Annotated in this window: 51 protein-coding genes (1 of these 51 running past the window's edge); 24 read left to right on the forward strand and 27 right to left on the reverse strand. The window is 61.7% G+C overall.

Annotation, left to right across the window (positions count from 1 at the left end):
• Nucleotides 1-316: 316 nt before the first annotated feature.
• The 5 genes from DQG19_RS17885 to DQG19_RS17905 all read left to right on the forward strand — a co-directional run bounded on the left by DQG19_RS17885 (nt 317) and on the right by DQG19_RS17905 (nt 7,630).
• Nucleotides 317-2,143 carry a competence/damage-inducible protein A gene (locus tag DQG19_RS17885; RefSeq protein ID WP_116127670.1) on the forward strand — a complete coding sequence of 609 codons (1,827 nt, stop codon included), beginning with the start codon at nt 317-319 and terminating at the stop codon, nt 2,141-2,143.
• A gap of 167 nt (nt 2,144-2,310) precedes the next feature.
• A complete protein-coding gene (locus tag DQG19_RS17890; RefSeq protein WP_116127671.1) occupies nt 2,311-3,660 on the forward strand; it encodes a dihydrolipoamide acetyltransferase family protein in 1,350 nt (449 codons plus the stop codon).
• A gap of 45 nt (nt 3,661-3,705) precedes the next feature.
• On the forward strand, nt 3,706-4,257 hold the full coding sequence (locus DQG19_RS17895) for a class I SAM-dependent methyltransferase (RefSeq protein WP_116127672.1): 552 nt from the start codon (nt 3,706-3,708) through the stop codon (nt 4,255-4,257).
• Entirely contained in the window at nt 4,254-4,958 is a 705-nt protein-coding gene (locus tag DQG19_RS17900) for a hypothetical protein (RefSeq protein ID WP_116127673.1), read from the forward strand. Before DQG19_RS17895 ends, DQG19_RS17900 begins: the two co-directional genes overlap by 4 nt.
• Nucleotides 4,959-5,059: 101 nt before the next feature.
• Complete coding sequence (locus tag DQG19_RS17905; RefSeq protein ID WP_116127674.1) at nt 5,060-7,630, forward strand: CHAT domain-containing protein; 2,571 nt, start codon at nt 5,060-5,062, stop codon at nt 7,628-7,630.
• A gap of 6 nt (nt 7,631-7,636) precedes the next feature.
• Here DQG19_RS17905 and DQG19_RS17910 read toward each other — a convergent pair whose 3' ends face one another.
• Together DQG19_RS17910 and DQG19_RS17915 are read right to left on the reverse strand one after the other, a co-directional pair.
• Nucleotides 7,637-8,509, reverse strand: a complete 873-nt coding sequence (locus DQG19_RS17910) for a hypothetical protein (protein ID WP_116127675.1) — start codon at nt 8,507-8,509, stop codon at nt 7,637-7,639.
• 106 nt (nt 8,510-8,615) lie between these two features.
• A complete protein-coding gene (locus DQG19_RS17915) occupies nt 8,616-10,301 on the reverse strand; it encodes a CotH kinase family protein (RefSeq protein WP_116127676.1) in 1,686 nt (561 codons plus the stop codon).
• Nucleotides 10,302-10,493: 192 nt separating this feature from the next.
• Between DQG19_RS17915 and DQG19_RS17920 the strand changes: the two genes are divergently transcribed.
• Complete coding sequence (locus DQG19_RS17920) at nt 10,494-11,648, forward strand: acyl-CoA dehydrogenase family protein (RefSeq protein ID WP_116127677.1); 1,155 nt, start codon at nt 10,494-10,496, stop codon at nt 11,646-11,648.
• A 78-nt stretch (nt 11,649-11,726) separates the two neighbouring features.
• Here the strand turns inward: DQG19_RS17920 and DQG19_RS17925 are convergent, their stop codons facing one another.
• A complete protein-coding gene (locus DQG19_RS17925) occupies nt 11,727-13,061 on the reverse strand; it encodes a hypothetical protein (protein ID WP_116127678.1) in 1,335 nt (444 codons plus the stop codon).
• Nucleotides 13,062-13,223: 162 nt separating this feature from the next.
• Here DQG19_RS17925 and DQG19_RS17930 point away from each other — a divergent pair, with 162 nt between their 5' ends.
• Nucleotides 13,224-14,009 carry a hypothetical protein gene (locus DQG19_RS17930; RefSeq protein ID WP_116127679.1) on the forward strand — a complete coding sequence of 262 codons (786 nt, stop codon included), beginning with the start codon at nt 13,224-13,226 and terminating at the stop codon, nt 14,007-14,009.
• Nucleotides 14,010-14,093: 84 nt separating this feature from the next.
• On the opposite strand, the gene DQG19_RS17935 is transcribed toward DQG19_RS17930, so the two are convergent.
• The gene (locus DQG19_RS17935) at nt 14,094-14,558 is read right to left on the reverse strand and encodes a hypothetical protein (RefSeq protein WP_157974585.1); all 465 of its coding nucleotides are present in this window, start codon (nt 14,556-14,558) and stop codon (nt 14,094-14,096) included.
• A gap of 439 nt (nt 14,559-14,997) precedes the next feature.
• On the opposite strand from DQG19_RS17935, the gene DQG19_RS17940 reads away from it, so the two are divergent.
• Entirely contained in the window at nt 14,998-15,321 is a 324-nt protein-coding gene (locus DQG19_RS17940) for a DUF6584 family protein (RefSeq protein ID WP_157974586.1), read from the forward strand.
• Between the two features lie 250 nt (nt 15,322-15,571).
• Nucleotides 15,572-16,699 (forward strand): outer membrane protein, encoded by a 1,128-nt coding sequence (locus DQG19_RS17945; RefSeq protein ID WP_116127682.1) that lies wholly within the window; start codon nt 15,572-15,574, stop codon nt 16,697-16,699.
• A 19-nt stretch (nt 16,700-16,718) separates the two neighbouring features.
• On the opposite strand, the gene DQG19_RS17950 is transcribed toward DQG19_RS17945, so the two are convergent.
• On the reverse strand, nt 16,719-17,156 hold the full coding sequence (locus DQG19_RS17950) for a hypothetical protein (RefSeq protein WP_116127683.1): 438 nt from the start codon (nt 17,154-17,156) through the stop codon (nt 16,719-16,721).
• A 122-nt stretch (nt 17,157-17,278) separates the two neighbouring features.
• Between DQG19_RS17950 and DQG19_RS17955 the strand changes: the two genes are divergently transcribed.
• Nucleotides 17,279-18,523 (forward strand): Gfo/Idh/MocA family protein, encoded by a 1,245-nt coding sequence (locus DQG19_RS17955; RefSeq protein WP_116127684.1) that lies wholly within the window; start codon nt 17,279-17,281, stop codon nt 18,521-18,523.
• Nucleotides 18,524-18,528: 5 nt separating this feature from the next.
• On the opposite strand, the gene DQG19_RS17960 is transcribed toward DQG19_RS17955, so the two are convergent.
• Nucleotides 18,529-18,981: a DMT family transporter gene (locus tag DQG19_RS17960; RefSeq protein WP_116127685.1), complete on the reverse strand. Its 453-nt coding sequence runs from the start codon at nt 18,979-18,981 to the stop codon at nt 18,529-18,531.
• Nucleotides 18,982-19,151: 170 nt separating this feature from the next.
• Here DQG19_RS17960 and DQG19_RS17965 point away from each other — a divergent pair, with 170 nt between their 5' ends.
• The 5 genes from DQG19_RS17965 to DQG19_RS17985 all read left to right on the forward strand — a co-directional run bounded on the left by DQG19_RS17965 (nt 19,152) and on the right by DQG19_RS17985 (nt 26,683).
• Nucleotides 19,152-20,468 (forward strand): hypothetical protein, encoded by a 1,317-nt coding sequence (locus tag DQG19_RS17965; protein WP_157974587.1) that lies wholly within the window; start codon nt 19,152-19,154, stop codon nt 20,466-20,468.
• A 55-nt stretch (nt 20,469-20,523) separates the two neighbouring features.
• Nucleotides 20,524-21,093, forward strand: coding sequence for a pyridoxamine 5'-phosphate oxidase family protein (locus DQG19_RS17970; RefSeq protein WP_116127687.1), 570 nt, complete (start codon nt 20,524-20,526; stop codon nt 21,091-21,093).
• Between the two features lie 210 nt (nt 21,094-21,303).
• Entirely contained in the window at nt 21,304-22,302 is a 999-nt protein-coding gene (locus tag DQG19_RS17975; protein WP_116127688.1) for a vWA domain-containing protein, read from the forward strand.
• 136 nt (nt 22,303-22,438) lie between these two features.
• Entirely contained in the window at nt 22,439-23,809 is a 1,371-nt protein-coding gene (locus DQG19_RS17980) for a sigma-54-dependent transcriptional regulator (RefSeq protein WP_116127689.1), read from the forward strand.
• A gap of 21 nt (nt 23,810-23,830) precedes the next feature.
• Complete coding sequence (locus DQG19_RS17985) at nt 23,831-26,683, forward strand: PAS domain-containing hybrid sensor histidine kinase/response regulator (RefSeq protein ID WP_116127690.1); 2,853 nt, start codon at nt 23,831-23,833, stop codon at nt 26,681-26,683.
• Nucleotides 26,684-26,964: 281 nt separating this feature from the next.
• Here the strand turns inward: DQG19_RS17985 and DQG19_RS17990 are convergent, their stop codons facing one another.
• Complete coding sequence (locus DQG19_RS17990; RefSeq protein ID WP_116127691.1) at nt 26,965-27,966, reverse strand: T9SS type A sorting domain-containing protein; 1,002 nt, start codon at nt 27,964-27,966, stop codon at nt 26,965-26,967.
• Nucleotides 27,967-28,283: 317 nt separating this feature from the next.
• Entirely contained in the window at nt 28,284-29,285 is a 1,002-nt protein-coding gene (locus DQG19_RS17995; RefSeq protein WP_116127692.1) for a T9SS type A sorting domain-containing protein, read from the reverse strand.
• Between the two features lie 250 nt (nt 29,286-29,535).
• On the opposite strand from DQG19_RS17995, the gene DQG19_RS18000 reads away from it, so the two are divergent.
• Both DQG19_RS18000 and DQG19_RS18005 read left to right on the forward strand, forming a co-directional pair.
• Nucleotides 29,536-30,546, forward strand: a complete 1,011-nt coding sequence (locus tag DQG19_RS18000; RefSeq protein WP_116127693.1) for a Gfo/Idh/MocA family protein — start codon at nt 29,536-29,538, stop codon at nt 30,544-30,546.
• Between the two features lie 138 nt (nt 30,547-30,684).
• Nucleotides 30,685-31,377 carry a hypothetical protein gene (locus DQG19_RS18005; RefSeq protein WP_116127694.1) on the forward strand — a complete coding sequence of 231 codons (693 nt, stop codon included), beginning with the start codon at nt 30,685-30,687 and terminating at the stop codon, nt 31,375-31,377.
• A 14-nt stretch (nt 31,378-31,391) separates the two neighbouring features.
• On the opposite strand, the gene DQG19_RS18010 is transcribed toward DQG19_RS18005, so the two are convergent.
• Nucleotides 31,392-33,086 (reverse strand): glycoside hydrolase family 28 protein, encoded by a 1,695-nt coding sequence (locus tag DQG19_RS18010; protein ID WP_116127695.1) that lies wholly within the window; start codon nt 33,084-33,086, stop codon nt 31,392-31,394.
• 439 nt (nt 33,087-33,525) lie between these two features.
• Between DQG19_RS18010 and DQG19_RS18015 the strand changes: the two genes are divergently transcribed.
• The 3 genes from DQG19_RS18015 (at nt 33,526) to DQG19_RS18025 (ending at nt 35,563) form a co-directional block, all read left to right on the forward strand.
• Nucleotides 33,526-34,029 (forward strand): hypothetical protein, encoded by a 504-nt coding sequence (locus DQG19_RS18015; protein WP_116127696.1) that lies wholly within the window; start codon nt 33,526-33,528, stop codon nt 34,027-34,029.
• 33 nt (nt 34,030-34,062) lie between these two features.
• Nucleotides 34,063-35,223 (forward strand): S41 family peptidase, encoded by a 1,161-nt coding sequence (locus DQG19_RS18020; protein ID WP_116127697.1) that lies wholly within the window; start codon nt 34,063-34,065, stop codon nt 35,221-35,223.
• Nucleotides 35,224-35,308: 85 nt separating this feature from the next.
• Complete coding sequence (locus DQG19_RS18025; protein ID WP_116127698.1) at nt 35,309-35,563, forward strand: hypothetical protein; 255 nt, start codon at nt 35,309-35,311, stop codon at nt 35,561-35,563.
• 33 nt (nt 35,564-35,596) lie between these two features.
• On the opposite strand, the gene DQG19_RS18030 is transcribed toward DQG19_RS18025, so the two are convergent.
• The gene (locus DQG19_RS18030; protein WP_116127699.1) at nt 35,597-37,399 is read right to left on the reverse strand and encodes an ABC transporter ATP-binding protein; all 1,803 of its coding nucleotides are present in this window, start codon (nt 37,397-37,399) and stop codon (nt 35,597-35,599) included.
• 100 nt (nt 37,400-37,499) lie between these two features.
• Nucleotides 37,500-39,275, reverse strand: a complete 1,776-nt coding sequence (locus DQG19_RS18035) for an aminopeptidase P family protein (protein ID WP_198661800.1) — start codon at nt 39,273-39,275, stop codon at nt 37,500-37,502.
• 76 nt (nt 39,276-39,351) lie between these two features.
• Between DQG19_RS18035 and DQG19_RS18040 the strand changes: the two genes are divergently transcribed.
• Both DQG19_RS18040 and DQG19_RS18045 read left to right on the forward strand, forming a co-directional pair.
• Nucleotides 39,352-39,852: a hypothetical protein gene (locus DQG19_RS18040; protein WP_116127701.1), complete on the forward strand. Its 501-nt coding sequence runs from the start codon at nt 39,352-39,354 to the stop codon at nt 39,850-39,852.
• A gap of 28 nt (nt 39,853-39,880) precedes the next feature.
• Nucleotides 39,881-40,699 (forward strand): class I SAM-dependent methyltransferase, encoded by an 819-nt coding sequence (locus DQG19_RS18045; RefSeq protein WP_116127702.1) that lies wholly within the window; start codon nt 39,881-39,883, stop codon nt 40,697-40,699.
• A gap of 234 nt (nt 40,700-40,933) precedes the next feature.
• On the opposite strand, the gene DQG19_RS18050 is transcribed toward DQG19_RS18045, so the two are convergent.
• Nucleotides 40,934-42,241 carry a polysaccharide biosynthesis C-terminal domain-containing protein gene (locus tag DQG19_RS18050; RefSeq protein WP_116127703.1) on the reverse strand — a complete coding sequence of 436 codons (1,308 nt, stop codon included), beginning with the start codon at nt 42,239-42,241 and terminating at the stop codon, nt 40,934-40,936.
• Nucleotides 42,231-43,565, reverse strand: coding sequence for a saccharopine dehydrogenase family protein (locus DQG19_RS18055; protein WP_116127704.1), 1,335 nt, complete (start codon nt 43,563-43,565; stop codon nt 42,231-42,233). Before DQG19_RS18055 ends, DQG19_RS18050 begins: the two co-directional genes overlap by 11 nt.
• Nucleotides 43,566-43,747: 182 nt before the next feature.
• Here DQG19_RS18055 and DQG19_RS21685 point away from each other — a divergent pair, with 182 nt between their 5' ends.
• Nucleotides 43,748-44,005, forward strand: coding sequence for a four helix bundle protein (locus DQG19_RS21685; protein WP_116127705.1), 258 nt, complete (start codon nt 43,748-43,750; stop codon nt 44,003-44,005).
• Nucleotides 44,006-44,217: 212 nt separating this feature from the next.
• On the opposite strand, the gene DQG19_RS18065 is transcribed toward DQG19_RS21685, so the two are convergent.
• From DQG19_RS18065 to DQG19_RS18085, 5 genes are all read right to left on the reverse strand, one after another.
• On the reverse strand, nt 44,218-44,982 hold the full coding sequence (locus tag DQG19_RS18065) for a zinc ribbon domain-containing protein (protein ID WP_116127706.1): 765 nt from the start codon (nt 44,980-44,982) through the stop codon (nt 44,218-44,220).
• Between the two features lie 33 nt (nt 44,983-45,015).
• Nucleotides 45,016-45,810, reverse strand: coding sequence for a Nif3-like dinuclear metal center hexameric protein (locus DQG19_RS18070; protein WP_116127707.1), 795 nt, complete (start codon nt 45,808-45,810; stop codon nt 45,016-45,018).
• A 276-nt stretch (nt 45,811-46,086) separates the two neighbouring features.
• Nucleotides 46,087-46,584: a D-glycero-beta-D-manno-heptose 1-phosphate adenylyltransferase gene (gene rfaE2, locus DQG19_RS18075; protein WP_116127708.1), complete on the reverse strand. Its 498-nt coding sequence runs from the start codon at nt 46,582-46,584 to the stop codon at nt 46,087-46,089.
• Nucleotides 46,585-46,714: 130 nt separating this feature from the next.
• Nucleotides 46,715-47,212: a hypothetical protein gene (locus DQG19_RS18080; protein ID WP_157974589.1), complete on the reverse strand. Its 498-nt coding sequence runs from the start codon at nt 47,210-47,212 to the stop codon at nt 46,715-46,717.
• A complete protein-coding gene (locus tag DQG19_RS18085; protein WP_116127710.1) occupies nt 47,178-48,122 on the reverse strand; it encodes a D-2-hydroxyacid dehydrogenase in 945 nt (314 codons plus the stop codon). Before DQG19_RS18085 ends, DQG19_RS18080 begins: the two co-directional genes overlap by 35 nt.
• Nucleotides 48,123-48,316: 194 nt before the next feature.
• Here DQG19_RS18085 and DQG19_RS18090 point away from each other — a divergent pair, with 194 nt between their 5' ends.
• Nucleotides 48,317-48,892, forward strand: a complete 576-nt coding sequence (locus DQG19_RS18090) for a CvpA family protein (RefSeq protein WP_157974590.1) — start codon at nt 48,317-48,319, stop codon at nt 48,890-48,892.
• Between the two features lie 52 nt (nt 48,893-48,944).
• On the opposite strand, the gene holA is transcribed toward DQG19_RS18090, so the two are convergent.
• The 9 genes from holA to DQG19_RS18135 all read right to left on the reverse strand — a co-directional run.
• The gene (gene holA, locus DQG19_RS18095) at nt 48,945-49,979 is read right to left on the reverse strand and encodes a DNA polymerase III subunit delta (RefSeq protein WP_116127712.1); all 1,035 of its coding nucleotides are present in this window, start codon (nt 49,977-49,979) and stop codon (nt 48,945-48,947) included.
• Between the two features lie 37 nt (nt 49,980-50,016).
• Nucleotides 50,017-50,418, reverse strand: coding sequence for a hypothetical protein (locus DQG19_RS18100; RefSeq protein ID WP_116127713.1), 402 nt, complete (start codon nt 50,416-50,418; stop codon nt 50,017-50,019).
• 498 nt (nt 50,419-50,916) lie between these two features.
• Nucleotides 50,917-52,101 (reverse strand): aspartate aminotransferase family protein, encoded by a 1,185-nt coding sequence (locus DQG19_RS18105; RefSeq protein WP_232826553.1) that lies wholly within the window; start codon nt 52,099-52,101, stop codon nt 50,917-50,919.
• Between the two features lie 91 nt (nt 52,102-52,192).
• On the reverse strand, nt 52,193-52,693 hold the full coding sequence (locus DQG19_RS18110; protein WP_116127714.1) for a DUF4252 domain-containing protein: 501 nt from the start codon (nt 52,691-52,693) through the stop codon (nt 52,193-52,195).
• A gap of 27 nt (nt 52,694-52,720) precedes the next feature.
• A complete protein-coding gene (locus tag DQG19_RS18115) occupies nt 52,721-53,221 on the reverse strand; it encodes a DUF4252 domain-containing protein (RefSeq protein WP_116127715.1) in 501 nt (166 codons plus the stop codon).
• Between the two features lie 46 nt (nt 53,222-53,267).
• The gene (locus DQG19_RS18120; RefSeq protein ID WP_116127716.1) at nt 53,268-53,735 is read right to left on the reverse strand and encodes a hypothetical protein; all 468 of its coding nucleotides are present in this window, start codon (nt 53,733-53,735) and stop codon (nt 53,268-53,270) included.
• On the reverse strand, nt 53,732-54,235 hold the full coding sequence (locus DQG19_RS18125) for an RNA polymerase sigma factor (protein ID WP_157974591.1): 504 nt from the start codon (nt 54,233-54,235) through the stop codon (nt 53,732-53,734). Before DQG19_RS18125 ends, DQG19_RS18120 begins: the two co-directional genes overlap by 4 nt.
• Before the next feature lie 899 nt (nt 54,236-55,134).
• Complete coding sequence (locus DQG19_RS18130; protein ID WP_116127718.1) at nt 55,135-56,172, reverse strand: SPASM domain-containing protein; 1,038 nt, start codon at nt 56,170-56,172, stop codon at nt 55,135-55,137.
• Between the two features lie 118 nt (nt 56,173-56,290).
• Nucleotides 56,291-57,671: the 3' portion of a DUF5916 domain-containing protein gene (locus tag DQG19_RS18135; RefSeq protein WP_116127782.1), read on the reverse strand. Its footprint extends 1,268 nt past the window's final position; only the last 1,381 of its 2,649 coding nucleotides appear in the window; the start codon falls outside the window, past its right edge; it ends in the stop codon at nt 56,291-56,293.

Consider the following 57,671-nt stretch of genomic DNA (forward strand, 5'->3'; position numbering starts at 1 on the left):
CCAATGCACCAACTCAAAGACCCAACAACGCAGACCTTCCTTACCGCAGATCGGCTGCGCCGGCAGATTCAGTCACAGATCAACACAGAGTCTCCCGCAGGGCAGGGATTACGCAGACTAGCGGATAGCGCTCCGCGCTCCCGAAGGCATACGCACCCGAGCGCAGCGAGGGGCGGGAGCAACGCGGGCTACCGCACCAATGCACCAATCCAACGACGCACTAACCCAGCAACACCCCGCTCAACTAAACTTTGCGACCTTTATCCACCTTGATACCAAATGAGTCCGGCACCAACGGATCCACCCAACTCCCCCTATGCGCGCAACCATTCTAACCATCGGAGACGAAATCCTCATCGGCCAGATCACCGATACCAACGCCACCTACATGGCGGCCGCCCTCAGCGAGGAAGGCATCGAGGTGGTGGAGCACCTCAGCGTGTCCGATAGCCGCATTGGAATCATGGGCGGCCTCGACCGGGCCCTGCAGCAGTCCGATATCGTACTGATGAGCGGCGGCCTCGGACCCACCCGCGACGACATCACGAAGCAGGTACTGGCCGACTACTTCGGCGCCGAGCTGCGTCTCCACAATCCCACCTGGAAGCGGCTGCAGCAGATATACGCGCGTCACGGCCGCCAAGCGACCGAGGCCCATCGGCAGCAATGTCGCCTGCCTACGGGGGCCAAGGTGATGACCAACGAGCACGGTACCGCCCCCGGGCTGTGGATGGAGAAAGAAGACCAGGTAGTGGTGTCCATGCCCGGCGTGCCCCACGAGATGATGTACCTGATGGACAAGGAGGTCATCCGCCGCATCCGCAACCAGCACTACGATGCCGATCTCCTGCGGTCGGTCACCCTCCTCACCGCCGGGGCCGGGGAGAGCACCATCGCCGAGGCCCTCGAAAAAGTGGAAGACGCACTGCCCGAAAACATGTCCCTGGCCTACCTGCCCAACCTGGGTACCGTACGCCTGCGGCTCAGCGCCCGCGGACAGGACGAGGCCCTGCTCCAGTCGCAACTCGACGAATACCGCACCCACATAGAGGGGGCTCTCGGAGACCTTGTCTATGGCTACGGTACCGACGACCTGGCCCTCGTCGTAGCCCAGCACCTGCGCGACCGCGGGCAGACCCTCGTCACCGCGGAAAGCTGCACCGGAGGAATGCTCGGAGAAATGATCACTTCCCACTCCGGCGCCAGCGCCCACTACCTCGGGGGGGTGGTGGCCTATTCCAATGCCCTGAAGGTGTCCCTGCTCGGCGTCCCCACCGAAACGATCGAGGCCCACGGCGCGGTCAGCGAAGAGACCGTGACCGCCATGGCCGAAGGTGCCCGCGAACGTCTCGGAGCCGATTATGCCCTGGCTACGTCCGGCGTGGCCGGACCCACCGGCGGCACGCCCGACAAGCCGGTCGGTACCGTATGGATCGCCCTGGCCACGCCGACCGGTACCCGCACCAAACTGCTTCGCTCCGGCAAGGACCGCAGTCGAAATATCACCTACAGCAGCCTGCAGGCACTCAACCTGCTGCGTCTGGAACTGGGACCGGCCAAGCGCCCGACCGCAACGGCTCCTCCGGTAGTGGAAGAAACACCGGCCCCCAAACCGAAGCGTAAGCCACGCGCGAAAAAGGCGGACCCCGCCCCGAAAGCCACCCCGGTAGCGACCGAGGACGAAAAAGACCTGCCCGAAGCCGCCGCACCGGCTACTTCGAAATCTACCGCCCGCGGACGCAAGAAGCCGGCCGCCAAGACCGCCGAGGAGGAGCCCGCCACTAAAGCAAAACCCGCCGCCCGCGGCCGCCGGAAGCCCGCCGCCAAGACCGTCGAGGAGGAGCCCGCCACTAAAGCAAAACCCGCCGCCCGCGGCCGCAAGAAGACCGCCACTAAGACCGCCGAGGAGGAGGAGCCCGCCACCAAGGCAAAACCGGCCGCCCGCGGCCGCAAGAAGCCCGCTGCAAAGAAAACGGAGGAAGAGCCCGCCACCAAACCGGCAAAACCGGCCCGCCGGGGTCGCCGGTCGGTAGCGGCGCAGTCGGACCCGGATCCGGAAACGGATGCACGGGCCGAAACCGAAGAGCAGCGGGAAGACCCGCCCGCCGCAAAGCCCAAGCGCCGGCCCATTCGGAAGAAGTGACTTGCGCGGCAGCCTGCTGCTGCCGCCGGTAACGTGGTGGAGTACGCTCCCTGAGCGCGCACTTCCCGGGGTTTCGTAGTTTCGTGCTCCCTAACCCGGTCTGCACCGTGGCCCCGTGCTCCGTCACTTCGGACCACCCCGGACCGCTATTAACCAAGTCGACCCGTATGCCCAAAGTAGAGCTCGTAATGCCCAAGATGGGCGAAAGCATCATCGAAGCCACCATCCTCAACTGGGTGAAGCAGGTAGGCGACAGCGTGGAAGTGGACGAAACGATCCTGGAGATCGCGACCGATAAGGTAGACAGCGAGGTGCCCGCCCCCGTAGCCGGTATCCTGCGTGAGATCCGCTTCCAGCCCGACGCTACCGTAGCCGTAGGTGAAGTGATCGCCCTCATCGAAACCGAAGCCGGTGCCGAAGTGGAGGCCTCCCCCGCTACCGCTCCGTCGCCCGCCAACGGACAGGACGCGAAACCGGCCGACGATGCTCCCGAAGACGCCGCACCCGCGGCCCCGCCGCAAAAACCTTCTGCCCCTTCAGAAAAGTCGGAAGAGGGACGCTTTTATTCCCCGCTAGTTCGTACTATTGCGGAGAAGGAGGGCATCGGCCAGGCCGAGCTCGACCAGATCCCCGGCAGTGGCAACGGCGGCCGGGTCAACAAATCAGACATCCAGGCATACCTGAAGCGGCGTAGTAACCACTTCATAACCGGTCCTGGCAAGGCTGCACCAACGGCTGGAATTCATGCGACAACCCCTTCCCCCCGCCCCCCTGTCGCTCCAGCCGGCAGTCTTGCCTCCGGTTCTTCCGACGAGATCATCGAAATGGACCGGATGCGCAAACTCATTGCCGACCACATGGTCGAGTCCAAGCGCACCAGCCCCCACGTTACCAGCTTCATCGAGGTAGACGTCACCGATATCGTCAACTGGCGGGAGGGCATCAAGAAGAACTTCCAGCAGCAGCACGGCGAAAAGATCACCTACACTCCCATCTTCATCGAGGCGGTGGCCAAGGCGATCAAGGACTTCCCGATGGTGAACGTCAGCGTGAAGGACGGCAAGATCGTCAAGAAGGCCAATATCAATATCGGCATGGCCGCGGCCCTGCCCAGCGGCAACCTGATCGTGCCCGTAATCCGTAACGCCGACCAGCTCAACCTGATGGGCCTGACCCGCCACGTCAACGACCTGGCCAACCGCGCCCGCCAGAATAAACTCAAGCCCGAGGAGATAAAAGACGGCACCTTTACCCTCACCAACGTCGGCACCTTCGGCAATGTGATGGGTACCCCCATCATCAACCAGCCGCAGGTGGCCATCCTGGCTGTGGGCGCCATCCGGAAGAAACCCGCCGTGGTGGAGACCGAGTACGGTGACCTGATCGCGGTACGGCAGATGATGTTCCTGAGTCTGAGCTACGACCACCGCGTGGTGGACGGCTTCCTCGGTGGCTCCTTCCTGCGGCGCATCGGCGATTACCTGGAGGCCTTCGATCCCCAGCGCAGCGACGTTTAGTAAACCTTTACCCCGCCGGCGCGCTTCGAGGGAGAACGGAATCGTATGAGTACACTTTCTTTTCTCTGGGAAGGCCTGCGCCACCTGGGCACCACCGGCACCATCACCCGCAGCAGTCCGGCCCTGTGCCGCGCCGCCATCGACCGCATCGACTGGTCCGCCGCACGCACCATCGTCGAGCTGGGCGCCGGCGACGGCGTCATCACGCGGCACATCCTCGAGCGGCTGCACCCGGACGGTAAGGTGATCGCCTTCGAAGTGAGTGAGGACCTGTGCGACGACATGCGCGCCATCGGCGACCCGCGGCTGGTGGTGGCCCAGGACAGCGCCGAAAATATTCGCGCCTGGCTCGACAGGATCGGGGCGGACCGGGCCGATCACATCGTCTCCGCCGTCCCCTTCGCCGCCCTCCCCCCCGAGCTGGGCCGCCGCATCGTGACGGCCGCTCGCGACAACCTGCGCCCCGGCGGGTGCTACAACCAGGTGCACTACAGCCTCAAGACCCGCGACTACTACGCCCAGGCCTTCGGAGACGTCGATGCCCGCCGCGTCTACCTCAACCTGCCCCCCGCCTGGGTACTCTACTGCACAAGATGATCCGCCTCCTCCCCTTGCTGCTGCCCCTGCTGGCCGCCTGTTCCGGGGAGCCGGACATCCGCGACTACTACTATCCGGTACGGGAACTCACCGACGGCCTAGTCTACGAGTACCGGAACACGGGCAACGTCAACCAGGACAGCAGTGAATTTTGGTACTACCTCGGCGTCGACCGCGACACGGCCCTCTACCTCAGCGCCACCCGCTACGACCGCGGCGTCACCCCCGCGCAGGTGAGTACCGAGCGGGTCCGCAACGAAGGCGCCTACCTGCAGTCGCTGACGCTGTACCCGCTGCTGCCCGACGGGGAGCGCATCCGTACCGACGTGGAGATCCTCTACGACCGTACGTTCCCCTTCTTTCCCGGCGACGGGCTAGCCACCGGTTTTCGCATCCGGTTTCCCGCACCCGGTACGCCGGGCGCCGATAACTACGTGTCGCTTAACCGGTACTACCGCGGCGATACTACGCTGACGGTACTCGGAGAGGAATACGAGGCCGTCGTCTTCGACCTGCAGGGCGAGGTAAGCCAGCGCGACGTACGCCTGGGGGACATCAGCCCCACCTTCACCGGCTACGAGATATACGCCCGGGGGGTAGGACTGGTGGAGCACTACCGTGACCTCGGCCCGGGCGGGGAGGTTGGCGGCAAGCTCATCCGGCGGATCGGGATGGAGGAGTACGCCGCGCAGATCCGGTAGCGGCGCGGCCGCAGGTGCGGGGGAAATCGGAGAATACCGATCGGACTTGGCTTTTTGGATGATGCCGGGATGCGTACTTTACCGTACCCGAGGCACTCACTATGCAAACCTACTTTATTCTGGCAGTGGCTTGCCTGTCGCTCTGCGCGGCGGGGTGCCACGGGCGGCCCGAGGCTCCGCCCTTATCCAAAACCGACCTGGCCCTGCGCGACAGCCTCGACCTGCTGCGGGCCGACTACGATTCGCTGCGGCTGTGGGCCGCACTTGACCGCGCCCGTCGCCTGCGCTCCCGTGTAGAAGCGGCCCCGACGCCGGTCGCACCTGCCCTGTTGACCGAGCTTTACCAGCGCCTTGCAATGCTCCACCACGAGCGTGAATACTACGAGGATTCTACCACGTATTACGTGCGCCGGGCCGAGAAGCTCCTGCCGGCCTACGCGGACGCCCACCTGCGGGCGCGGCAATTCTTCTGCCGCGCCTACGCCAAATACTACGAATGGGAATGGCTGGAAATGGATATGCTTTGCGCGCTCGGGCAAGACGTTCTGCAGGAAGCGGGCCTGGAGCACAGCGTGGAGTACGCGCAACTTCTCCTACAGCAATCCTATGCCCGGCGGAAACACATCGGCAGCTGGCTGGAGGGGGAGGCCCGGCAGGAAGCGTGGTGCGCGGTGGAGGGGCTCACCCGGCAGGGCATCGACCTGCTGAGAAAGCTCGGATCCCCCCGCCTGCGGCAGGGGTACGAGACGCTGGCGCACCTCATCCTCAGGCTCCCGGACCGGAGAACGGAAATGACCGGGCTACTGGACACCATGGATCAACTGGCCGGGACGGCGGATCCGGTGTTCGGCTATACCGACCGGCTACGGGGCTACCTGCACCTAGAGGAAAACCGGCTGGATTCTGCCCAGCACTACTACCGCGCCTTCCTGACCCGCGATTCCGTGTACCGCCAATACTACATCGAGGAAGCCACCAGCATACTGGCCCGCACCTCGATCCAGCAGAACAATTTTCGGGAGGGTTTCACCTACCTGCGGACCGACCGCGCCGGTGCCGGCTGTGACCCGACCCACCCCGACGCATCGCCCGCGGCCGCCCAGCGGTACTCGACCAAGTATATCTGTTTGTATCACGAACTGGCTTTCGCGGATGCCCACCTGGCGCGGTACCGGCACGAGGGTGCGGCTGCGGATATGGATACGGCCTACACCCTCACCCAATCCGCCCTGCAACAGTACCAATTCTCCTTTCCCTCCACCCGCGAATCGGGTGTCCTCAACCGAATGGTAGAACTGGGCGGCAACCTGCTGGCCCGCTGCCTGGAGGTTGCGCGGCTGCGGGCCACCCAACGGGCGGATCCCGAAAGCCTGAACGCCGTACTCGAATCGATGGAACTGGGCCGCGCCCTGCTATTGCTTCGCGCGACGGCCTCCGGCGGGGGGCAGGGGCCAATGCGGCGCATCCGGCGCCTGCAATCTTCGATCGGCACCTACAAGGCACAGTATATCGCCACCGGCTACGCCCTGGAGCGCGGCAAGCTGGATGCCTTCGAAACAAAGGACCGGGAGTACCTCCGCGCAGTACGGCACCTCACGAACGAAGAATCAGAGCCGACCGGTTCCCTGACGGCCGGAGACACGCTGCAGGTCAGCGAAATACAGCGGGAGCTAACGCCGGGACAATCCCTCCTGCAGTTTGCGGAAGGCACTTCGACGCTGGTCGGCCTGTATATCGACCAGGATACGGCGGTGGCCTACCCCGTAGAACCCTCCCTGAGCGACAGCGCCCTGCTGCTCGTGCGTTACCTCTCCGCCGATACCTCCCTGACCGCGGCCAGGTACGGTGAGCTCGCCCATACGCTTCACTGCGGACTGCTGGGCCCGGCCGAAGCTTTTGCCGCCGGCCGGGAGGAGTGGTTGATCGTACCGCCCGTCGCGCTGGCCGAGCTGCCCTTCTCGGCCCTGGTGACTGCGGGGCCGGGCGCCGCGGCAACTTTCAAGGGGCTGGACTACGTCCTCGACCACCACCGTATCCGGTACCTCAACAGTTGGCGAACCGAGGTACACCGCCGCACGGAGGAAGGCCAGCGGCCCGCCGACTACTTCAGTGTCGCGGCTTTCACACATACCGGACTCCACGGATACCTCGGAGAACTAGGCAGGAAGATCACGTCGCGCAACGACCGGTCGGGCGATGACTACGGGGCGACGGTCACGAATCCCGCGCGCTTCCTTCGCCTAGCGGCCCGCCCACGGGTGCTTCACCTGTCGATGCACGCCCGCGGCAATCCGGAGGAACTTGAGGAAAACTACCTTTTCCTCTCCAACCAGGACAGCGTTAGCGGGGTCGCGATCGGCAGCACCCCTTTTCGCGCGGACCTGGTAGTCCTGGCGGCCTGTTCCACCGGCCGGGGCCTTTCCCGGCGGGGAGAAGGCACCTTCAGCCTGAGCCGAAGTTTTCACCTGGCCGGGGTACGCGATGTGGTGTCTTCCCTGTACGACATCGACGCCGCTTCGACGGCCGCCGTGCTGGAGCAGTTCTACGAGCACCTCTTCGCAGGTGAATCCGTCAGCCACGCGCTCGTCAGCGCCCAGCGCAGCTGCCGCCGGGGCGGGCTGAACCAGCGGTGGTCCGATCCGCGCTCCTGGAGCGGGCTGGTGGTCAACTAGCGTGCGCTACGGACACTGGTTCAGCTGGAACGACCGGGACATACGAATGCCCATTTCCGGGATGAAGTTCTTGGCCGTTTCCCACACTACGTCGTAGTCGTTCTCGCACTCGGTGATCGTCTGGTGGGCCCGTGCGCGGTCCCCGCTTTCGAGGAAGGGTTGCCAGACTACGTTGTATACCGGTAGTTCCTTGTCCTTGATGAGGGCAGGCACCATATAAATCCGGTCCCCGATATCGGGATTGCCCTCCCAGTCCGTCACCTGGCTACGCAGGACCGAGGGATAGTGTTTCTCGTGGTCGTACACGAAACATGCGTATTCCCGGGCCTCCGCGTCGACCATTAGCAGTTGCATACACGGCTTACCGGTGGGACCTCCCCGCGTCGCGCTCACCGAACAACTCATGGGGTCGTTGATGGTCACTTTCTTCTTCTTGGCCAGCAGCTCGCTGTCGGGCAATACCGCGGCGGTTCCGCGGGTGCGGCTCGTGCAGAGATTCACCTGGGCGGCCAGTACGAAGTCGCGGGGGGAGTTATCCTGCGGGTCATACACGGGGGCGGCGAGTTCGGGGGCCTCCTCTTCCGACCTGCCGCCGACGAAGCGGGGGCGGTCACCCAGCAGGTTCTTCACCCGGCGCAGGCCCCGGGGTATCCGGAAGCCCACCAGGATGGCCTTGGCCGCCGCGGTGCCGCCAGCGCCGAAGGCCGCGTCGTCCAGCACCGGGGTAGTGCCATCGGCGCCATTCTGCGGCGGTCGGGTGAAGGTGAGGATGGGCTCGCCGTCGTTCCCCATGAGGATTTGGAAGCTTTGGCGATCGATCCCCGCGACGTCCGCGGCGTTCTTCTTGAAGAGATAATCCTGACGGGGAAATTCGGCCATAGTAGGGTATGTTGAAGGATTGACGTGCGGGAATACCCGCTGGGTATCCCGGTTCGTTTATCCCTCCCCGGCCGATAGGTTACCCCATACGCGCCGGATATTCCTCCTAGCGCGCCCGAACCACCACGCGGCCGATCCGCCCACCGACCCGCACGAAGTACAGGCCACCGGGTAGGTCCTGAAGGGTAATACGCCCGTCCCGCGGTAGCGGTCCGTGCCCGACGAGCCGGCCGGCGGCGGAATAGAGCGTATAGGGCGAACCGTCGTCCGTATCCGCCCCGGTCACCTGCAGATGACCGTGCGCGGGGTTCGGAAAGACGCGCAGGGGTTCCGCGGCCTCCGCCAGTACATTGACCGTAGGGGTGGTGATACTGCAGACGTAATTGTCCAGGTAGGCCATCCGGTCCGTGATGAACGAATTGGTGAAGGTTCGCTGTTCATCGCTGTAGTTCAGCAAATCCGGCCAGCGCCCGGCTTCGCGGCGGTAGGCCCCACTGGTGGTGAGCTGGTCCATCGCCGTGTTGACGCGCGCGCGGAGGGAGTCCGGGTCGAGCAAGCCGGCGCGAAGTTCTTCGTAACGGTCGCACAGCCGATCGTTGAAGTTGTCCGGGCTGAGGTTGTTGAGGCGCTCAAACGCTCCGTTGGTGATCCAACCGGTAGCAGATTCCCGCCGCGTCGCATCGTAGGCGTTACCCAGGCCCCCGTCGAGGTCCCAGGGAGCAAAAAAGTAGGGTGTCAGGGAATCGTAGCGTGCCAGGAAGGTGTTCTTGGTAACGTTATCGGTTAGAAACAGGCCATTGACGTAGAGCAGGTAGTCGACCACGTTATCCAGATCGAAGCGCATAGCGGCATTCTCCATGAATACGGCATCGGATGAATCGGCTACGAAGCGAATGATGTCGCGCAGCTTGTCCCAGTCGACTTCGTCTTCGTCGGGGTGCTTGACCTCCCAGCCGGCCCAGTCGTCGCCCTCGGGACTACTGCCTGGCACCCCGTGAAACCGGGTGGCGGGGGTGTGATCCTCACTTTTGTAGAGCTCGCCGCGGACGGCGTCTTTATACTTCTTCAGCTTCAGTTGCTTACGGTCGACCTGCTCGCTCAGGAGGTACAAGCCGTGGTAGTGGCCATTGAGAAAGAGCTCGACGAACGCGACATCCGCTCCGGACTTGGCTTCCGGCTCCTCAGCGGCGTGGGGCAGGACGTGCAGGTCCAACCAGAGCTTGTGGGCCACGTAGGCGTTTACCCGCGAGGGCTCGTTGTAAATAGCGTCGAGCACCCAGTCGTCGTCTTCGCGCATGCCCGGAAAGGCGAGGTCGGCGCTTTCCTCCGGATCGGCAGGATCGCGGAACTCGAGGTCGAGGGATTTCTTGGGGTAGCGCAGGCTGAAGTTACCGCGGTGACGCACGCCGAGCGGGGATGTCCGGCTCTCCGCGCCGTACCCGTAGGTAAAGTGACCCGCCACCCGGTCGTCGCGGTTGATGCCCTCGGCACTGTCGATCCGGATCAGCGGCAGGGGGGTGAAGGCAACCGCGACCGTGTCGAGTGAGCCCGTGACGGCCGCGTAGCTGCTGTCGAAGCGCAGGGCGATGGGCGGAACCACATAGGTAAAGCGGCCACCGGCGGCAACGACGACATCGGAAACCGGCGGCGCGCCTCCGGTTTCCGACGACTGGACCAGCAGCAGCTTCAGGGTAGAATCGTAGGCGGCGTGGGTAGGTGGTACACGAAGGGTATCCTGCCCGGGCAGTTGAACCGCCAGAGCGAGAAAGCAAAGGAATAACAGGGGTTTCATGGGGGGTAAGCTAGAGAGTGTAGGTGCTAAGTCACGTAATAATAGCCAATTAATCCCGTAGCTGCCGGCCGCACTCCCGGTTCTCCGGAGAAAACCACCTGGACCGACCGCTCCGGAACTCCCCTTGCACCCGCGCGCCGCCGCCGCTACGCAGCGAAAATTCGCTAACTTTAGGGCCCCAAATTATCGATCATGAACTTTGAACTTACCGAAGAACAACTGGCCGTACGCGAGGCCGCGGCTGACTTTGCCCAACAGGTGTGCAAGCCCGGCGTAATCGAGCGCGACACTACCATGGCCTACCCTACCGACCAGGTCAAGCAGCTGGGCGAACTCGGCTTCATGGGGATGACCGTCAGCCCCGACTACGGCGGCAGCGGCCTCGACTACCTGAGCTACGTACTGGCCCTGGAAGAGATCTCGAAGGTGGACAACAGCTGCTCGGTGATCATGTCGGTCAACAACAGCCTGGTCTGCTACGGTATCGAGACCTATGGCACCGAGGAGCAGAAGCAGAAGTACCTGACCAAGCTGGCCACCGGAGAGTGGATCGGCAGCTTCTGCCTCAGCGAGCCCGAGGCCGGCTCCGACGCCACCCACCAGCGCACCACCGCGGAGGACAAGGGCGACCACTATCTCCTCAATGGCACCAAGAACTGGATCACGAGCGGCGGCACGAGCCAGGTCCACCTCGTCATCGCCCAGAGTAACCCGGAGGCGGGCCACCGCGGCATCAACGCCTTCATCGTCGAGACCGGCTGGGACGGCGTCGAGATCGGCGCCAAGGAAGACAAGCTGGGCATCCGCAGCAGCGATACCCACACCATCATGTATAACAACGTGCGGGTACCCAAGGAAAACCGCATCGGCGACGACGGCTTCGGCTTCAAGTTCGCCATGAAGACCCTCGCCGGCGGCCGCATCGGCATCGCCGCCCAGGCCCTCGGCATCGCCGGTGGCGCCTACGAGCTCGCGGTAGCCTACGCCAAAGAGCGCGAGGCCTTCGGCAAACCCATCGCCAACCACCAGGCCATCGCCTTCAAGCTGGCCGATATGGCCACCGACATCGAAGCGGCCAAGATGCTCGTCTACCGCGCCGCCTGGCTCAAGGAAACCGGCGGCGATTACGACCAGGCCGGCGCCATGGCCAAGCTCTTCGCCAGCTCGGTCGCCATGAAGCACACCGTGGAGGCCGTACAGGTACACGGCGGCTACGGCTTCGTCAAGGAATACCACGTCGAGCGCCTCATGCGCGATGCCAAGATCACCCAGATCTACGAGGGCACGAGCGAGGTGCAGAAGATCGTGATCAGCCGCGGGCTGCTCAAGGGGGAGCTTTATGTTTAGTTCTGTAGTTTTGTAGTTCGGTAGTTCTGTAGTGCAAGACTACAGAACTACAAGACTACAGAACTACCATACTAAAGACTACTTCCCCAAGTCCTCTTCCGCCACCATTTCCAGGAAGCTGCGGGAAAAATCGATCAGGTTGCCGTAGTTGAGGCGGCTCACGGCGGGGCGCAGGCGCGGATAGTCGCGGCGGTACCGTTCGACGATCTCGGTAATGGCGGCGCGGATGGGGCGGCGGGCGGGGCGGCCGTCGCGGTCCAGGAACGACTGGGGGTAGCCGAGCTGCTGGAAGTAGGCATTCTCCGTGACGCGGTAGTACAGGTGGAGCAACTCGCGGTCCGGTGGCGGTATGGCGTAGTTGAAGAGCGCATAGCCTACGACGTAGCCGGGGATGGCCAGGGCGACGGCGTCGTAGCCATTGTCCTGGTACCAGTCTATATTCGGCAGCTCGTTGGCGATGAGGCTGCTGAGGCGGTCGTGACTGGAGGGCAACGTAATGCCGAAAGTATACTTCCCGGCGTAGAGTTCTTCCCCGAAGCTTTCGGGCGCGCGGTCCAGCAACTGTTGCAGCTCGCCGAGCAGCCGGTCATTCTTGTAGGTCACGGGCTTTTCCTCCTCCCGCGCGAAATACATGCGGTGCATACGCTCCAGCGCCTCCATGGTATGTCCTTCGGGCCGCAGGAGGTAGTCGAGGCGGTACACCAGGTCCAGCAGCAGGTAGGCTACGCCGCCGGGGTGATCCGCGGGCTTGATGCGGCTCGAGGACAGGTAATCGATCGCTTCGCGGATCCGGCGGCGGAGGAAGTCGAGCTTGATCTGCTTCAGTCCGGCCGAGAGCGGCTCCAGGTGGGTGACCTCTACCGGGCTCAGCTCGCCACCGAATTCCTCGAGCAGCAGGTCGTCCTGCTTGTCGGCCCGTTGGGCCATTTCCTTGAGAGCGTGGTAGAGCTTATGGGGGCTGGCGTCGTGGACGGGCGTATCGAAGATGATGGTGAGGCAGTCGTCGCTGTCCAGGCCGAAGCGGCTGTACTTCAGTTCGTAGTTCATCGCCGTAAGGCGGCGCAGCAGGTCGACGTCGGCGCGCTCCAGCCGGGCGATGCGGGCGGTGGCGCGGAACTGGTAGGGGTCGGCGAACCCCGTCACCCGCTTGCTGCCCTGGTAAAACTCGAAGTAGAGCGCGTCGCCCTCCCGCGACCACTGCACGTTGTCCTCGTCCGTATCGTAGAGGTAGCCCATAAAAGCCGTGAAACTTTCCAGGAAGTTATCGTCCTCGAAGGCGTCTACCGCCTTCTCCCAGGCCGCGTAGTTCTCCCGCGTCTTGTAGGCATCGGTGTAGCGCCCGAAACTGTGGTCGGGGGCAGCGCCGGCGGCGGGGCGGGGGCGGCGGCCGAAGAGGGTATCCCAAATGCTCATCGGTCGGTGAAGATAGGGCGGCCGGGGCAGTTGGGCGCGGACGCGGGTGCGGGGCGGAAGGTCCGGGCAGACCGGTTTCCGGGCGTAGTTAACTGGCTCGCCGACGCAGGACGCTGTAACCTACCGCTGGTTTCGTGTAATTAGGTCCGTAAACAACGTCTCATGTTACGCCACCACCCTACCGCCGGTACACCTCTCCTCCTGCTATTCCTCGGCGTGTTATACCTAGCGGCCTGCCACGAAGAACCCGTCGTCATTGCCGAATACGGCGACGTGCTGACCGAGATCACCCATACGGAGGACCACCGGACGTGGAAAGAGAAGTATACCTATTCGGAGGACGGGAAACTGGTCCGCGTGGATATTTTTTGGACACCGGGGCTGGGGCAACGGCTCTCCTACCTTAATGACCGGGTAGACGAAATACGCACCTACTTGCTCAACGGGGACATCCTGGTTATTCGGGATTCTTTTGCCTACAACAACCTGGGGCAGCTGCACCTCATCTACCGCTACGCAAACAACGCGCAGGCTGAATTGGAACTCAACGTCATCCATACGCTCCACTACGATACCACCGGAAAGGTCCGCGAACAAGTGATTGTTGGAGCGCAGTCGCAACGTACGCTTGTTCGGCGTAATTTCTTCTGGAACGGAAATAACATCGAACGGATGGAATACTTCGGTGACGACAACGACCTGCGCTACGAATACTTTTATACCTACGACGATAAGGTAAACTACAAAAAAGGCCTGGGCATCTACCTCAACGAGCCCGTCACCTGGACCGAAAATAACGTCAGGGAGATGGACTGGACCGACCACTACGGTGACCTCGATATGGAATGCAAGCCGTGTATCTCCACCATCACGTCCTACAACAAGAGTAACCTTCCTACCGGAATCACGCGCGGCTGGGAATCCGATCTTCAACTGAGTTACCGGTAGCCCACCTTCGGATGTTGGAGTAAGTACTAGGGGAATCCCCGCTGCTTCCCCCTACCGGAGCAGGGCTACTCCGGGTCGGTCGAATCAGCGGTACCTACCGAACGACCAGCCCAGTGAGGCCTGCAATCCGGTCACCGCGTACCGGTTTTCATCGAGGCCCGTTACCGCGTCCGCGAACCGGGTCTTGCGGTTGAAGACCGTGAAGGCCAGGACCAGCGGCCGCCAGCTGATCGCCAGGTTGACGGAGTTGGTAGGAAAGGAGGTCGGTCCGCCGGAGCCTGCCGGGTAGGCAGAGGAGGTCTCGTCGAACTCCTCCAGGAGAGAAGAAAGACTCACGTGCACGTCCGCGGCGAATACGAAGTCTCCGCTGCGGATGGCTATGCCAGGAGCTACGGCCACGTTGATCCCGCCGTCGCTGAATCCCCCTTCATCAAAGTTGATCAGCGTCCCGTTAATGCCGCCCAGCAGCCGCGGGACGATCTCCAGGCCGTCGGGGGATTCGGGCGCGGGATGGTAGGTGAAGCCTAGGCCCGCGAAGCCGCGTGCCATCAGGAAGCCATGCGATCCATCTTCGTCGTCTCCCGAACCATCGGCTCCCGTAATCGCTACGGCACCCCCAAACCTCAACTTTCCCCGATTTGACTGGATATGCTGGGTGAGGTACACGCCGAGGCCCGTACCGTAGCCATTCGGAGACAGGTCGGAAGACAGGGACGTCGCCGAAAAACCGAATGCGCCACGCCACAGGTTGTACGGGTTTTGCTGGGCCGACAACGGTGCACAGCATAGCATAACCACGATAAATAAGACGGTTGTAAGGCTCGACGGACGCATAGTCAGGGGATTAAGCAGAAATAGTGCAGGAATATTAGTTGCAGGTATAGCAAGGCATTTTTAGAAAGCCTCCTCGGTAGCGGAAACCCCGGCGCCGTAACCGGCCCGTACCCTAGTGGAGGCCATCTAAGTTAAAACATGCAAAGGCGAGAAAATGACCCCGCTTCAAATATCACCAGATATGGGGAGGGGGCTGGCCAGTCACTGGCCGGTCGGTAAGTCGTGGGGGTTGGCCCACGGTAATCCGAACGAAGCGGTCTACCGGGACGGGCTCGAAAATGCGGGTCAGTACTATTACTTCACCGAGAGAAGCCCGGAGATGTCGGCCGCCCTCCGGGCGTTCGAGCGGCACCACGGCGATTCGGTCACCCAGATCCTGCACACGCTGAAATTCCGGGGCGACGTTGAGCGACTGCCGGCCGGGGTTGCCGATATCTACCGGTCCCTCGAAGCGCGGAGAAGCACCAAAAATGGATAGGTTCCAAAGTATTCTGCCGGTAAGACCTTTACGGGCACCCCTACCGGCAAGCATACGGATAGGCTATTCACGGTGGGGTGTACCCTGTTGGTGCTTGCTTTAGCCGTAGTAATGGTAATCGGGCTCATTACCATCGGCGGGTGGATCTGGTAAGCGGTAGTTAAGGTAGGTAAATCAGGCAGCGCGGTCCGCGGAGCCGCCGTTATCTTCCACACGGTTTTCATTCCGAACCTCACCTAATTTCCTTCCTATGCGGCCCCTCCTCCTCGCAGCGTCCCTCCTGCTCGCGCTGACACTCTCCGCCCAGGAGCGCCGCGGTAGCGTCTACCTCAGCGGTGGCTCCTCGGCTGCCTACGGCACCGCGACTGACAAACAGATCCGGTCCGCCTACCTTCCCTACAACCTGCTGAGTCGCCTCGAGGGAATCCGGGTGAATAGCTTCCGGACCGGCTACTTCCTAACCAACCGGCTGCTACTGGGTACGCGGGCCGACTTCAACTACGTCTCCGGCGACGCATCGCTTTATCCCTCCGACTATACCGAACTGAGCTTTCGGCCCTTCGTACGCTACTACGTACGCGACGGCGGAGCGGACGGTACCTCCGTCTTCGGAGAAGCGGGCTTCGGCACGCTGGGCCTGGGCGAAGCCGACTTCTTTACGAAAGACTACCACCTCGGAGTAGGCGCCGAACGGTTCCTGGCGTCGGGTATCCTCGCCATGGCCAGCCTGAACTACAACGTTAACGCGGAACTGCGCGACTACGCCAGCCTGCGCTTCGGACTCAACGTGCTTACCGGCCAGCTGGCGCGGGCCACCGCCGATGCGCCACTCGCCGCCGGCACCCTTACCGCCGCCGGGCAGCTGCTCGAGGTCGGCTACGGGATCACGCGTGACGGAGGCAACCGAATTAATACCCTGATGATTGACCTGTCCCCGCGCTTAGGCTACTTCCCCCTGGACGGCCTGCTGTTGGAAACCGGGCTGGTGTATTCCCTCTTGCAGGTCAACCGGGATTATTCCCAGCAGCAACTGAATATGGATTACCGCCGGACTGACCTGGAGCTGCGTCTGCAGGCGCGTTACTACCTGCTGCAGCAGGGGCGGCTGCTCCCCTACGTGGGGGCGGGCATCAGCTACGTACGCATCGATCAGGGTCTCAACCGGCTCGACGATCCGCTCGTGCAGCACATCGAGGCCCTCCCCTGGCAGTTGAGCGCTGGTGTCTCCTATTTTCTCTCCCCCCGGCTTGCCATCGACCTGGAAGCGGAGTACGAACGGGGACTGGCCGAGTCCGGCCCCACGCCGGCTTTCTCCTACTCGGAAGCCCAACGGAGGATAGGCGTTGCGGCGGGGCTGCGCTTCTTCCTCGCCCGTTAGCAATTACGTGCGGCCGGCCTTACTGCTTTACGTACGTAATGACGTAGCTCTCCCCCACGTCGCTCTGCCGGAGGGTGTCGTTGCCTAGGGTCAACACCTCACAGACGTCGGACCCATAAACCAAGTACCGCTGCTCCGTTCCCGCCAGGGTCCGGGCGCCTCCGGCGGGGCACTCGTCCGCCAGCCGGTAGGGTTGAAAGGCGGGGGGCGCGGCCATCCCCTCCCCTACGTTGATCTTTACTTCTTCGTCCCGGAATTCAAGGGTACCGTAGGGGTAGTCGGTCCGCTTCCAGGTACCCCTCAGGTCGCCGGTAGTGAAGGCCACGGCGGCCGGTGGGGCTGACCCCTCGGGGGGCGTGCGGGGCGCGGGCACGGTAGCCGGTTCACCGGCGGTGGTGTTGTCGGGGCCCCCGCAACCCAGCAGCAGGAGGGTAAGCATCGGAATAATGGCCTTCATCGCTTCGCTTTTGTTGGGGCGGACATTCCGGGCACGCCGAAAACCCACCGGTGCCCAAAACAACTTTTTTACCCCCGGAGTTGGGCATAAAACAAACCGTTTGCCCCTAACCCCCCCGTATTGTGAAAGACAACCCCAACTCCACCCCCGGCCTCAACCGCCGTCAGTTCGTCAAGACCGGTAGCGGCCTGCTGGCCATGTCTTCCTTTCCCGTAGTGCCGGACCTGCCGGCCCGACCGGCCGCGCCCCCCGTTGCCGGGCCGATCGTCGAGGGCTTCCCGCCGGCCCAGCTGGTCGGGCGCCCCGCCCCCGAAGGCCTCAAACCGGGACTTCCGACCGCGGAGCGTGTCGGCTTCGCCATCGTCGGGCTGGGCAGCTACGCGACGGGCTACATCATGCCCAACCTCGCCAACACCAAAAATGCCAAACTAACGGCTCTCGTCTCCGGCAACCAGGAGAAGCGCGACACCCTGGCCGCGGCCTACGGCATCGGTAACGATCACCTGTACGACTACGACACCTTCGACACCATCGCCGACGACGAGGCGGTGGACGTCGTGTACATCATCACGCCTAACGTGTTCCACCGCGCCCTCGTCGAGCGCGCCTTCGCGGCCGGCAAGCACGTACTCTGCGAAAAGCCCATGGCCATCACGGAAGCGGACTGCCAAGCCATGATCGACGCCGGCAACCGGGCCGGCAGGAAACTGATGATCGGCTACCGGGCCCAGTTCGATCCCTATAACGTCAAGGCGATCGAACTAATCCGCGACGGCCGCATCGGCGAGCCCTCCACGGTAGTGGCGGACCACGGCCACCTGCTCCCACTGGACGTGCCCAAGAACCAGTGGCGCGCGAAGCAGGAAGTCGCCGGCGGCGGTAGCCTCTACGATATCGGCATCTACAACGTCAACGGCGCGCGCTATCTGCTCGGCGAGGAGCCCACCGCCGTGCGGGCCAAGTACCACCGGGGGTCCGGCAATCCCGAAGTGACCGTGGAGGAGGAGATCGAATGGCAGATGTACTTCCCCTCGGGCGTGATCGCCAACTGCTCGTCGAGCTACCTGACCACCAACAATAAGCGCATCCACGTACAGGGCGACAAGGGCGAGCTCACCCTCGACCCCGCCACCAATTACTACCTGCGCGCGCTGCACGTCACCGACCGCAGCCAGGAACATCACCGCCTGGAAGAGATCCAGATTCCGGAGTCCAACCAGTTCGTCCCCATGCTCGAGGAGATGGCGGCCTGCGTGCGCGAAGACCGGGAACCCAAGACCCCCGGCGCCGAGGGCCTGCGGGACGTGAAGATCATGGAGGCCATCTACCGGGCCGCCGAATCCGGCGAGGAGGTGAGTATTGGATAGCCCCCTTACTTGCTCAGGGAGAGCATCGTGACCCCGGCGATCATCAGGATCGCCCCGCCGATCCGCCAGCCGCTGGCGTTTACCTGCTCCATGCCCATGACGCCGAAGTGGTCCATGAGCACGGAAGTGACAATCGAGAGGGTGACGGTGACGCAGACGAATACGGCCGCGCCGAGTTGTCCGCTGAATGCCAGCATCGCGTAGACGTATACCCCGCCCAGCAGTCCGCCTATCCATCCCCACCAGGGCATCTGGGCCAGGCTCGCCGACGGCCACTTCGTCTGCCCCGTCAGTAGCGCGAGTGACACGGCGGCCACGAGCCCCGTCCCGAACAGTACGGAGGCGGCGAGGAACGTCTGTTCGCGCATCGTCCGGTGCAGTTCCGCGTTACTGCCCGTCTGTACGGCATTGAGTACGCCGGCGGCCGCGACGATGAGCCACATTCCTATCTTTTCCATCCTTCGGTAATTGGGGTAGTAAAATGAAACAAACCGCGCGGCGGGGAACCGGTTCGTCGGCCACCGCCCTTCCGCCCACCAAGCGGGCGGGGCCGCAGGTGCGAAGGCGCGGGAGCAACCGGCGCAAGCTTAGGTTCCGATCCGTACTTTACTGCGGTAACCCGCCTGCCATGTACCGTCTCCCATTGTTTGTGGTCCTACTGCTGCTGTGCGACTCCGCCGGTGCGCAGTCCGTACACGGGCGCGCCACGGACTACGATACCATCAGTTTCGCGGCCTTCCCACCGGGCTTCCCCCGCTTCGAGACCGCATTCTCGGATTCCATCGCCGCGCGGGTGGCGGCGGGGGAGCTGCGCGAGAGCCTGGCCTACCACCACTACCTCATGATCGGCCGGTACGGCCTGGTCAACGCCGCGGCGGAACTCCCGCTGGAGTACGGGCTCGCCACCGCGGATACCGGGGCCGTCCGCGCGCTCGCCGACTACCGCCTCGTCGATGCGGAAGCCTACATCGCCGAAGCGGCCCGGGACAAAAACCTGCTCATCATCACCGAGGCCCACACCAAGCCGCAACACCGGGTCTTCACGCGCTGCCTGCTCGACGAACTGTACGTGGCCGGCTACCGCCACCTCGGCCTGGAGAACGTACTCCCCGCGCATGCCGGAACCCGGAGTGAGCCCTTCGATACCCTGCTGCAGGCACGGGGCTACCCGGTGCAGTCCGCGGCATCGGGTATTTACCCCAGCGAACCGGAGTACGCCAACCTGTTACGGCACGCGCTCGATCTCGGCTTCCAGCTCTTCGCCTACGAGCGCAACGGCAGTTCGGACAGCGAGCGGGACCTGCAACAGGCCGAGCACATCGTAGCCTACCAGCAAGCGCACCCGGGGGAGAAGATCGTGTGCCACGGCGGCTGGTCGCACGCCGTGGAGACCCGCACGGAAAAGTGGCCCGGCTCGGGCAGTTACTGGCTGGCCTACCACTACCGCACCCTTACCGGCGACGATCCGCTGACCGTCTACCAGGATGCCATGAACGAGAAAGTGGCCGCCGAGCAGTCTTCCGGGCCCTACTATATGGCCCTGCTGGAACGCCTCCGCCCCGGCGATACGCCAAAGGTGCTCGTGGACTCCAGCGGGCATTCCTGGAAGGGTCCGGGCGGGAGCCTCCCCTTCGACATCGTTACCGTCGAGCCCCCGCTGAACAGCCGGACCGGACGCGGCGGCTGGCAGGACTGGAGCTGCGACGGCCGCGCCTACATAGACCTCGACCTCGGTACCCTGCTCGCGGAGCAGCAACCCGCCCCCGCCTACCCCGTGATCGTCGAGCTGCGGGGCCGGTCCGAAAGCCAAATTGCCACGCCGATCTATGCCGCGGAGATCGAGCGGGCGGGCACGGCCCCCACTATCCGCCTCTGGAACGAGCCCTACCGTATGGTGGTCAAGGACCGATTCGGCGACCGGACGGAGCGCCCCGTCAACGAATAAGTACCGGCGGAAGGGCTACGTAACCCGCTGCTTCTCACCAAACCAGACCATACACATGGGCAAGTTCTTTCCCTCCCTTCAACTCCGGCACCGGGAATTCATAAAAGACCAGCATCTGTTCTTCGTGGCATCGGCGCCACTCAGCGGCGACGGCCACGTCAACCTCTCACCCAAGGGGCTGGACGCCTTCCGCGTACTCGACGACAATCGCGTCGGCTACATGGACCTCATCAGCAGTGGCAACGAAACCTCGGCCCACCTACTTGAGAATGGGCGGATCACCTTCATGTTCTGCTCCTTCGACAAGGTACCCAACATCCTGCGCCTGTACGGAAGGGGTACCACCGTACTGCCCGGGTCGGAGCAGTGGGCCGAGTACGCCGGCCACTTTTCCATCCTGCCCTCCACGCGGCAGCTCATCCTGGCCGAGATCGACCTGGTACAGACCTCCTGCGGCTACGGGGTACCACTGTACGCCTACGAGGGTGACCGCGACATCCATTTTCAGTGGGCCGAGCGGCTCGGGCTCCAGGGACTGGACCGGTACATCGACGAGAAGAACCTGACCAGTCTGGATGACCTGCCGACAAGTATCGGGGTGGAGAGAAGTAGCTCTGACACATAGCACCGGCGCACACGCGACCGGCCGGCCGGGAGAGAAGCAGGTTGCCGGTCGGGGGAGACATCCATCGGACAAGCAAACGTTAAGGTGGCACCTACCGGCATACCGCAGGCAGCAGACGGGTCGTTACCCCAGCAGCTGCGTGCGGGTGTTGCACCGGGCCCCGCCCGACCCGTGCGCAGCTTCCCCAATTCGACCTTCGCAAACACGAACATGAACACCACCCATTTTCCCCTGCTGCTCGCGGCCCTCTGCTGCTGTTTCGCCTGTCAGAAAGAATCGATCGACGCCAACTGCGATCAGCCCATCGGCTCGGAGTACCTGACCTACCGCTACTACAACGACGGCACCCCCACCCTTACCCCCGACCCGATCGACGTGCGGGGAAACATCACCTTCGACCCCGCCTCGGCGCGGCGGGTCGCTAACGGCGTGGAAATCACCATTCCCGGCGTACGTATCCGAACGAGTGATAGCAATTACGCGATCACCCGGCTCAAGATCGACGAGAAACAGCGGGGCGACAACTGCTTCACGTTTCAGAGTGAATTCACCAACGACCAGTCGAGCTTCCAGACCGACATCGCCTCCGTGCTGGTACTCGACATGAGTACCTCCCTGCAGGGTAACATCAATGAGCTGAAGACCTACGCCAAGGACTACGCCGGTACCGTAGTGAACAGCTCCCCGAACGCTACGGTAGCGGTGGTCTTCTTTTCCGACCGGGACGCCATCGAGTCCACCCGGTTCTACACCTCGGCCGACATCGACGAGTTGAACGCCCGCATCGACGGCTTTACCAATTACCAGGAACGTACCGCCCTGTACCAGGCCGTACAGGAGGGCCTGCAGCTACTGGAAGAGCTCGACTTTACGGGTGAAAAATCCATCGTCGCCTTCACCGACGGCGGGGACAACGACAGCAACAATCCCAGCCAGCTGGTCCGTCAGATTACCGACAGCCCGGTGGAAAAATTCGCGATCGGGTTGCGGGGCGCCGACTTCCAGCAGACGGGTCTCCGCGCCATCGTGGGGGAACCCAGCAACCTGGTGGTTGCCGACGACGTAGCGGCGCTGGAGGACATCTTCCGGATCGTGGGCCGGGGCGTGGTATCGGTGTACGAGATCCGCTACACCCGCTCCGACCAGCTCCTGACCGCCGACGAAGCGGTAGAGATCCGCATCAGCGCGGAAACGGATCGGATCCGTTAGGGAAGCCCATCCGCCCGTTCCTTCCCGGATTGCCCCGCACCTGCGGCCCCGCCCCCAGATATCTGTACCGCTTACACAATTTTCGGGTCCGCCCGCGCTTTATATATACCGTTCCGCGGCCTAATGACCGGGAATCGTGTACGATTTGGACCCCTTCACTATATACATCGTCGAGGACGACCCCTTCTACGGGCGGCTGCTCCAGCACCACCTGGGGATGAATCCGGACCATACCGTAGAACTCTTCACCACCGGCCGCGACTGCCTGGAACAGCTCTACCGAAAACCCGACGTGGTCTGCGTCGACTACGGGTTGCCGGACATGACCGGGGCCGCCCTGCTGGAACGGATCCACGCCGCCAACGCCGCCGTGCCGGTGGTGGTGATTAGTGGACAGGAAGATATTGCCACCGCCGTCGCCCTGCTCAAACAGGGGGCCCGCGACTACATCGTCAAGGACGACAACACCCGGGAACTGCTGTGGCGGTCGGTCCTCAAGATCCAGGAAAACCGCAATCTCCAGCAGGAGGTGGAAATCCTGAAGGTACAGTTGGAGGAGAAGCATTCCTTCGACGGCATCATCGGTCGCAGCCGCGTGATGCAGGGCGTATACGGACTGCTCGAGAAGGCCGTAAAGTCTAACATCAACGTAAGTATCACCGGAGAGACCGGTACTGGCAAGGAGGTTATAGCCCGGGCCATCCACTTCAACAGCGAGCGAAGCAAGCGGCCCTTCGTGGCCGTCAACGCGGCGGCGATTCCGGAAACCCTGTTGGAGAGTGAGCTCTTCGGCCACGAGAAGGGCGCCTTCACGGGGGCCGTGGGCCGCAAGATCGGTCAGTTCGAGGCCGCCGGCGAGGGCACCCTCTTCCTGGACGAGATCGCCGAGATGGACCTCACCCTGCAGAGCAAGATCCTGCGTGCCATCCAGGAGCGGGAATTCACCCGCGTGGGGGGCACCGAGGCCGTATCCTTCCGGGCGCGCCTGCTGACGGCCACCCACCGCGACCTGGAAGAACAGGTTCGGGAAGGAAGCTTCCGCGAAGATCTCTTCTATCGCCTCATGGGCTTGCCCATTGCCCTGCCGCCCCTGCGGGAACGCGGCGAGGACATCATTATCCTGGCCGACTTCTTCCTCCAGCAGTACGCGAAGGACAACCGTACCGCACCCTGCAAACTGAATAAGTGCGCGAAGGACAAGCTGCTTCGCTACCCCTTTCCCGGCAACGTACGGGAGCTAAAGGCCGTGATCGACCTGGCCTGCGTCATGGCCGACGGTGCGCGGATCCGGGCGGAGGACATCCGCTTCTCGGGCCTGCGCAGCAACTCGGCGCTGCCCGTGGCCCACGGGGAAAAGACCCTGCGGGAGTACAACCAGGAAATCCTGCAGTACTACCTCGGGAAATACGACAACAACGTAGTGACCGTGGCCCGCAAGCTGGGTATAGGCAAATCCACGATATACAATATGCTAAAGAACGGTGAGCTAAACGCCGCCGCGTCCTAACGTTCAAACGATGCCTCCCCCATGGTTTCCGCACGCCTCGCCAAGCAAATCCAAGACCACCTGCCGGCCGACGTAGCCAGGGACCCCCGGTGGCAACCCTTCCTGGCCTCGGTTGCCGAAACGTACCAAGCCTACGAGGCGACCGGACGCGAGCGGGCAGAAAGCCTTCAGGACTGTGAGGACCGTTTCGCGCTCCTGAGTGAGGAAGAACTTCGGCGCAACGGAAACTTTCTCCGCACGGCAATGTCCAACATGAACTCCGGTATCGCCATCGAGGACGATAACCGTAAGGTGCTGTTCGTCAACCACCGCTTCTGCAACCTGATGAAGATGGACGTGTCGCCCGAATCGGTTATTGGTGCCGACGCGAACGACTACGCCAACCTCAAGCAGGAATTATTCGCGGACCCGGAATCCTATCTCCGCGTGATGCACGAGGTGCTCGAACGCCGCGTCCCCGTAAACAAGCAGCGCCTGGAAATGGCCGACGGCACCCTGCTGGACTGGAGTTACCTGCCCATAGAGATCGGGGGGCGCAGCAAGGGGCATTTCTGGGAGTTCGAGGACGTAACCCAGCAGGTACGCGACCAGAAGCGCCTGGCGGAGGGGCTGGAGCGCAGCCGGCTGATCATGCGCGCCTCCCTGGATGCGGTGATCGTCGCCGATCACGAGCGCCACATCGAGTATTGGAATCCCCGGGCCGAGGAACTTTTTGGCTGGACGGTCGAGGAGGCGACGGGCAAACGCATGAACGAATTGCTGCATCCCTCCCACGTGAGCGATATACTGAGGCAGCAGGAGATCGAATATCCCACGGATGACCTGAGCCCGATCCTCAACCAAGTGCTGGAGCTCACCGCCGTAACTAAGCAGGGGCGCGAGTTTCCCGTAGAGATGATCGTAGTTCCCTACCAGCATTCCGGTAAGACCTACTACTGCAAGTTCGTCAAGGACATCTCGTTCCGCCGGGAAGCCGACAAGCGACTGATGGCGCAGGAAACGAAATACCGCAGCATCATTGCCAATATGAACCTGGGCCTGGTGGAAGTAGACCTCAATCGTATAGTGGTCTCCGCCAACCAGGGTTTTTACCGCATGTCCGGATATACAGCGGAAGAGGTGATCGGAGATACGGTCGACAAGTTCATGCCCACGCAGCAAGAGTTGAACCTGATCAACGCCAAACTGGACTCGCGGCTGTCGGGCACCTCGGACTACTACGAAATTCCGGTGCTCAACAAATCCGGCGAACGCCGTTGGTGGCTCGTGTCCGCCACGCCCGTCACCAACGATACCGGGGAGGTCACCGGCTCCATCGGTATTCAGCTGGATATTACCGATCAGAAGCGCCTCGAGCACGACCTGGCCATCGCGAAGACCAACGCCGAGCAGGCCTCGATCGCCAAGGAGGCCTTCCTGGCCAATATGAGCCACGAGATCCGGACCCCCCTGAACGCCATTATCGGTATGATCCGGGAACTGGGCCGGGAACAGCTCACCGAAACACAGCAATCGTACCTGAGCCACACCGACACCGCCGCCCGCCACTTGCTTTCTATCGTCAACAGTATCCTGGACCTGTCTAAAATCGAGGCGGGTGAACTCGAACTCGATACCCATGACTTCAGCCTGGAGGCCCTGGTGGACAACATCGAGAGTATCCTGTGCGGGAAAGCCTCAGCCAAGCGCCTCGAAATGCACTGCTCGATCGACCCCAAGATATGGCCTGCCTATTACGGCGACAGTGCCCGCCTCCGCCAGGTACTCCTGAACCTCCTCGATAACGCGGTGAAGTTCACCTCCCGGGGATCGGTACGCCTGTACCTGAAGGTGATGGATGAAACCGAAACCCGGCAGTCGCTCCGCATCAGTATCGTCGATACCGGTATCGGAATGGCCCCGGAGTACCTGGACCAGATCTTCACCAAGTTCAGTCAGGCCGAGCGCTCGATCTCCCGCCGCTTCGGCGGTACGGGCCTGGGAATGCCGATTACGCAGGAGATCCTCCGACTGATGGGGGGCACCATCTCGGTCACCAGTAAAAAGAAGCACGGTACCCAATTCGTCATCGACCTCGACCTGGCGAAGGGCGACGTAGAGCGCATCCTGACACCCGCGCCCACCAACGATCATCAGTTATCCGGCGCCCGCCTGCTCCTCGTGGAAGACAACGCGATGAATCGCTTCATCGCCCGCAAGACCCTTGCCCACTTCGGCTGTACGGTCGACGAAGCCGAAAACGGCCGTGTAGCCCTGGAACGCCTCCGGGAAGGAACGTACGACCTGGTCCTGATGGATATTCAGATGCCCGTACTCGACGGCATCGAGACCACGAAGATCATCCGCAACGAACTCAACCTGCGGGTACCGATCGTGGCCCTTACCGCCAACGCATTCAAGCAGGACATCGATGGGTACCTGGACAGCGGCATGAATGATTACGTTACCAAGCCCTTCGAGGAAACCCGGCTTTTCGAAGCGATCGCCAGGCTACTCCCCGGCTTTTCTCCCGCGGTGGCCACCGCTACGGTCGACGACGGCTACGACCTGTCTTCCCTGCGCGAGCTCAGCCGCGGAGACCAGTCCTTCGTGACGGCTATGATCGAACTGTTCGTCGAGCATACCCCCGTCACCCTGTGCGAGCTCGCTGCGGCACTGACCGCACGCGATTATCCCACCCTCGCCCGGGCCGCCCACCGGATCAAACCGAGCATTGAGAATATGGGCATTCACCAGATAGCCGGCTTGGCCAAGGAAATAGAGCTTGCCGCCAAAACACAGCCCGTTGACCACGGGGGGCTGGCCGAACGGGTGGAACGGCTGACCACCACCCTGGAGCGGGTGATCGAACGGCTGCGGGTAGAGCACGCCTGAGCCGCCGCCCGTCCCGGCTCACCTGCCGGATCTCCGGTTTGGCGCGCTAGACGCCGAAGTTCATCTATTGCAGCTTGCCGGTCCGATCGGGAAATATAGCCTGACGCCGTAACCTCCCCCATCAACGACGGGCACTCTCCGAACGACTACCCGGCCCGGTAATTGAGCGGCTACGGGCAGGGCGCAGCTGGGGCGACGACCCAAAAATAAAGAGGCCATCACACGTGGTGATGGCCCCCTTTAGAAAACGATACTGTGCTATGTTAGTCAAATAGTCTTGTCTACGGACGCACGACCATCCGCGTGGCCTGGTCGCGCACCACGACCACGTACAGGCCCGGCTGCAGTCCGGTGGGGACGCGGAAGCGGCCCCCGGCGTCCAGGCCGGTCTCGGCTACCGGACGGCCCGCCAGATCGACAATGCGTACCGGCGTGTTCAGCGGCTCGGCTACGTCGATCCGTACCTCACCGCCCAGCGTGGCGGGGTTGGGGCTCAGCGAGACGGCCTTGCGCGCCACGGGAGCCGCGATGCTCACCTGACGGATCCCCAGTACCGTGCGGGTGCCGTCGAAGTCTACCTGCTCCAGGCGGTAGTAGTGCGCGCCGGAACCGGCGTTCGCGTCAACGTAGCGGTAGGCACCGCCCTCCGCCGTCGTACCGCGACCGGCTACCTGGGCCAGCGGAGTGAAGTGCGTACCGTCGGTGCTGTGCAGCACGGCGAAGTAATCGTTGTCGGTCTCCTGCCCGGTCGCCCAGTCCAGGGTCACGCCGGCGGTCCCCGCGGCGGCCGTGTACGTCAGCAGGCTTACCGGCAGGGCGCTGGCGGCCCGGAAGCCCGTCAGGCCGCCCAGGACCGAGGAGGTCAGCAGCGTGCAGTTGTCGGGGCAGGCGGCCAGTTCGGCATTGTAGCCGTACATGTCCGCGGTGTGCAGCGCCACCTCGCGGTCCAGAATGTCGTCGTAGATATTCACCCTAACGTCGCCCAGGGCCTTGATCCGGGTGCGGGCATCGGCGGCCGCCGAGCCCAGCAGGATCACCTCCAGGGATTTGTGCAGCTTGATCTCCACGCCGCGCAGGTCGGTGAAGGCCCGCAGGTCGACCTCCTCGACGCCCGACTTCACCTCGATGGAGCAGACCTCCTCGGGCGTGGCGCAGGCGGGGGAGTACACCGTCTCGCCCCGATTGGTGCTGACGGTACACTTGCAGTCGGCGGCGCCGGCCGTGAACGAAAGCAGCAGGGAAGCGAGCAAGAAGGAAGACTGAACGAAGTTGAAATTAGCCATCTTGGGTATCGTTGCGATTCATCCGACATAAGATCGATGAATCCGTTTCATGAGGTACCCACCTCTTGCAAAGCCGGTGCCAGTTTTTACATCATTGAAGTACAGCTGTAAGAATATATTTTTTATTGTATGTGTTCCAGCTCCCGGAATGCTTTCCCGTTTCTGGACGGCGGAGCGCGGGTGCGAAGCAGCTGCGCGCGAGAATTCTCTACTGGCTTTCCGTCCTGCCAAAAACCGAAGAGGGCCGTCACCTGCTGGTGACGGCCCTTTTGGTATCGAAAGACAAAACATCAAACTACTCAGGCTACTCAAATTTCTTAGGGGCGAACCACCATCCGCGTGGCCTGGTCGCGCACCACGACCACGTACAGGCCCGGCTGCAGTCCGGTGGGGACGCGGAAGCGGCCCCCGGCGTCCAGGCCGGTCTCGGCTACCGGACGGCCCGCCAGATCGACAATGCGTACCGGCGTGTTCAGCGGCTCGGCCACCTCGATCCGTACCTCACCGCCCAGCGTGGCGGGGTTGGGGCTCAGCGAGACGGCCGTGCGGGTCACGGGGGCCGCAATGCTCACCTGGCGGATCCCCAGTACCGTACGGGTGCCGTCGAAGTCTACCTGCTCCAGGCGGTAGTAGTGCGCGCCGGAACCGGCATTCGCGTCGACGTAGCGGTAGGCACCGCCCTCCGCCGTCGTACCGCGACCGGCTACCTGGGCCAGCGGAGTGAAGTGCGTACCGTCGGTGCTGTGCAGTACGGCGAAGTAATCGTTGTCGGTCTCCTGCCCGGTCGCCCAGTCCAGGGTCACGCCGGCGGTCCCCGCGGCGGCCGTGTACGTCAGCAGGCTTACCGGCAGGGCGCTGGCGGCCCGGAAGCCCGTCAGGCCGCCCAGGACCGAGGAGGTCAGCAGCGTGCAGTTGTCGGGGCAGGCGGCCAGTTCGGCATTGTAGCCGTACATGTCCGCGGTGTGCAGCGCCACCTCGCGGTCCAGAATGTCGTCGTAGATATTCACCCTAACGTCGCCCAGGGCCTTGATCCGGGTGCGGGCATCGGCGGCCGCCGAGCCCAGCAGGATCACCTCCAGGGATTTGTGCAGCTTGATCTCCACGCCGCGCAGGTCGGTGAAGGCCCGCAGGTCGACCTCCTCGACGCCCGACTTCACCTCGATGGAGCAGACCTCCTCGGGCGTGGCGCAGGCGGGGGAGTACACCGTCTCGCCCCGATTGGTGCTGACGGTACACTTGCAGTCGGCGGCGCCGGCCGTGAACGAAAGCAGTAGGGAAGCGAGCAAGAAGAAAGACTGAACGAAGTTGAAACTAGCCATCTTGGGTATCGTTGCGATTCATCCGACATAAGATCGATGAATCCGTTTCATGAGGTGCCTACCTATTGCAAAGCCGGTGCCAGTTTTTACATTATTGCTTTTCAATATGTTACGTATTTTAAATAATACATTTATTCCAAATGGCGGAACTCATTCCAGCATTTGGACGCGGCGGGCCCTCCGGCGGACGGCTTAGTTCTCGGTTTGGTATGTTTATCCTCCCTCAATCCCCCGCTGTAATTCCTTCGCCATGGCCCAATCCTCCCCCCACCGCCCCCTCCGCTGGGGCATCATCGGTTGCGGCGACGTTACCGAGGTTAAAAGCGGTCCTCCCTACCAGTTTACGGAAGGGTTCGAGCTGACCGCGGTAATGCGTCGTGACCAGGAGAAACTGCGTGACTACGCCGACCGCCACGGCGTACCCAAGACCTATACGGACGCCTCCGCCCTGGTCAATGATCCGGACATCGATGCCGTATACATCGCCACACCGCCCGATACCCACCGGGAATACGCTCTGCTGGTCGTCGCCGCCGGCAAGCCCTGCTGCGTGGAGAAGCCCCTGGCTCCCAGCTACGCCGAGAGTCGCGCGATCGTTGAGGCATTCGAACGCAGGGGGGTACCGCTTTTCGTAGCCTACTACCGCCGCTCCCTGCCCCGCTTTGAACAGGTTTTGGGATGGCTGGCAGAAAAATGCATTGGTGAGGTAAGGCACGTCAACTGGCTGCTCAGCAACCCCCCGAGCGCGGTCGACCGCTCCGGGGCCCACAACTGGCGCACGGATCCCAACGTCGCTCCCGGCGGATACTTTGACGACCTGGCCAGCCACGGCCTCGACCTGTTTACCCACTACTTCGGCGAGGTGGCGGAGGCCCACGGCACTGCCGGAAATCAACAGGGACTATACGGGGCACCCGACGCCGTCACGGCATGTTGGCGCCACGTTAACGGCATTACGGGCGCAGGAAGCTGGAACTTCGGCTCCGCCCACCGTACGGACCGCGTCGAGATCCTGGGTAGCCGGGGGCGAATCCGCTTTGCCGTGTTTGACAATCAACCGATCGTGCTAGAGACTCCCGACCGGCAGGAAGAGCTATTCATCGAGCACCCGCGGCACGTGCAACAGCAGCACGTCGAGCGCATGGCCCGCCACCTGCTCACGGACGGGTACACCCACCCCTCCACGGGACGTACCGGGGCCCATACCAGCTGGGTCATGGACCGCATCCTGAACCGCACGGCACCCGCCGCCGGGGCGTAGCATGTCTGGCCGGCAACCCGGGCCGGAACTCCACCCTACCACTATTTATCAACCCCTTACGCTTGTACGTAATTTAAATATCCATCTTGCTAGGGGGTGTGAGGTTTCCGGAGGTTCTGCAGGCAAACCCATCCTGTTATGATCCGCTTACTGATTTTCGCCGTGGCTCCCCTACTTGTATTCGCCTGTTCGCCGGACGACGACGCGGTACCGGCATCCCCGGAGTTCGCCTACGACTTTTCCACCGACGCCGAGGGGTGGATGGGTGACTTTGCCGACTATCCCGTTGGCGCGGAGGAGCAGTACGAACTCGACTTCGGCTACGCCACCTTACCGGAGCCCCTCGATACGCGCGAAGGCGCCCTCCGGCAGTCCGGCATCAACGGAAGCGATGACCTCTTCATGTTTGTCAAACGGAAGCTGACCGGACTGGAGCCCAACCGGACCTACGCGGCCACCTTCTCGGTCCGGCTGGCGACCAACGTGGCGGACGGGACGGTGGGCATCGGGGGCAGCCCCGGCACCAGCGTGTTCGTCAAGGCCGGACTGGCCACCTCCGAACCCACGACCGTTCGTGACGACCTCGACCACTACCGCCTCACCCTCGACAAGGGCAACCAGGCTACGGAGGGCGAAGACGCGATCATCCTGGGCGACCTCGCCAACGGCACCCCGGAAGATACTTACGTCCTGAAGGAACTGACCAACGCAACTCCCTTCGCGGTACAGGCTGACGCGAACGGGGAACTCTGGTTTTTCGTGGGTACGGATTCCGGCTTCGAAGGCAGGACCACCGTCTACTACGATGCGATCACAGTAGACCTGAGGTAGCGGACCGCCGCCCCCTACTCGTAGACTACGGCGTCGGCCCTGGCCCCCTGCCCGGTGACTACCTTGTCCGCGCCGGGCCGCCCGCCCGTCAGGTGCAGGTTGATGGTTTCGGACAGGGGGCCGAGGACCCGCACGAAGGTTTTATTGTCCTGCCCGAACTGCACTTCGCTCACCTGCTGGTTCTTGGAATTGTAGAAGGTCATGGCCGGTCCCTCGGCCTGGGTGATCCGGATGTTGCGGAAGCTCATGCCGTCGCCGTCGATGACGGTGATCCCGTTGCGGGTGTGGAAGATGGCATCTTCCAGGGTTACGTTTTGCAGATTCATTTCGGGCAGGCCCTGAAACCGGGCGGCGGTCTCCGACTGAGTGACGCGAATGTCACGCATATGAATATTACGGAAGGAGGGCGTCTCCTCCGTAACCGGCAGGAGGGTTTCGTCGCGGGCCTCGGTTTCGGCGCGCTGGGTGTCCTCGAGGATCGGGGAGTTGCCGCCGTAGAAAAGGTTGAACCGGATGGCTTCGGTGGGGATACGCACCATATCGATGTCTTCGATCCAGATGTTCTCTACGATCCCGCCCCGGCCCCGGGTGCTCTTGAAGCGCAGGCCCACGTCGGTGCCGATAAAGGTGCAGTGGGCGACTTTCACGTTCCGCACGCCGCCCGACATCTCGCTGCCTACCACAAAACCACCGTGACCGTGGTAAACGGTATTGTGGGAGACGATCACGTTCTCGGTAGGTACGCCGCGGCGGCGGCCGTCTTCGTCCTTGCCGGACTTGAAGCAGATCGCGTCGTCGCCGACATCGAAGGTGTTATTGTAAATGAGGACGTTCCTGCACGACTCCAGGTCGAGGCCGTCGCCGTTCTGGGAGTACCAGGGGTTGCGTACTTCGAGGTTACGGATGATCACGTTCTCGCACATGAGGGGGTGGATGTTCCAGGCCGGCGAGTTCTGGAAGGTGGGTCCGTCCAAGAGTACGTTCCTGCAGTTGACCAGGCTGACCATGACCGGCCGGAGGTAGTCCTTTACCTCCTCGAACTGCTCGCGGGTGGTCAGGTCGGGTACGTTGAAGTTGGCGCCGGTATCGGCCCGTTTGTACTCCTCGGAGGGGTACCAGATCTTGCCGTCGTCGCGGAGTACGCCGCCGGACTTCACCAGCTTGTTCCACCGGGGGGGTGGCATTTTATCCTTCTTCACGGGGCGCCACGCGTCGCCGGATCCGTCGAACACGCCACGACCGGTAAAGGCGATGTTCTCCAGGTCACGGCCGTTGATGGGTGAGGTACTACGGAAGGTATTGAGCCCCTCGAAGCTGGTTTCCACCAGCGGATACAGGTCCTTGTCGGTACTGAAGATCACCAGGGCGCCCGCGTCGGTGTGAATACGGATATTGCTTCGCAGGGTGATCGGACCGGTGAGCCACATGCCGCGGGGGATGCGGACGGTGCCGCCTCCATTAGCGGCTACATCCGCAATAGCGTCGGTGATGGCCCGGGAATTCAGGGTCTGGCCGTCGCCGACCGCCCCAAAGTCAGTGATACTTACTTCGTAGCCGGCGAAGACGGGCTCCTGTACCCGTGGCATATCAAAGGGGAGGTCGGTATACAATTCGTCCGGGGTAACGCCCCCGGGTTCCGCCTGGGCGGCGACAGCAGTCGGATAGTAAGCGACGATCAGCAGGAGGAACAGGGAAACGTAGGTGGGCATGGCAGGTGCAGGATTGACTTAACGACCCAATATGATGCTTCACGACAACTTTCGGCCTCCCGCAATCATCCTTCCTCCCTCAGGATTTCACATCGATAGGTAGCCCGGCACCTTTCTCCTCTATCCGCCCCACTGCACCCGCGCCCCGGCGCCTGGGATCCAAAGCCCTGCAATGGTAACGCCCTGCGGGTTTCGGCGCCGTGGTCACCTCGTTCACGGTCTCCCTCCAGCTTCCCCGCGCCCACCGCAATAGGACATAGTTGGCCTCGTATACATCAACATTGCTTATATATTTTCCACCAACTCTTTTCCCCGGAATAATTACCGGCCATGTATTGTTAAAGTTGGATTAAGCAAAGGGGGATTACACGGTAATCTGCAAGTCGCCGTATTAGTTTCGAGGTATTGCCAAACTGTACTGGCAACCCAAAGCCTTTGTATGAAACTTACCGTTACCCCGATTTTCGTGGCCCTCTGCCTGCTGCTGGCTTCCGGCTGCGCCAGCATCGTCAGCAAGAACCGCTACGACGTGACCATTAGCAGCACGCCCTCCGACGCCGACATCGTGATCACCGACCGGAAGGGGCGGCAGATCTACCGCGGCACTACGCCCGCTACGGTGCCCCTGAAGTCGAGCGGCGGATTTTTCACCAAGGCGGATTACCTCGTTGGCTTCGAGAAGGCCGGCTACGACCGCCGCGTCGTGCCGATCCGGTTCAAGCTCGATGGCTGGTACTTCGGCAACATCGTGTTCGGCGGGCTGATCGGTCTGCTGATCGTGGATCCGGCCACCGGTGCGATGTACAAGCTTGCCACCGAATACGTGAGCGAGACCCTCCAGCCCAGTTCCTCGGCCGGGGCGGGCGGGGAAAGCCTGAAGGTGTACGCTCTCAGCGATATCCCGGCGGAGTGGCGTGAGCACCTGGTGCCGATGGAGGAATAATTTCCCTACTTTCCCGGAAACGCCATCCGGAATATGCTCCTGTTTTTCCTCCTTTGCCTCCTACTCACCGCCGGTTTCGCTGCTCCCCTGCGCGCGCAGAACTGTTCGTGTGCGAGCGCCCTGACGGAAACCTGGGGCTACCTGCAGGAGATCCCCGCCTACCGGCAAAACTGCCGCGGCAACCCGGCGTGTGCCGCCCGCTACCGCGAGCTGCTGCGCGGTGCGCCGGCGGAAGCCAGTGGCCTGCCCTGCTACCTCTTACTGACCGAGCTCACCTCCCTGGTAAAGGACGGCCATACGGCGGTATTCGGCGCGGTAGCGGATACGGTCGCCCGCCACGGGGCCGTCGGCTCCTCCGGCGCGGGGGCAGCGGATTTCGGGCCGGACCCGGCGGGACTTTACTACGGCGGCGGCTACGCCTTCGCGCTTCGGCCGGAGGCCGGTACGAACCGCTACCTGCTCACCCTATCCGCAACGGCCGGGGACCGCTGGGCCGTCGGCGATACCCTGGCCTACCTCACTCCGCTCGGCAACCGCCGCTACCGCTACAGCGGATCCCGACCGAGCGACGGACGCCTGATCACCTTCACGGAAGCTATCCGTTCGGGAGCCTTCGCGGCTATGGAGATCCGAAAAGACACCTCGACGGAAGCTTACGTCAGTTACCCGGGCGCGGAAATCTACGCCTACGAAGCGCTGTCCGGCGATATCGACTACCTGCGCCTCGGCGATTTTAACTCCTTCCAGCCCACCCTCCGGGAGGCCGAGGCCTTCTACGCTACCTTGCCCCCTAGGCTGACGGGTAAATACCTCATTGTGGATCTACGCGACAACACCGGCGGTGGACAGCGCAATTCCAATGTGGTGTACCGCATCCTCCGCCGTGCCCGGAGCGATTACCAGCGGATCGTCGTCCTCATCAATCATAGCACGACCAGCAACGCCGAGCAGTTTGCCCTACGGCTATCGCGGTGGAAGCAGGTCACCCTGGCGGGGGAAGCCTCCCGCGGCGTGCTGACGTACGAATTACAGGGAGAGCAGCGGACCATCGGCTGTGGACACTTCGTCCTGCGGCTCGCCACCAAGCGGATCCCACGCTACCAGCCTTACGAGGGAAGTGGTGTACCGCCGGAATGGGCACTGGACCCTACCCGACCGTGGATACCCCAGGTGGTCGACCGATTGGGCGAATAGCCGATAGCTCCGGAATTAGCGGCAGGCGCGAACCCGGAGCCCCCCGCATACGGTATGGGTAATACACTACCCAAACCAACCTACCATGGAAGACCGTGCCCTACAAGAATTTGCCAACGACCTGATCGATCTTACCGACGACGATCTGGTCCAACGCTACAACGATGATATGGCCACAGACGCCTGGAAAGAAGCGTCCACCGGCTATACCGATGTCATGTACCGGGAATTTGCGAGCCGCGACCTGGACATTGCCGCCATCACCGACGGCGACTCCCTCGTCTACAACGGCCCCGTCACCATTGACGACGGCATCGTAAAGCTGCTGCGGGACGTGTAAGAAATTTTAAATCTGAAATTTCAGATTTAAAATTTACTCTCCTCCTTCCTCTTCGATTTCCTCGGCCATCTGCCGCTCCACGATCTCGCTGTAATACCCTCCGTTGGCGAGCAGTTCCTCGTGGGTCCCTACCTCGGCAATGCGCCCCTGCTCGAGGACGATGATCTTGTCGAAAGTGAGGTGGCCGTAGATGCGGTGGGTAATGATGATGGACGTCTTGTCCTGCAGCGCCTCGTTGAAGTACCCGAGAATCTGCTGCTCCGTATTGGTATCGACGGCACTGAGGCTATCGTCCAGGATCACGATATCGGGGCGCTTGATGAGGGCGCGGGCGATGGAGACGCGCTGCTTCTGCCCGCCGGAAAGGGTGACGCCCCGCTCGCCCACCAGGGTATCGAAGCCAAGGGTAAGCCCCTCGATATCCTTGTAGACGGCGGCGTACTTCGCGAACTGTTCGATCTCCTGATCCGACGGATCGTGGTCGGCCCCGAAGGCGATGTTGGCCTTGATGGTGTCGGAGAAAAGGAACACGTCCTGGGGCACGTAGCCGATCTTGCGGCGCAGGTTGGCAAGGCCCATCTCGCGGACATCCTGACCGTCGACCAGGATGCGGCCGCTCGTCACGTCGTACATCCGCAGCAGGAGATCCGCCACCGATGTTTTACCGGAACCGGTACGCCCGATGATCGCCAGTTTCTCGCCGGCCTTCAGTTCGAAGCTCAGGTGATCGATGGCCTTGATGCCCGTGTCTGGGTATTCGAAGGTTACGTCCTCGAAGGTGATATTACCTTCTAGGGCGCCCCGGTACTCCGGGTCGGGGTCGGTGATGACCGGCTTGGTATCGAGAAATTCGTTGATCCGCTTCTGGCTGGCGGCGGCCTGCTGTACGATACTGGCGATCCAGCCGATGGCCGTCACCGGCCAGGTGAGCATATTGACGTAGATCACGAACTCGGCGATGTTACCGGCGGAAATCTCCCCGGCCACAACCTGTAATCCGCCCACGTAGACCGTAAGTACCGTAGCCGCCCCAACCATGAAGACCATCAGCGGAAAGAACCACGCGTCCACCTTAGCGAGGTTTACGCTCATGTCCTTGTATACGTCGCTCTGGCTCGAGAAATACTGCACCTGCTGCCGCTCGCGGACGTAGCTCTTCACCACCCGGATGCCCGAGAAAACCTCCTGGGCAATACTGGTCAGCTTGGACAGCTGCTGCTGGATGAGCGTCGAGCGGGTATGAATGATGTTGCTGACGTAGTAAATGCTGACCGCCAGCACCGGCAGGGGGATCAGGGTGTACAGCGTGAGGGTGGGGCTCACCGCGATCATACTGGCGATGACGAAGATGATCGTCGAGATCAGGTTGGCGCAGTACATCACGGCCGGCCCCAGGTACATGCGTACCTTGTTGACGTCCTCGGTGATCCGGTTCATCAGGTCACCGGTGTTGTTACGCTTGTAAAACTCCAGGCTCAGGTCTTCGTAGTGGTCAAAGATCACTTCCCGCAGGTCGTACTCGATGAGGCGCGACATGACGATGATGGTCTGCCGCGTCAGGTACAGGAAAAAGCCCATGATCAGCGCCAGCAGTAACACCAGGCCCGCGAAGAGCATCAGCGTGTGGCTGAGAATTCCGAAGAACTCCCCCTGCACCTCGAATCCGTCATAGATCCGGTAGGTATTGACGTAGTCGATCACGAGGTCGAGCGCCTCCCGGATCACCTGCGGTTGCAGTACCTGGAAGTAGTTGGACACGCAGATGAAGACGATCCCCAGCGCGAGGCGCCAGCGGTACTTCCAGAAGAATCGGTTGAGGAACTTTAATTCGCGCAAAAGGGGGCTCGGGGTACGGGGTGGAAACGGTCGGCTGTTGGAACGTTTGGTCGCCCGGATAGTTGGTACGGAGGTGCCTCCTGCTTCAGACTTCCTACTTCTATAGTTCCACGCAGGCTTCCTGTATCCATTCCAGCTCCTCTCCCTCGAGCAGGGGGGCTACCCCTTCTAGTACCCGGCGGTGGTAGTCGTTCAGCCAGTTGCGCTGCTCGGTGGTGAGCAGCGTGGGGTCGATAAGGCGGCGGTCGATGGGAAACAGGGTGATCGTCTCGAAGTACAGCCACCCCTCCTGCTCCGATTCCTGCACCACGACGAGGTTTTCCGTGCGGATGCCGTATTCACCCGTGCGGTAATAGCCGGGCTCGTTGCTCAGCACCATGCCGGGCTCGAGGGGGTGCTGGGCGGCGGGCGATTTGGGGTTGGGACTGATGCCCGCGGGCCCTTCGTGGACGTTGAGGAAGAAGCCGACGCCGTGTCCGGTACCGTGGCCGTAGTTGAGTTGTTCGGACCAGAGGGGCCCGCGCGCCAGCACGTCGAGCTGAACGCCGCTGGTCCCTGCAGGGAAGCGGGCACGAGCCAGGTCGATGTGCCCCTGCAGCACCAGGGTGAAGTGGCGCCGCTGCTCCTCCGTCGGATCCCCGAGGGCAAAGGTGCGCGTGATGTCCGTGGTGCCGTTCTGATACTGCCCGCCGCTGTCGAGCAGCAGGATACCCGCCCGCCGCACCTGCGCGGCCGTGTCCGGGGCGGCGTGGTAGTGCACGATGGCCCCGTTGTCGTTGTAGCCCACGATGGGGTTGAAGCTTTCGCTTACGTAGTGGGGATATTCGGCGCGGAAAGCCGCCAGTCGCTTTCCGATCTGGTATTCGGTGACGCCTCCGTCGAGGGCACCGTCCAGCCAGCGCCGTAACCGCAGCAGGGCCACGGCGTCGTGCGCCATCACCTCGCGCAGGTGCGCCAGGGCGGTAGGGTTCTTTTTAGCTTTCCAGTGCGGGATCGGGCTCTCTACGCCGCCCGCTTCCAGCCCGCCGGCGGCGGTGGCCAGGAAGACGGAGGTCGTGCCGGGGTCGAAGCCGATGTCCGCGTCCCGGGCGTTCAGGTGGCGGAGGTAATTAGCCGCCTCGCGGTACGGGAGCCGCTTCAGTTCCGGGAGCTGCTCGGCCCAGGGGGCGAGGGCCTCGTTCTGCTCCGCGAATACGGCGTGGTCGCCCCGGCGCCCCGCGACGAAGTAGCCCACCATCAGGGGGTTGAAGTCGATATCGGTGCCCCGCAAATTGAGCAGCCAGGCCAGCTCGTCGAGGGCCGAAACCAGGTAGTAGTCGAGTTGCCGCTCCGTCATCCAGTCGGTCAGCTGCCTGAGCCGGCCTTCCCAGCGCTCCCCGCTGAAATCGGCGAGGTGCTCGCTCACGGGCCGGTTGGGCAGGTCGGGCCGGTCCTTCCACACGAAGCCAAAAAGATCGTGGTCGGTTTTGAGGTGGAGGTCGGCGCCTTTGAGCTTCTTGGCCAGGCTGCGGGCGGCGCGGGCGCTGAAGACGCGGCCGTCGACGCCGACGGTCTGCCCGTCGAGCAGGTGCTCCGTCAGCCAGTCGGCGTACTCGGGGGTGTGGGGCGTCTTGAGCCTCATCAGCTGGATACCAGTACCCGCCAGTTCCTCCTCGGCCTGCAGGAAGTAGCGGCTGTCGGTCCAGAGGCGCGCCTCGTGCAGGGTTACGACCAGGGTACCCGCCGAGCCGGTGAAGCCACTGACCCATTCGCGGGCCGCCCACCGGGGGGCCGGATATTCGCTCTGGTGGGGGTCGGTGCTGGGAATAACGTAGGCATCCAGCTGATACTCCAGCATTTGCTGCCGGAGGGCGTTGAGTTTTTCGGGGGCGGTCATGCCGGCAATATAATTCACCGAGACGGCGGATCGCGGGTGCCGGTGCCTTACCTTCAGGGAAAAGACCAAGGGTTTCATGGACGAATTTTCCTATCACCACAAATCGGCCCTGGGCGCGGTAGCGTTCAATATGCTCTGGGCGGCCGTGCTGGGCTATTTCTTGTCGGATAGCGAAGGAGCCGGAATAACCTGGTCGGCGGTCGGCACCGCACTGCTTTTCAGCTTTGTCATCTACCTCATTCATTTTGGCTTCCTCTTCAACAACACCTTACAGCTAGGCGGTGGAAAACTCACCCTTCACCGGCGGATCGGCAAGTCGCGCGAAGTACCGCTGTCCGCTATCCGCCGGTTTCGCGTTGCGGAGTACCGGGGCCATGCGGGACATAAATTTCGGGAAATGAGGATCCGGTACGCAGACCAGCACCTCCGGTTCAATGTTTCGGACCTGGCCGAGGAGGAGGCGTTTATCCGGGCGCTCGAGTCACGCCTCGACGGCCGGGCCACCGTGTTGGACGAACCGGAGGATCCTACTCCCCTCGACTTTATCCAGCGGCAGCTGGAACGGCTGCGGCCGTAGCCGGACGGGCAGTCCGTAGCTTTGTCCCATGTTCGAACTGCATCGCCTACTCCGCGACGACGACCGCTCTCCAGAAACCCGCCGGACCCCGGGGGGGGTGTATAACCTGCTGCCCAATTCGGACACGGCCGGGGGCTACGTCGAGCATTACCAGCGCGATGCCCAGGAGTTCGACTACTTCTCCGCGCCCGACGATCCCGCCACCCGGCACGAGAACGCCCGCCTCCACCAGGAGATCCTCCGCCACCTCCCCGTCTCCGCCCGTACCGTCCTGGACGTGGGCTGCGGCAACGCCTGGGTAGCATCCGAACTGCTCCCCGGAAAGGAGGCCGTGATCAGTTTCGACATCGCCCTGCGCAACGCTACCGAGGCCATTCGCCGTTACCCCGCCCCCAATCACTACGCCGTCACCGGCGACGTACTGGACCTTCCCTTCCGCGACGACGCGGTCGACGCGATCATCTCCTCCGAGGTCATGGAGCACGTACCCGATGTGCCGCTCTACCTCCGCAACCTGGTGCGCGTCCTGCGGCCGGGCGGCACCATCGTCATCTCGACCCCGTACAACGAGCGGATCCAGTACTCGTTGTGTATCCACTGCAACCGCCCCACCCCGCTGCACGCCCACCTGCACAGCTTCAACGAGCGCCTGGTTGCCTCCCTCCTCGATCCGATTCCCGACATCACCTACCGCCTGGAGAAACTATCCAACAAGGCGCTCCTGCACCTGCGCTCCCATAAGGTGCTCGCTCCCCTCCCCTACCGCGCCTGGCGGACCGTCGACCGTCTCGCTAACCGGCTACTCGACAAGCCTGCGCGACTGGTGATCGTGATCGAGAAGCTGTAGGCTACTCTTCTCCCCCCCCCCACATCGGATGTGCACCCCGCTCCACATCCGATGTTGAGGACATCCGATGTGGGCCTCTTCCCGGTAGGTAGGCGGGTGCGCGGGTGCGGTAAAAGCTCGCAAGCAATTGAATTTCATGGCTTTAAACGAAAGTCAGAATCCGACTACATCCGATGTGCCACCTCGAATGCTAGCAAGCTCCCACATCCGATGTGGGGGACATCCGATGTGGGGCTACACCCACCAATAGGCCAGGAACAGGGACGCAGCGTAGAGCGCATACCAGCGCAGGTCAGCGTATCCCCGCCAAGTGATCCCCGTGCGGTACCGCAGGTAAAGAACGAGGCATAGCTCATGAAAGTAACTAGCGATGACCGTGGCCCAAATGATCCCCAACAGGCCGTAGCGCGGAGCCAACAGCAGGGAAAGCACGACGTTGACGACGAGCTCCAGCACCCCGAGGAGGTAAATCCGGCGGGTCAGTTTGAGGGCGGTCAGGACCGTCATCGCGAAGACCAGGCGGCAGCCCACCACCAACAGGAAGGTGCGGAATACCGGCAGACTCTCGGCAAAGAGAGGGGTAAATACCCACGTCCACCAAAGGTGAGCCGTGAGCATCATGAGCAGGCTCAGCAGAAATATGCCGTGGAACAGTAGCCGGGACTGCTCCCGTAGCAGCTTGAGGCCCTTCCCCTTGTCCCGGGCGATGAGCGGGATGGCCACGACCGTCATACCGCTGATCAGGGCCGCCAGCAACGGCAATTCCCGGACCCCGTACCGAAATACGGCGAACACCTCCTCGTCGCCGCCCGACCAGTAATTGACAATCCACGGATCGACGGCCCCCACCAGGGCAGCCACGGCGGCGTAAGCCACCAGGGGGCGGCTCTCCCGCAGCCAGTCGCGCATATCGGTCCCGAATGCGGCCGGCGGGTCGGTGACCGGTGCCTTGGCTCGGAACCGGGTCCATACCAGTACCAGCAGGGCCTTTGCACCCGCGAATCCCGCCAGACAGCGGAGTGCCACCGACAGGTCGTGCCCCAGGTACAAAGGAAGCAGGAACGAGGCGACCAGCCCCGCGGCGTTGACGACCGCGTAGGTGATCAGCAGGCGGACGGCTCCCTCCAGCACCAGCCCCTGCTCGAAGCAAAAGGAAGGCCAACGCGCCAGCAGCAGTACGAAGAAATAATACCACCCCGGCGGCGGCCCCGTCAGTTGGAGCAAGCGAAAGAGCGGATCGTGAAGCAGGGCAGCCAGCAAAAGCAATCCGGCGGAAAGGCCGCCCGTCACAGCTACGGCCCGGCGGGCAAATACGGGCGCCGCCCCCTCACCGAGCCGGCCGGCGTGCACTAGGAATCCCTGGAGTAATCCGGTAGTCCAGCCGAAGCCGAGCACGAACCCTACGAACAGGAGCGTCTCCCACTCGCCGATGGCCGCCCGTGACACGCCCAGGCGGGGCAGCAGCAAGGCGATGAGTATATACGCCCCCTGACGGGCGGCCTGGTTGAACTGCCCGGCGCGGACCAGTCCGTTAGCGGTCAACCGTATGGTGGGTGAGTGTCATGCCGTACTGCTTCATTTCCTCCAGGACGGGCTCGTAGACCTCGCGCATGGTGGGAATGTGTACGCCGGTGGCGTGAATCTTGCCTTCGCTCATCAGGCGGACGAAGATGCCCAGCGGCAGGCCTACGAGGCGTGACATGGCGGTGTCATCGGAGTTTTCGCCCTTCATGACCAGGTTGGAGATATCACGCTTCTCCTTGCCGTCAATGCGGTAATCGATCTGGTGCTGCATGACGATGAGATCCTTGTCGTTGGGCTGCAGCTTCCACTTGTCTAGAAGGAGGTTTTCCAAAATGAGGGCCGGCGTGGCTCCCTTCAGCCGGATGCGTTTTTTACGGAACAGGCCGAGCCAGGTCAGGCGTTTCATCACCTCCCCCTTGGGCTCGAGCTTAAGCATGGTGGCGATGCGGTCCTTGACGGAGCCGGGGCCGCTGGGTGCAAGGGCTTCCATCAACTCGTGATACGTCAGGTTTTCGCTGTCGAGGATCGGGAAGTCGCCGTCGGTCATTCCGATGCGGACCAGCGCGTTCCAGGCCGCGCAGTAGCCCGGGTAGCGCAGCGTACCGCGCAGAATGGTGGGGATGTGTTCCAGTCCGTACTGGGAGCGGTACAGGAGACTGTCGCGGTTGGCGTAGGCCTCGAAGGTGCCGATACCGGGGATATCCACGTCCCAGGTATGTCCGAAGAGGCGGTAGTACGGCAGGTACTTGAGCTTACCTTCCTCGAGGTACTGGGCGGTACCCTGTCCGGCCAACACTACGTTGCGGGGGTTCCAGGTGAATTTGTAGCCCCAGGGGTTGTCGTTGCTTTCCGGGGAAACGAGTCCGCCGGTGAAGGAACGGAAGGCGGTGACCGTACCCCCCATTTCGCGGATGGCATTGATGCGCTGCATGGCCGACATATGGTCGATACCGGGATCCAGGCCCATCTCACCCATGAAGATGAGCTCACGGTTACGGGCTTCGTCGCCCAGCCGGTACAATTCCTGGCTGACGTAACTGGCCGTGACGAGGTGCTTCTTGAGGCGGATGCAGTCCTGCGCTACTTCAATATGGAGGTGGGCGGGCAGCAGGGACACGACGATATCGGAGCGGCCGATGAGTTCGCGGCGGTCGTTGGTCTTGGTCACGTCGAGCCAGGCCGTGGTGCCCCGGGGGTGATTATTCACCTTCGCGGCGGCGGCGGCAGGGTCGGCATCGGCGACGGTGACGTTCCATCCGAGCGCTTCGCTGTTGTCCAGTGCGTATTTAATGAGGGCGCTGGAGGACCGGCCGGCGCCAATGATCAGGATTCTGGAGGACATGGGTGCAAGGTACGTCGAGGGGATAGTAGTGTAGTACTGTAGTACTGTAGTAGGTGAGGTTGCGGCAGCGCCGCCAAGGTTCGCCGCTTCATCCGGTAGCTACGAAGAGGCGAAGGAGTGACAGCCGTAATTAAACGGAGGTAATCGCACGTATTCGAATTACTGACGACTCCGGTAGGGCGATGACCGGACATTTAGCGAAAAGCATTTCGTGCCGACTTCCAACTTCCGACACTGGCTGGCGGATCAGCGCGCTCCTTCGTGCAAACTCGCTTTACCGGTTGAGCAAAACCTTACCGCCGGAAGAGCACCGGCGGCAGTGGGATCAACTCATTCGGTGCTCAGGGTCCGTATGCGCAAATCCAGGTGAGGCATATGCTCGCCGTAGGTACCCTAATCACTTCAGATCGAAAATTTTCGACTGCATAGCTGAAAACTAGGAGACACAGGTTTGGCCAGATAGCGCAAGGTCACTACCGTACCTGTCGGAACCGCACAACAAAAACTACCGTGCAGCGTCCGGGGAGACTGGGCGGCTGCGCTCCTGCCTGCTGGCAAACCCGAAGCAGTTTCCACCAAAAGGAATCACCCACTTCGAATCTCGGAGTGGGTGATGCTACAGTACTATTGTACTACGAAACTACCGTGGTGATCAGCTTTCCACCGCTTCCTCCTCGAGGATGGTGTCGTCTACCAGCACGCGGGAGCAGTGCTCACAGGCCATGAGGCGCTTACGCTGGCTGATCTCAAGCTGCTGCTGGGGAGGGATGGCATTGAAGCAACCACCACAGGCATTACGCTCGACGGTGACGACGGCGAGGCCGTTGCGATAGTTGGAGCGGGTCTTATCGTAGGCGCGCAGGAGGCGGTCCTCGATCAGCTTACGCTGCTTGTCGGACTGCCGGCGCAGTTTCTTTTCTTCCTTCTCGGTCTTGGCGATGATGCTCTTGAGCTCTTCCTGCTTGACTTCGAGCAGCTTCAGCTTGGCGTCGCGGCGCTCCTTGGTGGCGTCGAGGGTCGCTACGCGACCTTCCAGTTCCTCACCGGCGGTCTTGGCCTTCTTCTGGCTGAGTTGGATTTCGAGCCGCTGCATCTCGGTCTCCTTCATGAGGGCCTCGTACTCGCGGTTGTTCTTGACGTTGTTCATCTGCTCCTCGTAGCGGCTGATGAGCATGTCGGACTCGTTCATGTTGGCTTCGTGGCGGCTGATCTCGGTACGAAGCTCGTCCACGATCCCTTCGGTGCGGTTGATGCGGGTTTCGAGGCCGGCGATCTCGTCTTCGAGGTCGCTCACCTCCATGGGGAGCTCTCCTTTGAGGATCTCGATCTCGTCGATCTGGGAGTCAATGAGTTGCAGGCGATACAGTTCGCGCATTTTTTCTTCGACCGTCAGTTCGGTGGGGGCAGCAGCAGCCATGCAGAATAGCTTTATTGATGTTAAAGGGTGCCTTTAACCTACGTAATAGCGTACCGGGTTGGTATTTCGCTCCGTGGAAAGGACCGCAAAGGTAGTAAATTCTTTAGTTAACAACTCCGCAAGTAATTGAGTTGTAAACTGTTCGCTTTCGTAGTGTCCGATGTCGCAGATGACGATGCTTCCGTCGGCATCAAAGAACTCGTGGTACTTATAGTCGGCGGTGACAAAGACCTGGGCACCGGCGGCTTTTGCATCCGGTAGCAGGAACCCGCCCGCGCCGCCGGCTACGGCCACAGTGCTCACCTCGCCGCCCAGCAAGGGCGTATGCCGCACCACTTCGGCCTGCATGCGCTCCCTCAGCAGGGAGAGAAATTCGTTTTCGCTTACCGGCTCCGGCAGCTCACCCACCATCCCGGAACCGACCGTCCCCTCCTCGTTCTTGGACCGCAGCAGCCGCAGGTCGCGCAGTCCCAGCTGCTCGGCGATCCGCTCGTTGACGCCGTTGACGCGGACGTTGTCGAGGTTGGTATGAATGGCGTAGATCGCGATATCGCGTTTGATGGCCTGGATGACCGTTCGCTCGACGTAGTTAGTACCGTTCAGCTGTTTCAGCCCGCGGAATACGATCGGGTGGTGGGCCACGACGACATTGCACCCGCGCTCCACCGCCTCGTTGATGATGGCTTCGGTACAGTCGAGGCTGGTCAATACGCCAGTTACCTCCCAGCTGGGGTCACCCACGATGAGGCCGGCGTTGTCGTAGCTTTCCTGCAGGTGGGGCGGGGCGATGGTCTCTAGGTAGTCGATGAGTTGCTGGATGGTCGTCATGGGTGGGAAGGTAGGGCTACGGGAGAACGTGTGGGGGAAGTACTGGCTGGGCTACCAACCAACGCGACAAATTTCAACGCAGATCGCCTACGGCTAACACAGGTCGGTGCGCTGGTCGCAGCGTAACGCAGATTAGCTTCGCTGCTGCCTTCGGCGGTTCCCACACCACTCCGGATTCCTCAGATCACGTTCGCGCTTCGTGCTCCCGCCCGCCGGACAACACGCGCGGAGCCCTGCGGGCCAACCCAAAAACGCCAAGACTCAACAACGCAACAACTAACTACCTACCACCTGCAGCCGGTCAATGATCCGCGTAGTGCTCTGGCCGTCGACGAAGGGGAGCACGATCACTTCCCCGCCCATGGCGCGGACTTCCGGGGCACCGACGATCTCGTCCGCGATGTAGTCGCCGCCTTTGACCAGGATATCCGGGCGGAGGGCCTTGATGAGGTTGATGGGGGTATCTTCCTCGAACGCGATGACGCCGTCGACGAAAAAGAGGCTGGCCAGCAACTGCATGCGCGCCTCGAGGGGCATCACGGGCCGGGAATCGCCCTTGAGCCGCCGGACGCTGGCATCGCTGTTGACGCCCACGATCAGGCGGTGGCCCAAATTGGCAGCCTGCGCGAGGTAGGTCAGGTGGCCGGGATGCACGAGATCGAATACCCCGTTGGTGAACACGGTACGCTGGCTGACCGTCCGCCAGCCACACCGGCGGCGGCTCAGGTCGTTGAGCGGAAGAAGCTTATCGGAAACCAGTTCGAGTCGAGTCATGGCGAATATTCGCTGAGTAATTAGGCGTCGACGTTCAAGCTACAGCATATTCCCGGCACCACCGCACCTTTCCCTGTAAATCGGAAATCAAACTCACCAAATAAAACTCAACTAATTGTCGATCAGCAACTTAGCTACGCACGCCCGCCCGGTAGCGAGCCCACGCGTTGTAAATCAATCGAAACGGCATGACGATCGAGGCCACGATCGCCCACACACCGAAGAAGCGGTATTCGGCGTGCATATAGCTATCGATCGTCCGCCCCAACTCGGGATCGAGGCTCCGGATGAGGATATCCGGCCCCCGCTCGTCAAAGTAAATCACGAAGGCGTTGAAGGCCTGCACCATGTAAAACACGAGGGGGATCAGCACCATGGCGATCGCGGCCTGGAGGAGGAGTTGGTCGCGCAACCAGCTCACGTGCAGCAGAAACAGGTAACGCGTGAGTGTCACGGCCGTAACCACGTAGATGAAGTTGGGTACGTAGAACGGAAAATCAGGTACCGTGCTGTAGATGGGCAGCACGACCATCCCCGCCAGGACCAGCGCAAAGGCCCACCAACTGGCTTCGAAGATGGCCGTAACTCTTCCCTTACTGCTGTCCAAAATGGTCGCGGATCTTCTCAAATAGCTCTACGCCAATGTTATCCTGCGCTTCCTCGGTGGCCGCGCCGATGTGGGGCGTAGCGCTGACGCGGGGGTGCTCAAGAAGGTCACGACGGGGGTTCGGCTCCCCGACGTACACGTCCAGAGCCGCCCCGGCGATCTTGCCACTGTTGAGGCCGTCCAGCAGGGCATCCTCGTTGATTACGCCACCGCGGCTGGTGTTGGCGATGATGACGCCGTCCTTCATGCTAGCAATCTCGCCGGCTCCGATGAGGTCGCCGCCGGGAACGTGGATCGTGATGTAGTCGGCCTGGGCAAGGGCTTCCTGCAGGGGTACGGTCTGGAGTTCGAAGTCGAGGCTACGGCCGTCGGCGAAGTCCAGCTTCACGGTATCCTTCTCTTTGTATAGATCGACGGGCAGCACCTTCATGCCCATGCCCAATCCGATCCGGGCGGCGGCAATACCGATGCGGCCGAAGCCGATGATGGCCAGGGTGCGGCCCCGCAGTTGCTGTCCGCCGGCGTAGGCCTTCTTGAGGTTGTTGAAGTCGCCGTCGGCGGCGGTGAGTTCCCGGTTGGAGCGGTGCAGGAAGCGGCTGAGCGCGAAGAAGTGGCCGAAGACCAGCTCCGCTACGGCCTCGCTGGAGGCGGCGGGGGTATTGTAGGTGGGAATTCCCTTACTCTCGGCGTACTCGTGGTCGATGTTGTCGATGCCCACGCCACCCCGCAGGATGGCCTTGAGGTTGGGGCTGGCGTCGATCAGGTCCTTGCGCACCTTGGTCGCACTCCGGACGATGATGGCGTCGAAGTCGTTGAGCTTGGTCATCAACTCTTCCTGGGGAATCTTCTTGGTGACCACCTCGAAGCCGGCGTCTTCGAGCAGTTGTTGTCCGTTGGGGGCGATGCCATCGTTGGCGAGGATGCGGATCATAGCGTAGTAAATTTTGTGCGAAGATAGAAGGTATGAGTCGGTGGGTTGTTGTGTTGATGGCGTTCGCTTTGCGGGCGGGATTTCCGGCCGCCACCGCGCGTGCGGGACGTGCACCGGAGACCAATGGGTCGCTGTGCCGCCAGCCGCGCCGTAAGGCAACAACCCGTCACCCCTACAACCCTTACCTTTATAGCATGGTCATCGATATCGTCTGCCTAATCTTCCTGGCCTACGGCTTCTGGGTCGGCTACAGCCGGGGCATCATTTCTACGGTGCTCAGCCTGGTCAGCTATGTCTTTGGCGTACTGGCCGCCATGAAGTTCGGGCCCATCGCCGCCGACATGCTCTTCAATGCCTTTCCCGCCGTCACCAGCGCGGGGGCCTTCGTGCTGGGCGTGGTGCTGCTGTTCTTCCTAACCCTGGTGCTCTTCCGCATCCTGGCGCGCGGACTCACGGGCGTGCTCGAAAGCGTCAACATCAACTTCATTAACCAGGTGCTCGGCGGACTGCTCTCCGGCCTGTTCTTCACCTTCATTTATTCGGGGCTCGTCTACTTCGGCGACCGCAGCCGTCTCATTACCGACGAGGTGCGCGCCGACAGCATCACCTACCCGGTACTCGCCCAGTTGCCCGACATCGTGATCGACAACGCCCAGGCCATCTTTCCCATCTTCTACGATTTCTACGAACAGGCCGTCGACGCCATGGACCGCCTGCGCGACGGGGTCGACCGGCAGGAGTCGGATAGCATCTTTGACCTGGAAGAGTGATTTAGCACGGTAGTACCGTAGTTGGGGAGTACCATAGTGCTCGACTACCGTACTAAGAGACTGTATGACTATCAACGTGCATAAGGCGCCACACCAGTTCCTTTAGGAGTTCGGCTTCCCCCTTGCCAGCCAGGTTGCTGCCCACGCCCTTGCTTTTCAGATCATATTCCCGCAGCAGGGCAAAGACGGCGTACATCCCGTCGCGGTCGTAGTTTCTGGCGGTACGCTCGTAGTCGGCGAGGAAAAAGTCGAACCGCAGGCCGAGGGCACTCATGATCTCCTGGCGGCTCTCGCGCTTGGCGTGCAGCTCCTTGAGCAGAAAGACCTTGCTGAAGTAGTTGTAGAGACTTCCCGTCACCATCGGTAGCGGAGCGGCCTTGGGGTTGCCGCGAAAGTAGTTGAGGATGCGCGTGGCCTTCATCACGTCTTTGTGGCCGATGGCGCGCTGCAGCTCGAAGACGTTGTAGTCCTTGCTGACGCCCACCTGGTCCTCCACGATCTGGGTGGTGACCTCCGTCCCCTTGGGGAGGTTGAGCATGAGCTTGTCGAGCTCGTTGGTGATCTTGCCGAGGCTGGTGCCCAGGAACTCCGCTAGCAGGTTGCTCGCTTCCGGCTCGATCTTGTACTTGCGATCGCGCAGGTAGCCCGTGATCCAGGCGGGCACTTTATTATCGTACAGGCCCTTGGACTCGAAGACGATACCATTCTTCTTGATGGCCTTGGTTACGGCCAGGTTGCCATTCAGCTTTTTGTGCTTGTGGCTGATGACCAGCACCGTGGTGGGTGCCGGCTTTTCGGCGTAGCCCGCCAGTTCCTTGATGTCGCGCATGTCCTGGGCCTCCCGGAGGAGAATCAGTTGGCGCTCGGCCATCATGGGGAACCGGCGGGCGGCATCGACCACCTGCAGGTAGTCCGTGTCCTTGCCGTAGAGAATCGTCTGGTTGAAGGCGCGCTCGTGCTCGGCCAGGGCGTGCTCTTCCAGGGCCTCCTCGAGCTGGTCGATGAAGTAGGGCTCCTCTCCGTGGAGCAGGTAAACGGGGGAAAATTTCCGGGCCTTTATCGATTTCAGCAGGGCGGTGAAGTCCATACCCACGAAGGTAGGCTTACCACCCGAAACTCTATCGCTAGTCGCGTTCGGCTTCGATTTCTACGCGCCATCCATCGAGATTACCTTCAAGGGTAAGGTCATCTCCGTCGATCTCGATTTCAAGATCAGACTCATCCAATCTGATCTCTTTTCCGTTGTTTTTGATTTTGAAGTCAGAGGTTTCCCGCTCGACGTCGCCTTCCGAGTAGATGATAGTCATTTCAACTTCACCTTCACTAGGCCCCTCTTTCTCGAACTTCATTTCGAAGCTTGTAATATCGGCACCAATGTATTCTACTCCATCCTCGGTAAAGGACTCCACGTCCCAGGTGCCTTCCAACTGGGTGGTAACTTCAATGTTGGGATCAACGGTGACGTCATCCTCGTCCTTGTTGCAGCTGGTCAGGAACAGGCTGCTGCCAAGGAAAAATAACAGCATGAATTTAACAGGCGTATACATAAAATACCGTGAGTGAAATGCACCTCAGTGCGGTTAGGAAGTATAGTCAGCAATTACTGAACTATATGAATTTACGTCCGGCCTGAAACGTGATAAACAGGTATCCAAACCGGAATCGGGAATACAACATGGCGATTAAAATGCATTGGATCCGACGCGATATTTTTTGAATTCCAACCGGTCCAAGAGTGCAGACCGACAGCCAATTGCATAGCTATAAATTAGCCCCTCCCTCCCCTAACTAGCATTTTATAATGCCAAAAAACAGGAAATCCACATATTGGTCGGATATAACCGTCTGCGATAAAATCGTCCCTATTTTTACATGTAGCGCCGCTGCGTGTTAGACCATATTCTTGCACGACGATGTTCCACCACCGCGCGTCTTGCGGCGCATTCATACGGTCATAACCGGTTCTCCGTACCGGTACCCATTAGCTTTACGTACAGCGTAAGCCCGGCACCCGCGTCCGCGCCCTACGCGTCGAGCGTGCTTAGGGAATCGAGGATTACCCCGCAGGCCCACTCGATCTCCGCCGGCGTGATGGTGAGTGGCGGAGCGATCCGCAGGCTGCGCTCGTTGAAGAGGAACCAGTCGGTGATGAGGCCCCGCTCCAGGCAGCCCGCGATGGTGTGCTGGATCTCGTCGAAATCTTTCAGCTCGACCGCCATCCACAAGCCGGCCGAGCGTACCTCCCGGATGCGGGGGTGGACCAGCAGCCTGCGGAACAGCGCCTCTTTCTCCTTCACGCTGCCGATCAATTCAGGGTTGTCGGTAAGCGTCCGCAGGGTCGCCAGGCCGGCGGCGCAGCTCACCGGGTGGCCCCCGAAGGTGGTGATGTGGCCGAGTACGGGATTTTCGGTGAGGGCCTGCATGATGTCCCGGCCAGCAATGAAGGCTCCGAGCGGCATGCCACCCCCGAAGCCCTTGGCCAGCAGTAGAATATCGGGTACGATGCCGTACTGCTCGAAGGCGAAGAGGGTTCCCGTGCGGCCCATTCCCGCCTGGATCTCGTCGAGGATCAGCAGCGTACCGGTTTCCGTGCAGCGCGCGCGGACGGCCTGCATCCACTCCGGCCGCGGCCGGCGCAGTCCCCACTCCGCCTGTACGGTTTCCAGCACCACGGCCGCGGTTCGTTCGGTGATGCGGTCGAGGCTGGCATCGTCGTTAAATTCCAGGTGGCCGATCCCGGGCAGCAGGGGGTGGAACGGGCGGGTGAAGTCCTTGGGCCACATCAGGCTGGCCGCCCCCTGGGTACTGCCGTGGTAGGCGTAGGTGGCCGCTACGATCTCGGCGCGGCCGGTGACGCGCTTGGCCAGTTTCATGGCCCCCTCTACCGCTTCGGTCCCGGAATTGGTGAAGTAGACATTGTCGAGGGAATCGGGCAGCTGGGCGCAGAGCAGCGTGGCCAACTCCACCTGGGTGCCCAGTACGAATTCGCCGTAGACCAGGGTGTGCATATAGGTACCGGCCTGCTTCTGCACCGCCTCCACCACGGCCGGGTGATTGTGTCCCAGCGCACTCACGCCGATGCCGGCGATCAGGTCGAGGTAGCGTTTTCCGGCGGTGTCGATCAGGTAGACGCCCTCGCCGCCGGCGATCTCGAGTCCCATTGGGGCCGGGCTGGTCTGGGCGATGTGCTTTAGGAAGTTGGCGCGCATGGCGCGAAGGTAGGGGTGTAGCGGGTAGCAAGTAGGCGGTAGCGGTGCTCCACACGCTACATGCTATCCGCTACATACTACATGCTACATGCTACATGCTAGAAAGTTCCTCCACCAGTCGGCCCAGCTCATCGGCGGAGAGGTCGGTGCGCGCGGAGACCAGCGTGGTCCGGTCATCCTCGGTCACGACGGCGACCAGGTCGCGAATCTTCTTGTTCTCGTAGCGGACAGACAGGGTTACGCGCTCCCCTTCCGCCGACCGAACCTCCGCCCACCGCTCGAACCGCTTGTAGCGCTCCAGGACGTAGAGCAGATTCACTACTTCGTCCTGCGGCTCGGTGAAGTCCTCATTCAGCCAGGTGACCACCCGGGTAGTACCCACTTCACCCATCAGTTTGAAGACGATCCGCTCCTGGGGGTCGTCGGTGCTCACGGTGGCGATATCGCTGGCCAGGCTGACCATCCAGCCAGGAACCTTGACGGCGACGTTCTCCTCCCCCTTCCGGTGCACCTTGATGAAATCCTTGATGACCTTCTCCTGGGCCCCGAGGCTGGCGGAAAAGAGTACTAAACAAATAATGAGGCGTAGCATAGCGGGTGTATTAAGGGTGAATGGGGACTACTCCAGTGCTTTCTGCAGCTGCCCGAGTTTGGAAAGGTCGATCTGTCCCACGAAGCTGAGCATGGCGAAGTTGTCTGCGGCCCCTACCAGCAGGAAGAGCTCGTTCACGACGGCATTCTCGTCCTGGATAAAGGCTTCGACGTTCTGCCCGTCCTTCGTTCGCACTTTAAAGAGCAGCTCGTAGGCATCGGTGGATATCCGGCGTTTCGCATCTTCATAAAACTTGAGCGGCGTTTCCTCCGTGTGCAGCACGCGGATACCCTGGATGTCCTTGACCATATCGAGGATCGCGGCTACCTCTTCGTCGTCGATCTCCTCGAGGTCGATATTGGTGTCCTTGAAGAGCTCAAACATCTTCCCACTTACGTAGACGGCCGTGAAGCGGTCGTCGTCCACGTACTCACTGAAGTAGTTCGATATGGCATCTAACTGCAGGTTCTTCTGCGCGGCCGCAGGTGCCGCGTATACCAGTAATAGGAAAGGGATCAGGAGTTTCATCGTAGTATAGGTTGGTCGGCCGCGGGGCCGTTGGGTTCGATAAGGATCAGTCGAGCATCCGTTCTACCTCGCGCAGTTCGTGGAGGGTGATCTCGGGTGCCTGCGTTATACGTTTGGAGGTGCTCTTCAGCACGCCGTGCAGGAAGCGCATGGCTTCTTTTTCGTCGGTTATCTCGTGCCGGCTCCAGTCGACGGGCTGCCGTTCGGCCACCGGGAAGGTGGTGACCTTTGGGTTCTCCCAGCGGTGCACCGTCCGCGCGACCAGCAGCAGCGCGAGGGCGGCAGCCAGGGCAAGCAGGAGTTGCGGCAACCGGCGGGGGCGTGCCTTCCTGATCCGCTGGGGGGCCCGTACTTCGCTTTCGCGCACCCAGTATCGGAAAAGGGGGGCGTACACTTCCAGCGCGGGGTCGATATCCTCCCGCAGGAAATAGGCTTTAAGGTCGGCTTCCTCCTTCAGGGTTGTGGTCCCGTCGAAGTAGCGTTCGATCAGTTCGGTGACGCGTTGGTGGTTCATGGTTCGACAATTCTTTCCTGCAGCAGCAACTGCCGCAGCTGTTTGCGTCCGCGGTGGAGATATACCTTCACCTGGTCCAGGCTCAATCCGGTGGCCTCACTGATCTCGCGGTAGCTCAGCCCTTCCACTTCCCGGAGTTGCAGAACGCTCTGCTGCTCGGGCGAGAGGCGGGCGATCTGCCGGTGAATGTGTCCCAGCGTATCCTCGCTCTCCACGAGCCGGTGGGGCGTGAGTTGCGTACGGTCGGGCACGGCGGCGGCCCGCTCGTAGTTGGTTCGCGCCTTGCGCGACCGCAGCCGGTCGATCGCCCGGTTATGGGTCATGCGCATCATCCAGGCGGGCGGATTATCGAGTTGTACGATCTCCTCCTGCCGTTGCCAGCTGCTGATGAGCACTTCCTGTACCACGTCCTGCGCCTCGCCGTCGTCACCGACCATACGCAGGGCCAGCCGGTACAGGCGGTCGCGAACGGTATCGACGAGTGAGGTAAAGCTTTCCACTGGGCTTGTTTGGTTGATACACGGAGCAAGCTGGGGGCTTTGTTACAGGCGGGCTAATTTTTTCTACCAGTGCTTGGGATTGAGGGATTGAGGGATTGAGGGATTGAGGGATTGAAATTTCAAATTTTAGATTTCAAATTTCAAATTTTCCCTACCCCTTATGTCTAGAATATCGGGCATGCTTGTGGGCATAAATCCGGAAGTTGATCGCGTTTTCTACTACCCTACTTATTCCAGTAACGGCAGCCACCATCGCAGCGTAGCACGAGCACACCCTGCGGGCAAATGGTAAATAGTAGATGGTACCTGGTAAATCGTATATCTCCCCACCTCCAACCAACTACCAGAAACACAGGGAGAGTACCACCCCACCAAAACCCGAGCGCAGCGAGCAAATACTGCGCGCAAATGGTAAATAGTGGATGGTACCTGGTAAATCGTATATCTCCCCACCTCCAACCAACTACCAGAAACACAGGGAGAGTACCACCCCACCAAAACACGAGCGCAGCGAGCAAATGCTGCGCGCAAATTTTAAATGGTAAATCGTAGATCTGAAATCCGCCGAATCCAGCTGTTCTAAATAAGACATATATCACAGTACGGCGGAACCCGAGCGCAGCGAGCAAACACTGCGCGCAAATGGTAAATAGTGGATGGTACTTAGTAAATCGTATATCTCACCACCTCCAAAAAATTACCAGAATATCAAAGTGGACCAAAACACCACCGCAGCGAGCAAATACTGCGCGCAAATTTTAAATGGTGAACTGTAAATCTGAAATCCGCCGCACTCAGCAAGTCTATATCGCACGATACCCGCCCACCACGGCGGCAAACGAGCGCAGCGAGCACACCCTACGCGCAAATTTTAAATGTGAAATCTAAAATGTAAAATTCTAAACCTCCGCTCCCAGCCACACCTCGCACCCTTCCGTACAATTCTTACAGATATCGATCTCCGCCCGCCCCTTCAGCAGTTTCGTGCGGAAATCGTCGTAGGCACCACTTTTCCATACCTCGTTCAGAGAGGTGGTCTTTACGTCACCGAGACGGTGGGTGACATCCTTGTCGAAGCAGCAGGGGGCCACGAGGCCGTCCCAGGTGATGACGCAGCTGTGCCAGAGCTTCCAGCAGTGGTTCTGTAGCTTGTTCTTGAGGCCGTAGGTACCGTCCGGTTTTTTGTAGTAGCGGGCGTAGCGCTCCTGCTCGGGCATCAGGGGGTTGCCGTGCTCGTAGTCGTAGAGCTGGGCCGATTTGAACTTCACTTCGTCAATACCGATCTCGTCGGCCAGCCGCACGACCTCCTCCATCTGGTGCTCGTTGGGCTTCACCACCAGGAACTGAAAGATGAGGTGGGGCGTGGCGGATTTAAGCTCCCGCTTCCACTTCACCAGGTTACGGGCCCCGTGCAGTACCGTTTCCAGTTTGCCTGACTTGCGATACTGCTCGTACACGTCCTGGGTGGTGCCGTCGACACTGATGATCAGCCGGTCCAGGCCACTCTCGATGGTACGCCGGGCATTGGCGTCGTTGAGGAAATGGCCGTTGGTGGAGGTAATGGTGTAGACACCGCGGTGCGTGGCCTCCTTGACCATGTCCAGAAAGTCGGGGTTGATGTAGGGCTCCCCCTGAAAGTAGAAGATGAGGTAGAGCAGGCGGTCGGCGATGTCGTCGAGGGTACGGCGGAAAAAGTCTGCCTTCAGGTTCCCCGTAGGCCGGGTGAATTGCCGCAGCCCGCTCGGACATTCCGGGCACCGCAGGTTGCAGGCCGTCGTGGGCTCGAAGGATACCGTAAAGGGCTTGCCCCACACCACCGGGCGCTGCAGCCAGCGCGTGGCGTAGTAGCTGGCGATCACCTTCGCGGCGTTACCGATCCGCCGGGGGGTCAGCTTGCGCAGGAAGTTGAGGGTATCACGCAAGTACAACTGGGGCATAGGGCGAAGATAAAGGAACCGGTCGGCGAGCGCCGACCGGTTACCCAAAAAGACTATGTAATCAACTAAAAGTTCGTTGCCCCGCCCGCTAGACGTAGTTCTGTCGCCGATTGGTTGGTTACCGGAGCCATCGGTAGGTAACCTTGACCAAAAAGTTATTTCTCACCTCGTCCGAAAACACGTTCTCCCCCAGGCTTCGCAGCAGCCCGTTCCCCGGGTCGCCGCTGGCCGTATTTCCCTGCGACCAAACGAGGTAAAGCTCCGAGCCGGGATAGTACTCCCAGCGCACGACCATATTGGAACGAAACTGGATGAAGCTAAAATCAGGATTGTCGATCGTTAGGGTTCCTTCCGGACCGAGCACGTAAGTGTCGGATTCCGCGTCGTACATCACCTGCCCGGCGCCGAAGGCTTCGAAGCGGTCGGTGAATTCCTCGGCCAGGGACGCGCCGGTGAACCGCTTGAAATCCCGGTAGCGCCCCCGGCTGATGAACGGCTCTCCGTAGTACTGCACCGTAAGGTCCGGCGTCAGGTTATAGGTCAGGCGCAGGGTTGTGCTGAAGGTCCGCTGGTCCACCTGGCCGACGATGTATTCCTTCCCACCGGAACCGTCGAGCTGGCCGACGTACTGATCGGCCCGGACGAAAGTGGAATACGTAGGCTCCACGCTTAGCGAAGCGGCGTCCAGCGGCTGCCAGGTAAGAAAGACCGACAGGGAACTTTCTACCTGCGTACCGTCAAAGGTGCGAAACTCATACCCCTGGGTGCCGACGTTGGCCTTCTTGCGGCTGTCCGACACCACGTAGGCGAAGTACTCCGCGCCGGGGCTCTTGCGCAGTATGGGGCCGCCGCGCAGGTCCGTTTTGGAGGCGCGGTAGGCCGCGTAGCTCGCCCCGGCCCCGGCCCGCATAAAGTTGGTGAAGTTGGCGTGGGAGTTGGTGTTGAAGGACTGATTTAGCAGGTTGCCGCCGAAATCCACCGTAGTATATACGTTACCGTTCACCTGAAGGCGGCGGAAGATGGAGAAGGGTTGCTGCCACCGCCGCGCCGCCCACCCGAAGTAGTTGATCTCGTCGGCGTTGCGCATGAAGCCGATGTCGTTGATCTCGAAGCCCGGTGACCGCCAGGTGGCCCCGGTCTCGAAGATGAAGTTACCGCCGACGTTGCCCACCTTGAGCAAGCCGCTGCTGCCGTTGAGGTGGGTAGCGGAGCTGTCCACCGTCAGATGATCGGCGTCCGGCCGCTGAAAGAAATGCTCGAAGCCGGTCTGGGTCTGCAGGATGGCCTCTTCGCTTCCCCGCACGGAAGAGAGTACCGTATTGCCGGCCACGTACCAGGCCCGGTCCTTCCAGCGGTGGGTGAAGTCCACACCGCCGGAATACGCCTCCCGGTGCAGGAATCCGAGCTCGGGGTTATCCGTCAGCCGGCGCTGTACCCCGGTAAGGATCGCGCCTACGTAGGTATCACCCCCGCGGAAGTCTTGCTGCACCCGCCCTACC

The organism is Lewinella sp. IMCC34183, from assembly GCF_003390915.1.
In the GTDB taxonomy this organism is placed as follows: domain Bacteria; phylum Bacteroidota; class Bacteroidia; order Chitinophagales; family Saprospiraceae; genus Neolewinella.

Coding starts and splice junctions, on each gene's coding strand:
- DQG19_RS17885 (WP_116127670.1), top strand. CDS start 317: ATGCGCGCAACCATTCTAACCATCGGAGACGAAATCCTCATCGGCCAG.
- DQG19_RS17890 (WP_116127671.1), top strand. CDS start 2,311: ATGCCCAAAGTAGAGCTCGTAATGCCCAAGATGGGCGAAAGCATCATC.
- DQG19_RS17895 (WP_116127672.1), top strand. CDS start 3,706: ATGAGTACACTTTCTTTTCTCTGGGAAGGCCTGCGCCACCTGGGCACC.
- DQG19_RS17900 (WP_116127673.1), top strand. CDS start 4,254: ATGATCCGCCTCCTCCCCTTGCTGCTGCCCCTGCTGGCCGCCTGTTCC.
- DQG19_RS17905 (WP_116127674.1), top strand. CDS start 5,060: ATGCAAACCTACTTTATTCTGGCAGTGGCTTGCCTGTCGCTCTGCGCG.
- DQG19_RS17910 (WP_116127675.1), bottom strand. CDS start 8,509: ATGGCCGAATTTCCCCGTCAGGATTATCTCTTCAAGAAGAACGCCGCG.
- DQG19_RS17915 (WP_116127676.1), bottom strand. CDS start 10,301: ATGAAACCCCTGTTATTCCTTTGCTTTCTCGCTCTGGCGGTTCAACTG.
- DQG19_RS17920 (WP_116127677.1), top strand. CDS start 10,494: ATGAACTTTGAACTTACCGAAGAACAACTGGCCGTACGCGAGGCCGCG.
- DQG19_RS17925 (WP_116127678.1), bottom strand. CDS start 13,061: ATGAGCATTTGGGATACCCTCTTCGGCCGCCGCCCCCGCCCCGCCGCC.
- DQG19_RS17930 (WP_116127679.1), top strand. CDS start 13,224: ATGTTACGCCACCACCCTACCGCCGGTACACCTCTCCTCCTGCTATTC.
- DQG19_RS17935 (WP_157974585.1), bottom strand. CDS start 14,558: ATGGCACGCGGCTTCGCGGGCCTAGGCTTCACCTACCATCCCGCGCCC.
- DQG19_RS17940 (WP_157974586.1), top strand. CDS start 14,998: ATGACCCCGCTTCAAATATCACCAGATATGGGGAGGGGGCTGGCCAGT.
- DQG19_RS17945 (WP_116127682.1), top strand. CDS start 15,572: ATGCGGCCCCTCCTCCTCGCAGCGTCCCTCCTGCTCGCGCTGACACTC.
- DQG19_RS17950 (WP_116127683.1), bottom strand. CDS start 17,156: ATGAAGGCCATTATTCCGATGCTTACCCTCCTGCTGCTGGGTTGCGGG.
- DQG19_RS17960 (WP_116127685.1), bottom strand. CDS start 18,981: ATGGAAAAGATAGGAATGTGGCTCATCGTCGCGGCCGCCGGCGTACTC.
- DQG19_RS17965 (WP_157974587.1), top strand. CDS start 19,152: ATGTACCGTCTCCCATTGTTTGTGGTCCTACTGCTGCTGTGCGACTCC.
- DQG19_RS17970 (WP_116127687.1), top strand. CDS start 20,524: ATGGGCAAGTTCTTTCCCTCCCTTCAACTCCGGCACCGGGAATTCATA.
- DQG19_RS17975 (WP_116127688.1), top strand. CDS start 21,304: ATGAACACCACCCATTTTCCCCTGCTGCTCGCGGCCCTCTGCTGCTGT.
- DQG19_RS17985 (WP_116127690.1), top strand. CDS start 23,831: ATGGTTTCCGCACGCCTCGCCAAGCAAATCCAAGACCACCTGCCGGCC.
- DQG19_RS17990 (WP_116127691.1), bottom strand. CDS start 27,966: ATGGCTAATTTCAACTTCGTTCAGTCTTCCTTCTTGCTCGCTTCCCTG.
- DQG19_RS17995 (WP_116127692.1), bottom strand. CDS start 29,285: ATGGCTAGTTTCAACTTCGTTCAGTCTTTCTTCTTGCTCGCTTCCCTA.
- DQG19_RS18000 (WP_116127693.1), top strand. CDS start 29,536: ATGGCCCAATCCTCCCCCCACCGCCCCCTCCGCTGGGGCATCATCGGT.
- DQG19_RS18005 (WP_116127694.1), top strand. CDS start 30,685: ATGATCCGCTTACTGATTTTCGCCGTGGCTCCCCTACTTGTATTCGCC.
- DQG19_RS18010 (WP_116127695.1), bottom strand. CDS start 33,086: ATGCCCACCTACGTTTCCCTGTTCCTCCTGCTGATCGTCGCTTACTAT.
- DQG19_RS18015 (WP_116127696.1), top strand. CDS start 33,526: ATGAAACTTACCGTTACCCCGATTTTCGTGGCCCTCTGCCTGCTGCTG.
- DQG19_RS18020 (WP_116127697.1), top strand. CDS start 34,063: ATGCTCCTGTTTTTCCTCCTTTGCCTCCTACTCACCGCCGGTTTCGCT.
- DQG19_RS18025 (WP_116127698.1), top strand. CDS start 35,309: ATGGAAGACCGTGCCCTACAAGAATTTGCCAACGACCTGATCGATCTT.
- DQG19_RS18035 (WP_198661800.1), bottom strand. CDS start 39,275: ATGACCGCCCCCGAAAAACTCAACGCCCTCCGGCAGCAAATGCTGGAG.
- DQG19_RS18040 (WP_116127701.1), top strand. CDS start 39,352: ATGGACGAATTTTCCTATCACCACAAATCGGCCCTGGGCGCGGTAGCG.
- DQG19_RS18045 (WP_116127702.1), top strand. CDS start 39,881: ATGTTCGAACTGCATCGCCTACTCCGCGACGACGACCGCTCTCCAGAA.
- DQG19_RS18055 (WP_116127704.1), bottom strand. CDS start 43,565: ATGTCCTCCAGAATCCTGATCATTGGCGCCGGCCGGTCCTCCAGCGCC.
- DQG19_RS21685 (WP_116127705.1), top strand. CDS start 43,748: ATGACCGGACATTTAGCGAAAAGCATTTCGTGCCGACTTCCAACTTCC.
- DQG19_RS18065 (WP_116127706.1), bottom strand. CDS start 44,982: ATGGCTGCTGCTGCCCCCACCGAACTGACGGTCGAAGAAAAAATGCGC.
- DQG19_RS18070 (WP_116127707.1), bottom strand. CDS start 45,810: ATGACGACCATCCAGCAACTCATCGACTACCTAGAGACCATCGCCCCG.
- rfaE2 (WP_116127708.1), bottom strand. CDS start 46,584: ATGACTCGACTCGAACTGGTTTCCGATAAGCTTCTTCCGCTCAACGAC.
- DQG19_RS18085 (WP_116127710.1), bottom strand. CDS start 48,122: ATGATCCGCATCCTCGCCAACGATGGCATCGCCCCCAACGGACAACAA.
- DQG19_RS18090 (WP_157974590.1), top strand. CDS start 48,317: ATGGTCATCGATATCGTCTGCCTAATCTTCCTGGCCTACGGCTTCTGG.
- holA (WP_116127712.1), bottom strand. CDS start 49,979: ATGGACTTCACCGCCCTGCTGAAATCGATAAAGGCCCGGAAATTTTCC.
- DQG19_RS18100 (WP_116127713.1), bottom strand. CDS start 50,418: ATGCTGTTATTTTTCCTTGGCAGCAGCCTGTTCCTGACCAGCTGCAAC.
- DQG19_RS18105 (WP_232826553.1), bottom strand. CDS start 52,101: ATGCGCGCCAACTTCCTAAAGCACATCGCCCAGACCAGCCCGGCCCCA.
- DQG19_RS18110 (WP_116127714.1), bottom strand. CDS start 52,693: ATGCTACGCCTCATTATTTGTTTAGTACTCTTTTCCGCCAGCCTCGGG.
- DQG19_RS18115 (WP_116127715.1), bottom strand. CDS start 53,221: ATGAAACTCCTGATCCCTTTCCTATTACTGGTATACGCGGCACCTGCG.
- DQG19_RS18120 (WP_116127716.1), bottom strand. CDS start 53,735: ATGAACCACCAACGCGTCACCGAACTGATCGAACGCTACTTCGACGGG.
- DQG19_RS18130 (WP_116127718.1), bottom strand. CDS start 56,172: ATGCCCCAGTTGTACTTGCGTGATACCCTCAACTTCCTGCGCAAGCTG.